The following is a 57,671-nucleotide window of genomic DNA, read 5'->3' as shown; positions in this document are numbered from 1 at the left end:
TCGATTTGGCGGATGCGCTCGCGGGTGACGTCGAATTGCTTGCCGACTTCTTCCAGCGTGTGGTCCGTGCTCATTTCGATACCGAAGCGCATGCGCAGCACCTTGGCTTCGCGCGGAGTCAGGCTGTCGAGGATGTCCTTCACCACATCGCGCAGGCCGGCTTGCATCGCTGCTTCGATCGGCGCGGTGTTGTTGGTGTCCTCGATGAAGTCGCCCAAGTGGCTGTCGTCATCATCACCGATTGGCGTTTCCATGGAGATCGGCTCTTTGGCGATCTTCATGATCTTGCGGATCTTGTCCTCGGGGATCTCCATCTTCTCGGCCAGGGTCGGCGCATCGGGCTCGAAGCCGAATTCCTGCAAATGCTGGCGCGAGATGCGGTTCATCTTGTTGATCGTTTCGATCATGTGCACCGGGATACGGATGGTGCGGGCCTGATCGGCGATCGAACGGGTGATGGCCTGACGAATCCACCAAGTGGCGTAGGTCGAGAACTTATAGCCGCGACGGTATTCGAACTTGTCCACCGCCTTCATCAGGCCGATATTGCCTTCCTGGATCAAGTCCAGGAACTGCAGGCCACGGTTGGTGTACTTCTTGGCGATGGAGATCACGAGACGCAAGTTGGCCTCGATCATTTCCTTCTTGGCGTCGCGCGAGGCCTTTTCGCCCTCGTTCATCTTCTTGTTGATGTCCTTGAGGTCATCAATCGGCACGACGGCCTTGCTCTGGATGTCGATCAGCTTTTGCTGCAGCTCTTGCACCGGCGGCAAGTTGCGCGCCAGCACATTGGAGTAAGGCTTGCCGGCGGCGACTTCCTTCTCGGCCCAGGCGCGGTTCAGCGCATTGGGCGGGAAGGTCTTGATGAAGTACTCCTGCGGCATGCCGCATTTGTCCACCACGATCTTGCGCAGCTCGCGCTCGTAGCGGCGCACATCGTCCACTTGTGAGCGCAGCAGATCGCAGAGCTTTTCAATCGTCTTGACGGTGAAGCGGATGGTCATCAGCTCGGCGCTGATGGCTTGCTGGGCCTTGTTGTAAGTGGCCGACTTGTAGCCGTCCTTCTCAAAGGCCTTGCGCATCTTGTCGAAGTTGACGGCCAACGAGTCCAGCTTGACCAGCGCGGCGTTCTTCAGCTCTTCCAGCTTCTTGGTCAGGGCTTTGGAGCCGCCATTGCCGTCGTCGTCGTCTTCTTCGTCGAATTCGTCGAAGTCTTCTTCGGCCACATAGTCGTCGGCCTCATCGGCGGCGACGAAGCCGTCCACCACTTCCGAGATGGTCTTCTCGCCGGCGCGGATCTTGTCGGCCAGGTCGATGATGTGGGCGATGGTGGTGGGCGAGGCCGAGATGGCCAGCATCATGGCTTGCAAGCCGCCTTCGATGCGCTTGGCGATTTCGATTTCGCCTTCGCGGGTCAGCAGTTCGACCGTGCCCATTTCGCGCATATACATGCGCACCGGGTCGGTCGTGCGACCGAATTCCGAATCCACGGTGGACAGGGCGGCTTCGGCGGCTTCTTCGGCTTCTTCTTCCGTCGAAGTGGCGGTGGCGCTGCCCTGGATCAGCAGGGTGGCGGCGTCAGGTGCCTGCTCGTAGACCGCGATGCCCATGTCGTTCAACATGGAAATAATGGCCTCGAGGATTTCCTCGTTGACCAGCTTTTCGGGCAAGTGGTCGTTGATTTCCTGGTGCGTCAGGAAACCGCGCGTCTTACCCATCTTGATCAGGGTCTTCAGCTCATTGCGGCGCTTGGCGGCTTCTTCTTCCGTCAGCGCTGTTTCTTCCAGACCGAATTCGCGCATCAGCGCGCGTTCCTTGGCCCGCGAGACCTTCATGCGCAGCGGCTTGGCCTTGGGCTTGTCTTCGGCGGCTTCGGTCACCTCAGCGTCAGCCTCCGGTTCGCCTTCAAGGTCGGCCTCGAGGTCGGAGAAGTCTTCTTCCTCCACCTCAGCCTTGGCCTTGCCAGCGGGCTTCTTGGATTCGGTAGCTGCCTTCGGCTTGCGGCCGCGCTTGGGCTTGTCTTCGCCGCCGGCGTCTGCCTCGGCAGCAGCCTTGGGGGCCTTGACGGCTTTCACGGCTTTCACGGCCTTGGCAGCGGGCTTCTTGAGCTCTTCAGTCTCGGCGGTGGCGGTGGGCGCGGTCTTCTTGGCAGTCATGCAGATCCTCGGGTGAAAGTTGGGCGGCGGGCCGGTGAGGGATTCGAAAAATATTTCTTGAACGGATCAAGCGAGCAATGCAGCAGCCACCTGGGGCCGTTTACTGCGCTTTTCAAGGCGAAGCTCGGCCCAGGTGGCATTCATACGCCCGGAGCATGGCTGAAAAACAACCCGTTCCAAGCGCGGCGCGTCCAAGTTAGCGTGAACGTTTGAGTCTGCAAACTTGGCGGATACAGGTGGCCTTGATACCCGCTTTGGGGTGCCCAGTGTCGCTGGGTGGCCGGGTCCGGCAATATTTGCCGTCACTCTTGACGCGCGCGAAAACCCTTAATTATCGCCTAATTGAGGAGCGATGCAGTAAAAAGATTTGAAAAATTAGGCTGGCGCGACCGTCAATGCGGCTCTGAGTGCTTGAATTTGGGCTTGCAACTGCTTGAAACGCTCTAAATCCGGGCCTTGCGGGTTGGCGGCCGCAATGCGCTTGGTCTCAGCGACCAACTCTTCAATCCAGAGCTTCTTGATGACGTTTTGCAAGTCTTCGAGCGACGACTCTTCTTCGCTGTGTAAGCCACCCACCAGCCCTTGCGCCTTTTCCAGCATGCCATCCTCGGCCAACGCTACTTCCAGCACCGACCAGGCGCCGGCGCCGTGGTTCAGCAAATAGCGCTCCAGCCAATGGGTCAGCTCGCCGTGCAAGCCAGGCAATTCATGCAACATGTGCTGGTCGTCTGGGCTCAACGCCTCCCACCAGACGCTGTTGAGCAGCAGCATGCGCAGCGCATGGTCGGCTTGGACCTTGGGTGCGCTGCGCGGTGTGCCCATGGTTTCGTCCTCGGCCTCGCCGCGGCGCTTCCAGTTGCCGGCCTTGCCTTTCCAGTCTTTGGCGGGAACCCATTCTTTCTTGGGCTTCCAGGCCTTTCGCTCAGTGGGCTGGGCTGGCGCTTCGCCTGAAGCCATTGTGTCGTAGTCAGCGGGCGAGCCGTAGTCCAGGTGCTCGAAGTCCGGCGGTGGCTCATGGCCGAAGTCTTCATCATGGGCGGGCCGACGGCTCGGCGTCTTGCGCTGCGAAGCTTCGTGGCCGCCCACTTGCCAAGCGCTGATCAAGTCTTGATCGCCAAGCTGGGCCTGCTTGGCCAACTCGCTCAGCAAGGCGCGTTTGAGCAGGCCCTGGGGCAGCGCCTGCCATAAGGGTCGAGCGTTCGATAGCATGCGGGCGCGTCCCTCGACGCTGCCTAGATCGCAGCCCTCCGCACTCGCCTCCATCAACTGGCGCGACAGGGGCACAGCGTCTTGGACGCAGCGTTCAAACGCCTCGGGCCCAAACTCCCGCACATAGGAGTCAGGGTCATGCTCAGCGGGCAGGAAGAGGAACTTGACCGAACGGGTGTCGGTGGCATGGGGCAGGGCGGCCTCCAGCGCGCGGCCGGCGGCGCGGCGTCCCGCGGCATCGCCGTCAAAGCTGAAGACCACAGATTCGGTGAAACGGAACAGCTTGTGCACATGCTCGGCCGTGCAGGCGGTGCCCAAGGTGGCCACGGCGTTGCCAAAGCCGCTTTGTGCCAGGGCCACCACATCCATATAGCCTTCGACCACCAGTGCGTAGCCACGTTGGCGAATGCCGGCGCGGCCCTCAAACAGGCCATACAACTCGCGGCCCTTGCTGAAGACCGGGGTTTCGGGGGAGTTCAGATACTTGGGCTCGCCCTTGTCCAAAATGCGTCCACCGAAGCCGATGGTTTCACCGGTGACGTTGCGGATCGGGAACATGATTCGGTCGCGGAAGCGGTCATAGCGCTTTTGCTCTTCGCCTTCCTCGCCCGAGACGATCACCATGCCGGACTCCACCAACAGCGGATCCTCATACGACGGGAAGGCGCTGGCCAAGGTGCGCCAGCCTTCCGGCGAATAGCCCAGGGCGAACTGAGCGGCAATCTGGCCGGTCAGCCCGCGTTTTTTCAAGTAGCTGACGGCGCGCTGCGACTTCTTCAGCTGAGCGCGGTAATGGTCGCTGGCCTTGAGCAGCACATCATTGAGCGTGGCCTGGCGCTTTTTCTGCTGCACGGCGCGCTCGCGCTCTTCTGCCGAGCGCTCGTCCTCGGGCACTTGCATGCCGGCCTGCTGGGCCAGGTCCTGCACCGCTTCGACAAAGCCCAGGCCGCTGTGCTCCATCAGAAAGCCCACCGCATTGCCGTGTACGCCGCAGCCAAAGCAGTGATAGGTCTGGCGCGTCGGGCTGACGATGAAGCTGGGCGACTTTTCGCCGTGAAAGGGGCAGAGGCCCTTGTGGTTGATGCCGGCTTTTTTCAGCTCGACATGGCGCCCCACCACCTCGACGATGTCGGTGCGGGACAGTAAATCTTGGATAAAGCCGGGTGGAATCACCGGGGCGAGTCTAAAGCAAGCGCTGGCTCTATCTTTTGACCGGCTGTGACGAGGGTGGGATCATTTGTTCGCGCCAAGGAGATTGGCCGAAAAATTCGATCCAAGATAAGACGTCTGGGGCGGGCATGGCGGGGGCAATGCCATTGCCCTGGCCCTGCTGGCAACCCAGTCGCAGCAAGGCTCGGGCGTGAGCCGCCGACTCAACCCCCTCGGCCACGACGGCACATTCAAAGGTGCGGGCCAGCCCGATCACGCCCTCCACCAAGGCGCTGTCCTGCTCGTCGATCAGCATGTTTTGCACAAAGGAGCGGTCAATCTTCAGGGCATTGACCGGCAGGCGTTTCAGATAGGTCAGGGTCGAATAGCCGGTGCCGAAGTCGTCCAGCGCAAAGCTGACGCCGAAGTTGCGGCAGCTCTGAATCAATTGATCCGTGGTGCGAACATCGGCCAGCGCCGCCGACTCGAGCACTTCCAGGCAGAGGTGCTGGGCAACAGGTTCTCGGTGGCGCAGGATGAGTTCCTGCAGGCGCTGGGTGAAGTCTGGCGCTTGCAGCTGCCGGGCGGTCACGTTGACGCTGATCTGCAGTTGCAGGCCGGCCCTGAGCCAGCTGGCGCTTTGCTTCAGAGCTTGCTCAATCACCCAATCGCCAACCTGCACGGCCAAACCGGTGGACTCAATCAGTGGCAGGAAGTGCAGCGGCGCCAACAGGCCGCGGTCCGGATGTTGCCAGCGCAGCAAGGCCTCCATGCCCAACACCTGGCCGGTCGACATGTCGATCTTCGGTTGGTAGAACAGCCGCAGCTCGCCGGCATCAAGGGCTTGCTGCACCCGGGCGATTGCCAGCAGGCTGGCCTCGTCGCGCAGGTGCTTGGCGGTGTCAAACAGCTGGAAGCCGTTGCGTCCGGCGTGTTTGACCCGGTAGAGCGCGTGGCCGGCATGGCGCATCAAGGTCTCGGCATCGGCATTGTCTTGCGGGAATACCGTGGCGCCGATGCTGGCGGTGAGATTCAGGACCAGGTCGCCATCAGCGAGCATGCTGCCGGGCCGTCGGGGTGGCACCAAGTTAAACGGTTGGGCCAACACTTTTTGCAAGCGGTCCAGCGCCATATGCGCCTCTTCGGGGCTGCTACTGCGCAGTAGCAAGGCAAATTCGTCGCCGTTCAAGCGCGCCACAAGGTCGGACCATTGCTGCGCGCTGCGCAGAGCCGCTTGCAAACGTTGTGCGAGTTGTTGCAGCAAGGCGTCGCCAACGGCGCTGCCGTACTGCTGGTTCAGCTGCTTGAATTGGTCCAGATCGACCCGGCAGACGCTGAGGCGGAAGCCCTCGCTCTCGGCAAGTTGCAGGCCTTGGCGCAGTGCATGCATAAAGGCTGACTGATTGGGCAAGCCCGTCAAGGCGTCGGTGCTCGCATGGCGCGCCAGCAACTCTTGCTGTTGCAGCGTTTGCGTCAGATCGCTGACCGTGATCACGTGATAACGCAGCGGCCCAAGTGGTTCGGGAATGTTGGCAATCGTCAGCTGCAAATGGCAGCGAGAGCCATCCTCCCGAACGGTCTGGACGCGGCCTTGCCAGGCTTCATCCTGACGCAGCGCTTGTTGGAGTTGCTCGGGGGCGTGGCCGGAGCGGTGCAGGCAATCGGGTGCCAAGGCCGGCAGGTTGTGGCCCACCAGTTGTTCGCGTGACGACCCCATCATCTGGCAATAACTTGGGTTCGCGTCCAGCACGCGGAAGTCTGTGTCAGTGACCAGCAAGCCTTCTTGCAAGTGCTGGAACAGGCTCACGCTCATGCGCTGGCGCTCTTCGGCTTGCTGCTTCCAGCTGACGTCAAACAAGGTGCAGATCAGGCGCTTGGCCCGCCCTTGGGCGTCTCGCTCCTGCACCTGGCTGTGAATCTCGAAGCAGAGCCAATCGCCCGCGGGATCAGGCAGCCTCAGAGTTTGTCTGACGCTGTCTGGCCCCGTGCCGGCTAACTGAGTTTCGATGCACAGGCTGGCCTGCTCTTTGTCCAATGGGTGCGCGATGGACAGCCAGTCGAGCGGGCGAATCAGCGCATCTGGCGCTTCGCCGATGTGCTGCAGCCAAGCTGGACAGGCATACACCTGTCGACAACCGTCGGTGCTACACACCCATTCGGAAGCGCCTTGGCCGAGTGCTTCCAATGTGGCGCGCCAACGCAGCTTTTCCTTGTGCAATGCGCTGTTCCGTTGATGGGCTAGCAGCGGCAATGCGGCGGCACTGGCGGCCAGGCTCCATAACAAGGCCAAGCGGGCGGGCATCTCCATGCCGACAAAAGGCCCCGACCCATGGGCAGCGGACCACGCAGCGGCCAGGGTCAGCAACATGGCCACCAGGCCACTGATCAGCGCCGGCGAGATCAGGGTCAGTCCGCACAACAGGGCGTAGGGCATCAACAGCCAAGCGCTGGCTTGGCCGTGGGGCGGACGGGCTTGTAAAAAGACCCAAGCGATAGCGCTGATGCCGGCGCCCAGCAAGGCCACAGTTGCCGCGGTTCGCCACGCGTCAGCGAGACGCCAGGTGAATGGGTCCACCTGCGCTGGGAGCGCCTTGTCATTCAGCGGCAGGCCAAGCAGCAGCGGTGCCATCACCAGCACGCCGATGGCGTCGGCGCCCCACCAGCACTGGAAACTTGCGAGGGCATCAGAGGCGGGCAGTTGATGCAGCAAGTACAGCGATGCTGTGCCCAGCAGGGCGCTCAGCAAGGGCCCCGACAGCACACCGAGTAACAAAAAACGCAGCCAGGCACCGGACTCCAACCGTTGCGCCTGGCGGTCTGGTTTGCGTATCAGTAGGCTCGCCAACGCCGGACCTGCATAGGCGCTGACGGCCAGCAACAGAGCCAATTCGGCGGAAGCGCCTTGGGCCAAGGCCAAACCCAGCGCGGCCGGCACGATGGCGAAGGCCATTTGTGGTCCCCAGCAGACCAGGGCCGCCAGTGCAATGCCCGCCGCGGGCCAAAACAAACTCAGCTGCGGCGGCTTGACCAGGGTCATCAAGCCCAAACTACCGGCGCCTAAACAAGCGATCAGGACCAGCAATACCCGCACCCAGGTTGGTTCGAACCAGCCTGAATTTGAAACCGGGGATGCGGCGGGAAACCGCTCGGAGGCCAAATCGTACAAAACGTATCGAGGTATAGGTAATGGGGGAGCGATTCGCTGTCAGTCAGGCCGTATTTCTAAATTCAACGGAGTGGCCGGCAAAAATACGCGGGGCCGATGCTAGCAGCGGCGCGTTGATAACGGGGCGCTTGCTGCCCCTGCATTCAGGTGGTCGGCGCGATAAATGTGTGGCCCAAATTGAGCCTGGCGAAAGGCAAGCCGCCGGCCGGGCGAAAAAAAAGCTGCCTGTTTCAGGCAGCTTTTTCAATACATGGTCTTTTTATTGTGAATCCCTGAGGGCTGAACGCTCAGACGTGGAAATCAGCCAGCGCAGCACCCGAAGAAATGGCAGCCTTCAACCATTTAGGTTGCAGTCCACGGCCGCTCCAGGTTTCCCCGGTCGCTTGGTTGCGATATTTAGCAGCCACTTTCGAAGTCTTGGCCGCCTTGGGTGCTCGTGTGCTCAAGTCAGCCGCGGTCAAACCATAGTCAGCCATCAAAGACTTGACCTTGGCGATCGCTTCAGAGCGCTCGCGGTCTTTGGTTTGGGAGATTTGTTCGTCAAGCGCAGCCCGTTGGGCCAAAAGGTCTTTCAGCGATGCCATGTGTAAATCCTCGCGAGGTTTAGAGTTCAGCCAAATGGGAACGTTTATATTATAGGCACAGAAGAATATTTGATGTGTTGCGATCTGAAACTGAAAATTCGCAACACCTTGGCATATCCCAATGGCTTCCCGAAAGGCTGAACTCGGCCTTGTGTCGACTTACTTATAGCCGACCCGGTCGAGCATTTTCTGCACCAGTGGCTGATTCGCGCCGACCGTGGCGATCGGGATGGTTTCACTCTTGAAATTGCCGAAGGCTTCGAGGGCCGTGTTGCTCAGGCGCACGCCGCTGACGGCCGGCCATTCATTGTTGCCATTGGCAAAATAGGCCTGCGCCTCGTTGCTGCTCAGATACTCCAAAAACTTGATCGCGTTGTCGCGGTTCTTGGCGTGGCGTGCCACCGCGCCACCGGCAATATTGATGTGCGTGCCCCAGGATTGTTGATTGGGGAAAACCACGGCAATCTTTTCCATGGCTTCGCGGTCATCGGGTTTTTCGGATCGCATCATGCGCGCCAAGTAATAGGTGTTGGTGATGGCCAAGCCGCATTCGCCACTGGCGACGGCTTTGATCTGATCGGTATCGCCGCCCTTGGGTGGCCGGGCCATATTGGCCACCATGCCTTTCAGCCAAGCTTCGGTCGCTTCCGCGCCCATATGTTCATACACCGCACCGAATAGCGAAAGGTTGTATGGGTGGGAACCCGAGCGGGTGCAGACGCGGCCCTTATTCTTCGGGTGGCCGAGATCTTGATAGTTCTGCGCGTCTTCTTTTTTGACGGTTTGTTTGTTGTAAACAATCACGCGGGCGCGCGTCGACAAACCAAACCAGGCGCTGCCTTTGTCGCTCGCCTTGGCGCGCAACTGGGCGGGAATGCGCTCTTCCAAGCGGCTGGATTTAACGGCTTGAAACAAACCCTCTTCTTCGGCTTGCCAAAGGCGCGCTGCATCGACCAGCAGAATTACATCGGCTGGGCTTGCCGAGCCTTCGCTTTTCAAACGTGCCAGCAGACCGGCATCATCGGTATCGACACGGTTGATTCGAATACCGGTGGATTTGGTGAAGTTGGCGTACAGCGCTTCATCGGTTTGGTAATGGCGGGCCGAATACAGATTCAGTACCTGCTCTTGGGCCACGGCGGGTGCCAACCAGCCGCTCAAGAGGGCGGCACTCAGAATCGATGAGGAGAAGAAGGAAACTCGCATAGGACTCCCGGCCAAAAACTGTAGGGTGAAGCCGGAAGTCTAGCGTAACAAGAATTATTCTTGTTTGAGGTGAGGTGAATTGCGCTTGATCGGGCGCAAAGTTCCCCGGATTTGTGGGCTCAATGTGACAAGGCCCCTCGGGGTGCCGAGAGGCCTTGGGGTGGTGGCGCTGAGTTGGCGCCCAGCTGCGGCTGAGGCGACTTTGCTCTGAAGCGAGCAGTCCGCAGCGAGAGGCGCGCTTGCCGCTTTCTAGCGGTTCGACGCGATCAGGCGGCCGGCGGCACGTAGCCCGCCACCGCTTCGGCGCCTTCGCCGAAGAAAAACTGTTCCATTTGGCGAGCCAGATATTGACGGGCGCGCAGGTCGGCCAAGTTGAGGCGGTTTTCGTTCACCAGCATGGTCTGGTGTTTCATCCAAGCCGCCCAGGCTTCTTTGCAAATGTTTTGATAAATGCGTTTACCCAGTTCGCCCGGATAGGGCGCGAAATCCAGGCCTTCGCCTTCTTTTTTCAGATAGCTACATTGAACGCTGCGAGCCATGGCAAAACCTCTTGAATGAATGTGAGAGAAGGCGCCGCAACAAGAATGGTGTGGCGCAGTGAAATGGCTGAAATCAGCTCAGTTTTTTGACCAGCACTTGCGAGCGCCGGTCCCAGTTGTACTTGCGCTTGCGCTCTTCGGGCAGCCATTCGGGGTCCACCGTTTGGAAGCCACGCTTGATGAACCAGTGCATGGTGCGGGTGGTCAGCACAAAGATGCTGTTCAAGCCCTGCGATTTGGCGCGCTGCTCGATCCGTTTCAGGATGCGGTCGCCGTCGCCCTGGCCTTGCACATCGGGCGACACAGTCAAGGCTGCCATCTCTGCGGTGCGCGCTTCCACATAGGGGTAGAGCGCGGCGCAGCCAAAGATCACGCCGTCGTGCTCGATGACGGTGTAGAGGTCGATGTCGCGCTCGATCTCGGTGCGGTCGCGTTTGACAAGGGTGCCGTCGCGCTCCAGCGGTTCGATCAGGGCAATGATGCCGCCGATATCGTCGGCATCGGCCTCGCGCAGGCTCTCCAGCTTTTCGTCCACCACCATGGTGCCGATGCCGTCGTGGGTGTAGACCTCCTGTAGCAGGGCGCCATCGACCGCAAAGGGCACGATGTGTGAGCGCTCCACGCCGGCCTGGCAGGCCTTCACGCAGTACTGCAAGTAAAAGTCCACATCCACCGTTTGCATCGCCTCGGCGGGCTTTTTGTTCTGGGCCAAGAGGCGCACCGCGTCGGCCAGGGCCAATTCAGTGTCGACCGGGCTGTCCGGGTCTTTTGGGTCTTCGCGCACGCCGGCCACTTCGCAGACGAACAGCAATTTGTCGGCCTGCAAAGCAATGGCTGCGCTGGTGGCCACGTCTTCCATGGACAAATTGAAGGCCTCACCGGTGGGCGAGAAGCCAAAAGGCGAAAGCAGCACCACCGCGCCGCTGTCAATGGCGCGCTGAATGGCGGCCGCGTCGACACGCCGAACCAGGCCGCTGTGCTGGAAATCTTTGCCGTCCACAATGCCGACCGGCCGGGCGGTCAGGAAGTTGCCGGACACCACCCGCACGGTGGCGTTGGCCATTGGCGTATTCGGCAGCCCCTGCGAGAAGGCCGCCTCAATCTCGAAGCGCAGTTGGCCGGCGGCTTCTTGGGCGCAGTCCAGCGCGATGGCATCGGTGATGCGCATGCCGTGGCTGTACTGCGGCGTTTGACCCTTGGCAGCCAGTTGTTCGTTCACTTGGGGCCTGAAACCATGCACCAGCACGATCTTGATGCCCATGGCGTGCAAGATCGACAGATCCTGCACAAAAGCATTCAGCTTGCCTGCCGCCACCAACTCACCCGGCATGCCGACCACAAAGGTTTCGCCGCGGTAGGCGTGGATATAAGGCGCCACGGACCTGAACCAGGGCACAAAGGTATGGGGGAAGACAAGACTCATGGCCGCAATTGTGCCGCAGGCCATCAGTGGCCCGAGCGCGTGGGGACATGTTTGCGGCGCGCCCGCAGCGGTACTCAGCGCAGGCGCCGACCGGTCTGAAACGGCCTGTGCGCCTGAAAGTTCAGCGGGCGCGGATAATCCGCGCCTCGTGAATGATTCGACCACTCCCCCATCCCGGCCCGCTGAAGCTCCCAAGGCGCAGCGGCCTCAGCAATCTGTGCAAGCTCAGCGGTCTCCCAAGCCACCCCGGCCAGCCGGTGTGACGGAGGCGCGGCGCCCGCCCGTGCCGGCCAATCCACTGCCGCCCATCACTTTCCCCGAGTCCTTGCCGGTTTCCAGCCGGCGCGAGGACATTGCGCAGGCGCTGGCCGAGCATCAGGTCATCATCGTTTGCGGCGAAACCGGCTCCGGCAAGACCACCCAGTTGCCCAAGATCGCGCTGGCGCTGGGACGCGGCCGGGCCAATACGGGCAAGTTGATCGGCCACACCCAGCCGCGGCGCATTGCTGCCAGCAGCGTGGCCAAGCGCATTGCCGACGAGTTGAAGACGCCTATCGGCGAAATCGTCGGCTACAAGGTGCGCTTCCAAGACCGGCTGCAGCCGGGCGCCAGCGTCAAGCTGATGACGGACGGCATCTTGCTGGCCGAGACGCAGACCGACCCGCTGCTGAAAGCCTACGACACCATCATCATCGACGAGGCGCACGAGCGCTCCTTGAACATCGACTTTCTGCTCGGCTACCTGCGCCAGATCCTGCCGCGCCGGCCCGACCTGAAGATCATCGTCACCTCGGCCACCATCGATGCCGATCGCTTCGCCAAGCACTTTGAGTCGATCAAGGGGCCGGCGCCGGTCTTGATGGTGTCGGGCCGCACCTTCCCAGTTGAGCAGCGCTACCGTCCTTTTGAGGAGAGTCGCGAGTACGACCTGAACAACGCCATCTGCGACGCGGTGGACGAGCTCTGGCGCGAGGGTGGCGGCGACGTGCTCGTTTTCCTGCCGGGTGAGCGCGAGATTCGCGAGGCTGCCGAGGCCCTGCGCAAGCATCACCCACCCGGCGTCGAGGTGCTGCCGCTGTTTGCGCGCTTGTCGCAGCAAGAGCAAGACCGGGTGTTTGAGCCGCACGGCCAGCGCCGCATCGTCTTGGCCACCAATGTGGCCGAAACCTCGCTGACGGTTCCAGGCATCCGTTATGTGATCGACCCCGGCATGGCCCGGGTCAAACGCTACAGCTATCGCAACAAGGTCGAGCAGTTGCAGATCGAGCCGGTCAGCCAGAGCTCGGCCAATCAGCGCGCCGGCCGTTGCGGGCGGGTCAGCAATGGCATTTGCATCCGGCTCTACGAGGAAAAAGACTACCTCGCCCGGCCGCGCTTCACCGACCCTGAAATCTTGCGCAGCTCGCTGGCCGGTGTGATTCTTCGCATGAAGACCTTGGGCCTGGGCCAGGTGGATGATTTCCCCTTCTTGGAGCCACCTCCGCGCAAGGCGATTGCCGACGGCTACCAACTGCTCACCGAGTTGGGTGCGGTGGACGAGGCCAATGAGCTCACCGCCATGGGCTGCGAACTCGGCAAGCTGCCGCTCGACCCACGGGTCGGTCGCATGATTCTGGAAGCGCGCAGCCGCGAAGCCTTGGCCGAGATTTTGGTCATCGCCAGTGCGCTCAGCGGCCAAGACGTGCGCGACCGGCCGATGGAGCAGCAACAAGCGGCCGACGAAAAGCACAAGAAATTCGACGACGAGAAGTCCGAATTCCTCGGTTATCTGAAGCTGTGGAAGTGGATCGAAGAAGCCAAAGGCGGCCATGGCGAGCACAAGCTCAGCAACCGTCGCTATGAGCAGTTATTGCGCGAGAACTTCGTCAGCCCGCGCCGAGTGCGTGAGTGGCGCGATGTGTATTCGCAGCTGCACACCGTGGTGGCCGAACATGGCTGGCGTATCAACGGCAGCCCGGCGACTTATGAGCAGGTGCATCTCTCGATGTTGGCCGGCCTCTTGGGTAATTTGGGCTGCAAGAGCGACGAGGATGAGTGGTACCTGGGCGCGCGCGGCATCAAATTCTGGCGCCACCCCGGTGCGCATCTGAGCAAAAAACCGGGTCGCTGGATCGTGGCGGCGGAGTTGGTGGACACCACGCGCCTGTTCGGTCGCGGCATTGCCGCGATCGAACCGCAATGGTTGCCGGGCATTGCCGGGCACTTGATCAAGACCCAGTTGCTGGAACCGCATTGGGAGAAAAAAGCCGCCGAGGTGATCGCGCTGGAGCGCGCCACGCTCTATGGCATCGTCATCTACAACAACCGACGCGTCAATTTCGGCAATGTGGATGCAGCGGCGGCGCGCGCCATCTTCATCCGCGAGGCCCTGGTCAACGGCGAGTGGGAGTCTCGGCTGCCATTCCTGGCGCACAACCAACGCCAGATCCGCAAGGTTGAAGAGTTAGAGCACAAATCTCGCCGCCAAGACGTCTTGGTCGATGACGAGCTGATCTACGCCTATTACGACGAGCATTTGCCGGCCGATGTCTATTCCGGCGCTACCTTGGAGCGCTGGTACCGCCATGCGTCCAAGACCGAGCCCAAGCTCTTGCAGCTCAGCGTCGAGGAGTTGATGCGTCACGAGGCGGCCGGCATCACCAGCAGTGCCTTTCCCAAGACCATCCGCCTGGGCGGCGTCGATTGCCTGGCCACGTATCTGCATGAACCGGGCGATGCCCGCGACGGCCTGACCGTCAGCGTGCCCATTTATGCGCTGAACCAGGTGAACGAGGATCGCTGCGAGTGGCTGGTGCCCGGCATGCTGGAGGCCAAGGTGCTGGCCTTTGTGAAGAGCCTGCATCAGCGCCCGCGCTCGCGCCTGGTGCCGCTGCCCGACTTTGTGGCCGAGTTTGCGGCCACGCATCCTTTTGGCCAGGGCGCCTTGATCGAGGTCTTGCTGAAGGCGGTCAAGGAGCGCACGCAACTGGCGATTCAGCGCAATGACTTCAAGCTGGAGCAGTTGCAGCCGCATTTGTTCATGAACTTCTTGGTCGTCGATGAGCATGGCCGGCAACTGGGCATGGGGCGCAATCTGGCCGCCTTGAAGGCCGAGTTGGGAGGTCAGGCGCGCTCGGCGTTTCAGGCCTTGGCAGCGCTCAAGCTGCCGGCTTCGGCTCCCTCAGCTGCTGCCGGCAAGGCCGAAGCGCCAGCGCCAGTCGCCAAGGGCGGCATTCGCGCCGAGGTGCAGCCCAAGAAGCCAGCGCAGGAACAGGCCAAAACCTATACCGGTTGGACCTTTGGCGAGTTGCCCGAGCTGATGGAGGTGAGCCGTGGTGCGCAGACGCTGATCGGCTTCCCGGCCCTGATCGACCGCAGCGCCCATGTCGAGATCGAGGTGTTTGATGAGCCCGATGTGGCCGCGGCCAAGCACCGACTCGGCCTTCGCCGCCTGGTGGCCTTGCAGCTGAAAGAGCCGCTGAAGTTCTTGGAAAAGAACATCCCCGATCTGCAAAAGATGTCGGTGCTGTTCATGAGCTTGGGAACGGCCGAAGAGTTGCGCGAACAGATCATCGGCGTGGCGCTGGAGCGGGCCTTTTTGGCCGAGCCGCTGCCCAAAGATGAGTTCGCCTTCAAGGCGCGCATCGAGGAAGGGCGCACCCGCCTGAACCTGATCGCCCAGGAAGTGGCGCGTCAGACCGGCGTCGTGTTGCTGGAATTTGCGGCGGCCAGTCGCAAGCTCAAAGATGCCCGCGCCAGCAAGGAAGTCAACGAGGACATCACCGCCCAGCTGCAACGCCTGATCGGCAAGCGTTTTGTCACCGAAACGCCATGGTCGCAGTTGCAGCACCTACCGCGTTACTTGAAGGCCATCAGCGGACGCTTGGACAAGCTGCGCGCCGACCCGGCCCGCGATGCCAAGCTTTTGGCCGAGTTGCGACCTTTGGAGCAGCGCTATCTGCGCCGCGTCATCGAGTTGAAGGGGCAGCAGGATGGCCGCTTGAATGACTTCCGCTGGCAGTTGGAAGAGCTGCGGGTCAGCTTGTTTGCGCAGGAGTTGCGCACGCCGCAGCCGGTCAGCGTCAAGCGGCTGGACAAGGTGTGGGCGCAGCTACAGAACTGAGCCCACACCTTGCGGTGAGACTGACATCTGCCCGGAGGGCGTGTCAGGTCGGTGCCATATGGTGTGGGCGCAGATGCAGGGTTGAGCGCGGGCTCCTTGGCTTGTTTCTTCGAAAATTTGCCGCTCCGGAAGCGATATACCGGGTGAAACACAGTTAGCTCCCCCTATCGCGTCGCAGCCTGATTGGGTCAAATAGGGACAAACCCAGACCCTGGCCCACGAGGCCAGTATTGCCCGTGTCCGACGCCTCTTCCTCTTCCGCCGCCCGACCTCCCGCCAGCGCAGCCAAGGCCGCCGCGCCGGCAGCGCCCATGCGTCGATTCGGCCGTTTCGAGCTGCGCTCGCTGCTCAACAAGAGCATGCGCAGCATGATGTGGTTGGTTTTTGATCCGCGGCTTGGCCAGGAGTTGATGCTCTGCATGCCCCGTGTGGCGCCGAACAGTGCCTCGGCCACCGAGCATTGGCTCCGTATGGCGAATGCCGGCGCTCGCGTGCAGCACCCCAATCTGGCCCATGTGGTGGAGATCGCCCAAGTTGAGCAATGGCCCTACATCGCATACGACCGTGCTTTGGGCGAAACATTGGATGAGCGGCTGGCGCGCCAAGCGGCACCCTTGCCGGTGGACGCCGCCGATTGGGTCTGCCAATACCTGGAGGGCTTGGCCTTTGCCCACGAGGCCGGCCATGCGCATCGCGACGTACAGTGCTCGACATTGATCATCAGCCCGAGCAATCAGGTGAGGGTTGTTGGCCTGGAAGTGGCGCAGGAGGTCTTTCCGGCCAATGTGGACTACAACTCGGTGGCGCGTCGGGCGGCGCGGGAATCGGCTGCCGAAGATATTCTGAGCGTGGGCCTGATGCTGCACCGCATCCTCAGCGGCCGACCGGTGCTGGAGCAAAGCGATTTGCAGGCCGCGATCCAACAGATGCAGCCGATCGGCCACGAGTTGGTGCGCATGGGTTGGGAAACACCGCATCCGATCCCAGAGCCGCTGCGTGCCATTTGCAACCGCGCCACCGACCGGCAGGCGCGCCAGCGTTACCACATCGCCCGCAGCTTTTTGCGCGCGCTGGATGGTTGGCGCACCGCCGCCGCGCATGCCGAGGATGGCCCGATCGCCTTGCTGATGGACAAGCTGCAGCGCATGGGCCATCTGCCCAGTACGTCTACCGCTTTGCAGCGTGTCGGCCAGTCTTCGGCCATGGAGCGGCAGCACACCAGCGCCTTGTCGGGCATGGTGCTGCAGGACATGGCCCTGAGCCTGGAACTGTTGCGGCGGGTCAATAACTCGCTGAAGCAGAGCGGTGCTCCGGTGGATGGCACGGTGTTGAATATGCAGCGCGCCATCGCCATGCTGGGCCTGGAAGGGGTTCAGCAGGCGGCACGTTCCTTGAAACCTTGGCCCGGCCCGCTCAATGAAATGCAGGCCGCCATGCTGCAGAGCCTGATGAAGCGAGTGCATCGTGCCGGCCAGATTGCGCAAGCCTTGCGCCCGGCCGGCTATGACGCCGAGGTGGTGTACCTGATCACGGTGATGCAAAACCTCGGGCGCTTGCTCTTGCAATATCACTTCCCTGATGACGCCCAGCAGATCCGGCAACTGATGCAACCGCCCGAGCCGACCGCCGACCAGCCGCACCCGCAGGCGATGAGCGAGCAAGCGGCGGCCTTTGCGGTGATGGGATGCGATTTGGAGTCACTTGGGGCCGCGGTGGCGCGCCATTGGAGCCTGGGCGACGAGCTGCTGCACATGATTCGCCGCCAGCCGCCCAATGCGGCGCTGCGTGCCGCGGATAGCGAGGCCGATCTATTGCGACTGACCTCCAGCCTGGCCAATGAGCTGGTGGACGCCTTGCTGCTGCCGGAGGGCAAGCCGCGCCAAGCCGGCATCGAGCTGGCCACCCGTCGCTATGCGCGCACGCTGGGCATCGGCTTGCGCGAGGTACAAGCGGCCATGAACCCCGAGCAAGCAGGAGCTGGTGCCGACACGGCCGACTCCGCGTTTGCGCAGCTGTCTGCCCATGGCGCGCTCGATGTGCAGGAGCCCAAGCCCTCATCCTTGCGCGCGCGCTTGGCTGCCAAGTCCGGCGAGCGCCCCAGCTGATGGCCCTCAGGGCTTGACGGCTGGCGATCCCATCCAAACCCGCAGTGCATATCCAGGCCCCGATGCATCCAGACGATCTGCCTTCCCTTTCCAGTTCGCCGATGGCATCCGCCCTGCCAGAAGTTGGGCGTTTCCGTTTGTTGAGCAGTCTCGGGGAGGGCGCGCAGGCGCAGGTCTGGCTGGCCCATGACCCCAGATTGGATCGCGATGTGGCCTTGAAGGTGCTGAAACCCGGCGCCGATCCGTTGAGTCTGGATCAATGGTTGCATGAAGCCCGAGCGGTCAGCCGAATGACCCATCCGAATATCGTGCCGGTGTTCGAGGCCGATAGCCAAGCTGGGCAGTTTTATCTGGTGTTTGAGTATGTGCCCGGCGGCACGCTGGCGGATCGGATGCGGGGCGGCCGCAATGCGCCCATTGATGCGCGAGCGGCGGTCGAGTTGTTTCTCGGTGTGCTCGATGGACTGCAGGCGGCGCATACGGCGGGCGTCGTGCATCGCGACTTGAAACCCAGCAATATCTTGCTTGACGCGCGCGGTCATGCCCGGGTGATGGACTTTGGCATCGCGGCGCGTTTGGCCGCACCGGGGGCAACTGCGGCCTCCGAGCGTCAGCCGGTGGTGGGTACGCCCGGCTATATCTCGCCCGAAGCCGCCAGTGGCGCGCCGCCGAGCGCGCAGATGGATGTGTTCGCAGCCGCCGTGGTGCTGGCGGAGTTGCTCAGCGGCCAGCGCCTCAACTACGACCCCGACCCCTGGGTGGCGGTGCGGCGTGTGATGACGCAAGATTTGCTGTTGCCGGCCGGGCTCGGGCAGGATGTCGATGATGCGCTGCGTGCCATCGTTCAGCGGGGCTTGGCGCGCGATCCCGCGCAGCGTTGGCCGAGCGCCCATGCCTTTCAAAATGCCCTGGCGGAATGGCTTCATCCTGAGCAGCACGAGGAGGGCGACGGCGCCGGGGACGGAGTGGCGCTGGAGTTCTTGCTGCGGCGCATGCGCCATAAAAGTGATTTCCCGGCCATGTCCGATGCGATCAATCGCATCCAGAACCTGACCGCGTCCGAGTCGGGCAGCTTGGCCAGTCTGTCCAATGAGATTCTGAAAGACGTTGCCCTGACCCAAAAGCTGCTGCGCCTGGTCAACACCGTGCAGTACAGCCATGCAGGCGGCGGCAGCATCAGCACCGTCTCGCGGGCGGTGGCGCTGGTCGGCTTCGCCGGCATTCGCAATCTGGCTTTGTCGCTGATCTTGCTGGAGCGCATGGAGAACAAGGCCCATGCCCAGCAACTGCGCGAAGAATTCCTGCGCTCGCTGATGGCGGCCTCCTTGGCACGCGAGTTGTGCCTGAACCCGCGCGAGAGCGAGGAGGCCTTTCTGTGCGCCATGATGCATCACCTGGGGCGGGCGCTGTGTGAGTTCTACTTCCCCGAGGAAGCGCAGCAGGTCCGGCGCATCACCCGGCCGGAGCGGGACGGCAGCGCAGTGTCACCTGCCTTGGTGCCCAAAGCCCCGGTTAGCGAGGGCGTGGCCTCCACCCAGGTCTTGGGGATGAGCTATGAGCAGTTGGGGCTGGGCGTGGCGCGCCATTGGGGCTTGCCCGACAGCTTGCAGCAAAGCATGCGCAAGCCGCATGGCGACCCGCCGATGCGCCAGATCGATCATCCGGTCGAGCGCCAGCGCTGGCTGGCCCATGCTGCCAATGCGGTGGCCGACGTGATCCTGCATACCGACCCGGCCGAGGCTCATGCCCGCGTGCACGCGATGGCGCAGCGCTATGCCCGGGTGCTGGGCGTGACGGCCGAGCATTTCGATGTGGCGGCCGATCAGGCGCGTCAGCGCTTGGCCCAGGTGGCCGATGCGATGGGCATCCGATTGGCGAGAAACTCCCCGGCGCATCGTTTGTTGGCGCCGCTGGCACCGTCGTTGAGCGACTCACTGACGCCGCATGAATTGCAGGCAACCCAGGTGGAGGAGCCGACCCTGGGCATGAGCCATCAGCAGCTGACGCGCGAGCAGGCGGTCGAGATGATGGCGGCCGGCATCCAGGACATCACCAACGCAATGGTTGAAACCTTCAAGCTCAATGAAGTGTTGCGGATGATTTTGGAAACCATCTTCCGGGCGCTGGGCTTCCGCCGCGTGGTGTTTTGTTTGCGCGACCCGAAGTCCGAGTGTTTGACCGGACGCTTTGGCTTGGGGGAGGGCGTCGAGCAACTCACCCCCATATTCAAGATTCCGCTGCGCGTTCCCGCCAACGGGCATGCAGACTTGTTTGCCGCCGTCTGCCAAAAGGGGGCTGACACCCTGATCACCGACGCCACCGTGTCCAAAATCGCCGAGCGTCTGCCTGTTTGGTATCAGGGGCCGGTGCGGGCGCCGAGCTTTCTGTTGCTGCCGATGTTGATGAAGGGCGTGCCTTTCGCCCTGATTTATGCCGACAAGGCTCAGCAAGGCGGAATCGACCTGGGTGAGAAGGAACTGTCTTTGTTGCGCACCTTGCGCAACCAGGCCGTGATGGCCTTCAAACAGACCGTCTGAAAGGCCTGCAGGCCGGCCTTCAACCGCAAAAGGCTGTGTGGCGGCTACTCCGACCACTCGCTCAAACGGGTGATTGTTTGTAAATATTTGTACCTTTATGATTGCGCCCGAGTAAATCAGCCGGTGCGCATCAGCCCTTTGTGGTCGTCGCAACCGGTCGAAGCGAGGCCTTTCAGGCCTTGCGCGGCGGTGGGCCCGAGCAGTCCCATCGGGTCCCGAGGGACCGAAAGAGGGATTTTTCAATGTGGACCGATCGGCCTGCCTTGCCGGGCCTTGACTTGCCGCGTGGGCAGTCGCCCGCCAGCCAGCCCGATCTAGCCTTGCGTCCGGCAGGCAAGAGCTTGCCCTTCGGCTTGGATGCCAGCAATGCCCAGCATATGGCCTGGCTGACGTTCGGCTTCATGGCATTTCACCTGGTGCTGTGGACTGTGCTGGCCTCGCTGAGCCATCGCGCGCCGCCTTGGGACAATGTCGAACAACTGGTTTGGCAACAGTCGCTCGAGTGGGGCTATTACAAGCATCCGCCGTTCCCAACCTGGTGGGTCTATGGCTGGACCAGTCTGCTGGGTCGTTCGATGTGGGTGACCTTTTTTGCGGCACAACTGAGCGTTGTGCTGATGCAGTTCTTCATCTGGCGCATTGCCTTGCTGGTCACCACGCCGGCCCGAGCCTTTGTTTCGGTCGCCCTGAGCAGCTTGCTGATTTATCACGGTGTGCACGGCATCATGGCCAACCACAACACCATTCAGCTGATGCCGGTGGGCCTGCTCTTGTGGTTGAGCTTGTTGGCGGTGCGCGCCGAAGGCCAAGTGAGGCTAGGTGCGACAGGGCAACTGGAGCCGCTGGGCCGTTGGATCTTGGTCGGCGCCGCCGCGGCCCTGTGCCTGCTGTCCAAGTACAGCGCCCTGATTTGGCTGGCCGTTATCGGCGTCTGGATGTTGCAGGACAAGCGCATGCACAGCTGGCGTGCCTGGGGGGGTGTGGCGCTGGCGCTGTTGGTTTGCGCGATCTTGATGATCCCGCATATCGAGTGGCTGCTGCGCGACGGTTCGCCGGGCTTGAGCTATGCCGACCGTGCCGTGCATGGGCAAAACGATGCCGACGATATCGACCATTGGGGTCGTCTGTTCAAGTTTTTGTTGATACAGTTCGGCCGCGTGCTGCCCTTGTTGATTGGGGTGGGCCTGCTCTTGGCTTGGCTGCGGCGCGGAGCGGGGCAGGCGCAGGCGCAGGCACAGGCGAATTCGGCCGCGCCGCGGGCCGAAGCGCCAAGCTCAGAGTGGACCTTTGTGCTGTTCATGACCCTGGGCCCGGTCGTCTTGACCTCGCTGCTGGGCGTGGCCGGTGTGCGCCTGGGCTCCGCCTGGGCGGCGACCTTCTTTGTGATGGCCGGGGTGCTGTCTTTGCACTGGCTGCCGCAGACTTCCGACCAATTGGTGCGCAAGGCCCTGTGGGTTTGCGTGGCCATGGAACTGCTGCTGGCCCTGGGCATGGTGGTGGGCGGCGCCTGGGGTGCCGACCGTGTCGGCCATGCCGCGCGATCCAATTTCCCGGCCGCCCGTTTGGCTCGCAAGTTGGATGTGGTGTGGAAGGAGCATGCCCGCACGCCCTTGCGGGTGGTGATCGGCGAAACCTGGCTGGCCGGCAATGTGTCGGTGCGCAGCAAGACGCAGCCCATGGTGTTCATCGACGCCGACCCGCAAAAGTCGCCCTGGATCAAGCCGCATATGGTCGCCGACTGTGGTGCCTTGCTGTTGATTGACCGACGCGATATGGCCAACCCGCTGGATCCGCGCGTTGCGGCCTTGTTGGACCAAGCCGCGTCGACGGGCACCTTGACGCTGCCCTGGACGCGGCGCGGCAATGGCCCGAAGCTGGAAGTGCAGTGGGCCGTCTTGGAGGCCCAAAACCCGAGTGCCTGCCCGCTCTGATCGTTCACGCCTGGCGTGGGATTAGGCTTTGGCCGCGTGCGGGTTTGAGGGGCTGGGCTAGACTGCCGGGCCAATCGCGAGCCGCCCAGTCGGCTTGGCCTCAGCCCACTTTCACCACGCCCATGCCTGCCATCCAAGAATCCACGCTGCTGCAAGCGCTGCAAACCGTCGTCGACCCGAATACCGCGCAGGATTTCGTCAGCACCAAGCAGCTGAAGAATCTGCGTCTGGACGGCGCCGATGTGTCCTTCGACATTGAACTGCCTTACCCCGGTGCCAGCCAGCAGGCGGAGCTGCGTCGCCATTTGGTGGCAGCGGCCCGCACGGTTGAAGGCGTGGGCAATGTCAGCGTCAACATCCACAGCAAGATCGTTGCCCATGCGGTGCAGCGCGGTGTGCAGTTGCTGCCGGGGGTGAAGAACATCATCGCCGTGGCCTCCGGCAAGGGCGGTGTGGGTAAGAGCACCACGGCCGCCAATCTGGCGCTGGCGCTGGCCGCCGAAGGTGCGCGGGTTGGTGTGTTGGATGCTGACATCTATGGCCCCAGCCAACCGATGATGCTGGGTGTCAGTGGCCGACCCGAGAGTGAAGACGGCAAGCTGATGGAGCCGATGCTGGGCTATGGTTTGCAGATCATGTCCATCGGCTTTTTGGTGGAAGACGACCAGGCCATGATCTGGCGCGGCCCGATGGCCACCCAAGCGCTGGAGCAACTGCTGCGCCAAACCCGTTGGCAAGACCTGGACTATCTGATCGTCGACATGCCGCCCGGCACCGGTGATATCCAGCTGACGCTGTCGCAGCGGGTGCCGGTGACTGGCGCTGTGATCGTGACCACGCCGCAAGACATCGCCCTGATCGATGCCAAAAAGGGCTTGAAGATGTTTGAGAAGGTCGGCGTGCCGATCTTGGGCCTAGTCGAGAACATGGCCGTGCACATTTGTACGAACTGCGGGCACGCCGAACACATCTTCGGCGTTGATGGCGGTCAGAAGATGGCTCAGGCCTACGGTGTCGACTACCTGGGCGCCTTGCCTCTGGCCATGTCGATCCGCGTGCAGGCGGATGCCGGCCAGCCCACCGTGGTGGCCGATCCCGACGGCGAGGTGGCTGCACTCTACAAGGCCTTGGCCCGCAAGGTGGCAGTCAAGATCGCGTCGCAGGCCAAGGACTACTCGGCCAAGTTCCCCAATATCTCGATCTCCAAAAGCACTTGAGCACTTGAGCACCTGAGCATCTGATAGCGGCGGCGCTTGCCCATCGGCACATCGCGGGTGAAAGTGAATTTGCACATTCAAGCCCGCGGCGCCGCGTCCGATAGCCCACAGGTGCCGGTAAAAAGGCGAGGCGAACAGCAGGGCTTGAAGGCTCTGCGCAGGACCTCCCATCCGGCCTGCGTGGTCGCGACTTGTCGCGAGGGGATGCACGCGCCGAAACCGTGTGGACTGCGGGACTGCTGGTGATGCCGAACGCGGTGTGGATGGTGAATTTGTCGGTGCAACTGACCTCTTGACCTGTGGCGACCTGGGTGAATCGGATTCGCAGCGCGAATCCTCTCAGGGGACACACCGATGAAAACCGTCAAGCAGATGTTCAGCGCGGCCTTGCTCGCCATGGGGGCGGTCGTGCTGCTGCTTCTAGTCGCCATTTCAAGATTGAGCGCGGCGGGTGACGCCGTCACAGCGGCCGAGGGCTCGCGTTACCTCTCCTCGATGTTGGCGGATGAGTTGCGACAGAGCTCCGATGACTTGACCCGCTTGGCGCGCACCTATGTGATGACCGGTGACCCGCAGTGGGAGCAGCAGTACTTCGAGGTGCTGGACATCCGCAACGGCAAGAAACCGCGCCCGAGCGGCTATGAAAAGATTTACTGGGACTTCCGCGCCGCCGGCATCACGCCGCCGGCAGGCAAGGGCAGCAGTAGCAGCCAGCCCTTGCTGGACATGATGAAAGCCGCCGGTTTCACCGACGCCGAGTTCGGCAAGCTGAAGGAAGCGGCGGCCAACTCGGACGACTTGGTCAAGACCGAGACCGTGGCCATGAATCTGGTCAAGGGTTTGTACGACGACGGCAGCGGCAAGTTCACCAAGCAAGGTGAGCCCGACTTGGCCAAGGCCCAGGCCCTGATGCACGACAAGAACTATCACCAGTTCAAGGCCAAGATCATGAAGCCGGTGGATGAGTTCTTGCGCATGTTGGATGCGCGTACCGAGTCGGCCGTGCAGGTGGCGCAGGCGGCCCAAGACCGTTGGTTCAAGATCGTGGTGCTGATGGCTCTGCTGACAGCCGGCACCGGATTGGCTTTGCTGTGGTACGCCAAGCATTGGGTCAGCCGTCGTTTGGTCGGGGAGCCCTTCCAGGTGGTGGAGGCCGTCAAGGTGATTGCCGGCGGCAATTTGGCGCAGCAACTGAAGAACGACAGCAGCGACCCGAACAGCGTGATGGGTGTGCTGGGCGACTTGGTGGAGCGCTTTTCTCAGGCCGTCAGCCAGGTTCGGCATGGCACGGATGGCGTGGTCAACGCCAGTGCCGAGATTGCGCAAGGCAATAACGACCTGAGCATCCGCACCGAACAACAAGCCAGCTCTTTGCAACAAACCGCCTCGTCCATGGACATCTTGGGCGGCACGGTGCGCCAGAACGCGGACAACGCGCATCAAGCGAACCAGTTGGCGGTCAATGCCAGTTCCGTGGCTGAAAAAGGTGGCACGGTGGTCAGCCAGGTGGTGGACACCATGAAGGGCATCAATGACAGCTCACGCCGCATCGCCGACATCATCAGCGTGATCGACGGCATCGCTTTTCAGACCAATATCCTGGCGCTGAACGCGGCGGTTGAGGCGGCTCGCGCCGGCGAGCAGGGGCGCGGCTTTGCCGTGGTCGCCAGCGAGGTGCGCAGCTTGGCTCAACGCAGCGCCGAGGCTGCCAAGGAGATCAAGCAGTTGATCAACGACAGCGTTGAGCGGGTCGAGCGCGGCACCAGTCTGGTGGACGAGGCCGGGGCCACCATGGAGGAAATCGTGGCCTCCATCAAGCGGGTGACCGACATCATGGGCGAGATCAGCAGTGCGAGCAGCGAACAAAGCGCTGGCGTGGCCGAGATCGGCGATGCGGTCAGCAAAATGGACCAAACCACCCAGCAAAACGCCGCTTTGGTCGAGCAAAGCGCTGCCGCTGCGGAAAGTCTGCGCCAGCAGGCGCAAACGCTGCAGCAAGCGGTGGCGGTGTTTACCCTTCGCTGAGCTGAAATTAGCGCCGGGCCTAAAGCTCGTCCTCGGCCAAGGGCTTCGGCGACCGCTAGACTGCGGCGATGGACGACGCTGCCGACTCGACGCAAACGCAGGCTCATGACCCGCTGCCCTCAGGCCGCCCCTCGGTGAAGGTGGCGGTCCTGATGCAGCGCGAAGCTCAGCCCAATCAATGGGAAGACTGGCGCTTTTCGGTCGCCGATGTGGTGGCCCATCAGGCGGCCTTTGGTGAGTCGCCGCGGGTCTTGCGTGATGACGGCAAGCTGCAGATCTGTCTGCACCCCAATTTCGAGCTGACGCTCTATGCCGATGAGGCCGAGGGTTACTACCTCAACCTGAATTCGGGTGCACCGGTCTGGTTCGTGGTCTGGCGCGTCAGCGATGAGGACCCTTCTTTAGCCTGGGCCGAGCGTGTCAGCCTGAGCTATACAGAAGCCGGCCGTTGGTTGGATGCGCAGGAGCGGGTCGACAACGTGCCCTTGCCGGCCGATCTGGCCACATGGTTGCAAGCCTATGTCGAGGTCTATTACAGGCCGGAAGTGAAAAAGGAACGCCGTCGCCCGCAGTCCTTTATTTCGCCAGGAGAGCGCCGCTGATGGCCGAGTCAAACGACGAGGCGCCGGCAGGATTCTTGGCGCGTTGGGGACGCCGCAAGGCCCTGGCGCGCACCGGGGCGCCGCTGCCGGATGCGCCGCCCGCTGCGCCTGTTGCGCCCGATCCCGCTCCGCAGGCCCCGGCCCCTGCCGCTGCAGTCACGGCTCCCGCGGTGCAATCGCTGCAGGCCCAGCCCGCGCCGGTTGCGGAGCAGCCGGTGCTGCCGACCTTGGCCGACGTCGCGACCTTGAACGCCGACTCTGATTACAGCCGTTTCATGAGCGCCGGGGTGGACCGCGGTGTGCAGCGTGCCGCCATGAAAAAGCTATTCTTCAGCGACCCCCACTTCAATGTGATGGATGGGCTGGACACCTATATTGACGACTACGGCAAGCCCGACCCGATTCCGCTGGCGGTATTGCGCCAGATGAATCAGTCCAAGGCCTTGCGCCTGTTCGACGCAGAGGATCAGGTCGAGGAAAAAACGGCCGCCTCGGCGCTGACCGCTCCGCAGTCGGCTCAGGACTTGCCGCCAGAACAACTCGACCCGCCGCCTTCCACGCGCCCACCCGCCATCGACACCGCGAGCCCGCCCGATGACCACGACCCTGATCTGCGATTGCAACAAGACGATGCCGCTGGACGGCCCGGCACTGAAGAAGGCTCTGGGCCCTGAAGCCGGCCAAGGGCTGGAGACGGTTCACACCTTGCTGTGCCGCCGCGAGGCCGGCGATTTCCAGCGCGCAGCCAAATCGGCCGGCTCGGCCGATGGCTTGCTGGTGGCCTGCACGCAGGAGAGCCTGCTGTTCCAACAATTGAATGAGCAGACCGTGGGCGCCGCCTCGCTGCAGGAGCGGCCGATCCGCTTTGTCAATATCCGCGAAACCGGCGGCTGGTCCAAAGATGCGCGTCAAGCCACGCCGAAGATCGCGGCCTTGTTGGCGATGGCGCAATTGCCCGATGCGGCGCCGGTGCCTACCGTCAGCTACCAGTCGCAAGGCAGGGCGTTGATCATCGGCGCGCCGGCGCGCGTGCAGCGTGCCGCCGAAATGCTGGCCGATAAGTTGACCTTGAGCCTGTTGGTGCAAGGCCCGGGCGCTTTGCCGCAACACCGCAGCTGGCCGGTCTTTGCCGGGCAAGACATCCGCATCAGCGGCTGGTTAGGGGCGTTTGAGGTCAGCTGGGTGCACAGCAACCCGATCGATCTCGATCTGTGTACCCGCTGCAATGCCTGCGTCGATGCTTGTCCGGAGTCGGCGATTGATTTCAGCTACCAGATCGATCTGAGTCGATGCGGCAGCCACCGCGATTGCGTCAAGGCTTGCGCTGCCGCCGGCGCGATCGACTTTGATCGCCAGTCGCAGGCGCTGAGCGAAAACTTCGACCTGGTGCTGGATTTGAGCGAGGCGCCGTTGATCGAATTGCACCAGCCGCCGCAGGGCTACTTTCATGCGCCGGACGATGCCAAGCTGATGGCTGCCGTGCTGCAGATGCGCGATGCGGTGGGGGAATTCGAAAAGCCCAAGTTCTTCAACTACAAGCAAAAACTCTGCGCCCACAGCCGCAATGAGCAGATCGGTTGCTCGGCTTGTATCGAGGTTTGCTCGGCCCAGGCGATCCGCAGCGATGCTTCGCGCAAGGGCAAACCGGGCGGCGCCGCCTTGGCCGGCATCATCGTGGAGCCGCATCTGTGCGTTGGTTGCGGTGCCTGCACGACCGTCTGCCCGAGTGGCGCGATCAGCTATGCCACCCCCGCCGCCGATGCCCAAGGGCAGCGCATTCGGACCTTGCTGAGCACCTTTGCGCGCGCCGGTGGCAAGGATGCGGCGCTGCTGATTCATAGCCAGGGCGCAGGCGCGCAATTGATCGGTGAACTGGGCCGCGCGGCCCGCGCACAGGCAGGCATCCACGGCGTGCCGGCCCGCGTGCTGCCCATCGATGCTTGGCATACCGCGTCCTTTGGCATCGAGTTGTGGCTGTCGGCGCTGGCCTATGGCGCGAGCAATGTCTGGGTCTTGATGACCGAGGAGGAGGCGCCCGAATACCGTGCTGCCGTCAGCGCCCAAATGGCCGTAGCAAAGTCGATCTTGCATGGCCTGGGCTTCAAGGGGCAACACCTGACCCTGATCGAAGCCCAGACGGCGCAGCAATTGGATGCTGCGCTGCAAGCCAAGCCCGCGCAAGCGGTGGCGCGAAGCGCGGATCAAGTGGCAAGCTACCGCGTCTTGGCCGATAAGCGCGCCACCTTGGAGTTGTGCCTGGAGTATTTGATGGCGCAGTCGGTCGCTGTTCCGGATGAAATTGCCCTGCCTTCGGTGGGCTCGCCCTTCGGCAGCCTGCGGGTGGACGCCGACCGCTGCAGCATGTGCCTGAGTTGCGTCAGCGCCTGCCCAGCCGGCGCTTTGGCCGACAACCCGGACAAGCTGCAACTGCGGCTGATCGAGAAGAATTGCGTGCAATGTGGCTTGTGCGCCAGCACTTGCCCGGAGCAGGCTATCAGCCTGCTGCCGCGCCTGTTGCTCGCCGATGGCGGGCGCAGTCGCAAACAGATGCAGGTCCTCAACGAAGTAGAACCGTTTTGCTGCGTGCGCTGCGCCAAGCCTTTCGCGACGCCCAAGGCGATCGAATTGATGATGGCCAAGCTGGGGGCGCACCCAATGTTTCAAGGCGCGGGCGCGCGGCGTCTGCAGATGTGTGCCGATTGCCGGGTGGTCGATCTGCATAGCAACCCGAACGAAGTCAGGATTACCGATTTATGAGCCAGCAAGAATCCACCGCGACGACTCTGGCCGGCGTCGAACTGACGGCCGACTTGGGCATGGGCGAAGAGTTGGCGCGCGCCGAGGTCTATGGCCTGTTGGCCGAGTTGTTCTATGCGCCATTGCGCGGCGAGTTGTTTGAGCAACTGCGCGTGGCGGTGACCGAGGCGCCCAGCGCGGGCGCGTTTCTGGAAACGCATTGGTCGGAACTGGTGGCGGCGGCCCGGCGCTTGAGCTTGGACGAAATCAATGACGAGTTCGTCGCTTTGTTTGGCGGCGTCGGCAAGCCCGAGATCTGCGTCTATGGCTCCTTCTATCTGACGGGCTTTTTGAATCAGCAGCCGCTGGTGGAACTGCGCCGAGACTTGGAAGTGCTTGGGCTGGAGCGGCCCGCGGCGGTGCTGGAGACCGAAGACCATATCGCCACCCTCAGCGAGGTGATGCGCTATCTGATCGCCGGGGATGACGCCGGCGTCAGCAACCTGGCTGGGCAGCAGCGCTTTTTCAACGCCCATCTGCGCGCTTGGGTGGAGCAGTTTTGCGATGCGCTGGCCCTGCATCCACGGGCCGATTTTTATCGGGCGGTGGCGGTGTTCGCGCGCGATTTTTTTGCGGTGGAAGCGCAGGGTTTCGATCTGCTGGAAGTTTGAATCTCACTTTTTGCTTGCAGCAGGCTGACGGTGTTCGATGTGCTGGCACGCGTGCGAACTACGGGTCTAGCGCAATGCAAGGAGAGGCCGTCCACGCTATATTTCAACGGCCGCCGTTTTCGGAGTTGATGACCATGAGCAAAAAGCAATTGACCGACACCTCGCAAACGCCGCCGCTTGATTCGGCCAAGGCTGAGCCTAGCCCGCGTCGCGGCTGGCTCCTGGGACTGGGTGCTGCCGGCGCTGGCGCCTTGGCGGTCAAGGTCTTGCCGGGAGCGGCGGTTGAAGAGGTGGCTGTGCTCGCCACGCCCGCTGTGCCCGAGGCCAGAGGCGGCTATCAACTCAGCCCGCATGTCTTGCGCTATTACGAAACGGCCCGCTCGTAAAACGAGCCTCGCCGTTCAAGCCATGAAAACACGGCAGGGCGTTTGCTAGCCGGCCTGCAGGAGACGATATGTTGCTCACACGCAAAAACTCTGCCGCTGTCGCGCCGGCCCAATCTGGCTTGCTCAACAGCCTGACGCGCGGTTTGGATGCGCAAAACCGCCGCGCCATTCCTACGATGGACCGCCGCCTGTTCCTGCGCCGCTCGGGTCTGGGTTTGGGCGCTGGCTTGGCGGCTTCGCAGCTGAGCCTGGTGCAGAAGAAGGCGCATGCCGCCGATGCAGCCCCAGCCGCGGCCGGTGGCAAAAAAGTCGAAGTCAAGCGCACCATTTGCGGCCATTGCTCGGTGGGTTGTGCGGTCGATGCGGTGGTGGAGAACGGTGTCTGGGTTCGTCAAGAGCCGGTGTTTGATTCGCCCATCAACCTCGGCGCGCACTGTGCCAAGGGCGCGGCCCTGCGTGAGCATGGTCACGGTGAGCATCGCCTGCGCACACCGATGAAGTTGGTGGGCGGCAAGTACCAAAAGATCAGCTGGGATGAGGCGCTGAACGAGATCAGCGCCAAGATGTTGGAGCTGAAAAAGCAAAGCGGCCCCGATTCGGTCTTTGTGGTCGGGTCGAGTAAGCACAACAACGAGCAAGCCTATTTGCTGCGCAAATGGGTGAGTCTGTGGGGCAGCAATAACTGCGACCACCAGGCCCGGATTTGCCACTCCACCACGGTGGCGGGTGTGGCCAATACCTGGGGCTACGGGGCCATGACCAACTCGTACAACGATATGCGCAATGCCCGCGCTGCGATGTACATCGGCTCGAATGCGGCCGAGGCCCACCCGGTGTCCATGCTGCACATGCTGCATGCCAAGGAAACCGGCTGCAAGATGATTGTGGTGGACCCGCGCTTCACCCGCACCGCAGCTAAGGCGGACGACTATGTGCGCATCCGCTCCGGCTCCGACATCCCCTTCGTCTTCGGCTTGGTTTATCACATCTTCAAGAACGGCTGGGAAGACAAGAAGTACATCCACGACCGCGTCTACGGCATGGGCAAGGTCCGCGACGAGATCATGGCCAAGTGGACGCCGGACAAGGTCGAGGAGGCCTGCGGCGTCGATGAAGCGACCTGCTACAAGGTTGCCAAGACCCTGGCCGACAACCGCCCCAGCACCATCGTCTGGTGCATGGGTCAGACCCAGCACACCACCGGCAATGCGGTGGTGCGCGCCTCTTGCATTTTGCAACTGGCGCTGGGTAATGTGGGCGTTAGCGGCGGCGGCACCAATATCTTCCGCGGTCACGACAATGTGCAGGGCGCGACCGACGTCGGCCCCAATCCAGATTCATTGCCCGGCTATTACGGCCTGGCCGAAGGCGCTTGGAAGCACTTTGCCAAGATCTGGGATCTGGACTTCGAGTGGATCAAAAAGCAGTACGCCCCCGGCATGCTGACCAAGCCCGGCATGACCGTGTCGCGTTGGATCGACGGCGTGCTCGAAAAGAACGAGCTGATCGACCAAGAAAGCAATCTGCGCGGCCTGTTCTTTTGGGGCCATGCGCCGAACTCTCAGACCCGCGGTCTGGAGATGAAAAAGGCCATGGACAAGCTGGACCTGTTGGTGGTGGTCGACCCATTTCCTTCAGCCACGGCGGCGATGGCCGCCATGCCCGGCAAGGATGAAGACAAGAACCCGAACCGCGCCGTCTACCTGCTGCCGGCTTGTACGCAGTTTGAGACCAGCGGTTCCTGCACTGCCTCGAATCGCTCGATCCAGTGGCGCGAAAAAGTGATCGAGCCGCTGTGGGAATCGCGCACCGATCACATGATCATGTATCAGCTGGCGCAAAAGCTGGGCTTCGACAAGGAGCTGGTCAAGACCTACAAGATGGTGCCGGGCAAGGGCGGCATGATGGAGCCCGAGACCGAGTCCATCCTGCGCGAGATCAACAAGGCCTTGTGGACCATTGGCTACACCGGCCAAAGCCCGGAGCGCCTGAAAGCGCATATGCGCAATATGAATGTCTTCGATGTGAAGACGCTCAAGGCCAAGGGCGGTATCGACAAGGAAACCGGCTACAAGCTTGATGGCGACTACTTCGGCCTGCCCTGGCCTTGCTACGGCACGCCCGAGCTCAAGCACCCCGGCTCGCCGAATCTGTATGACACCTCCAAACATGTGATGGAAGGCGGCGGCAATTTTCGCGCTAACTTCGGTGTTGAGCGGGAAGGGGTCAGCCTGCTGGCCGAAGACGGCTCACATTCCAAGGGCGCTGAGATCACCACCGGCTACCCGGAGTTTGACCATCTGCTGCTGAAGAAACTGGGCTGGTGGAACGACTTGACCGAGGCCGAGCAAAAGCTGGCCGAGGGCAAGAACTGGAAGACCGATCTGTCGGGTGGCATCCAGCGCGTGGCGATGAGTCATGGCTGCCATCCCTTTGGCAACGCCAAAGCACGCGCCGTGGTCTGGAACTTCCCGGATCCAATCCCGCAGCATCGCGAGCCCTTGTATTCCACCCGCCCGGACCTGGTCGCCAAGTACCCCACGCATGACGACAAGAAGGCCTTCTGGCGCTTGCCCACGCTCTACAAGAGCGTGCAGGAGAAAAATGCCGACATCGGCAAGACCTTCCCGCTGATCATGAGCTCCGGCCGCTTGGTCGAGTACGAGGGCGGCGGCGAGGAAACCCGCTCCAACCCCTGGCTGGCCGAGTTGCAGCAGCATATGTTCGTCGAGATCAACCCGGCCACCGCCAATGACCGCGGCATCCGTAACGGCGAAGACGTATGGGTCACCACGCCAACTGGCGCCAAGATTACCGTCAAGGCTCTGGTGACCGAACGGGTCGATCGTGGCACGGTGTGGCTGCCGTTCCACTTCTCCGGCCGCTGGCAAGGCGCGGACATGTTGGCCTATTACCCAGAGGGCGCCGCACCGGTGGTGCGCGGCGAAGCGGTCAACACCGCCACGACCTATGGGTATGACAGCGTGACGATGATGCAAGAAACCAAGACGACGGTTTGCCAGGTTGAGCGCGCCCGCGCTTGAGGTGACAGCGTTCGTTCAGCGGAGACAAAAGCATGGCAAGAATGAAATTCATCTGCGACGCCGAGCGTTGCATCGAGTGCAACGGCTGCGTCACGGCTTGCAAGGCTGAGCACGATGTGCCCTGGGGCGTGAACCGCCGTCGGGTTGTCACACTGAATGATGGTGTGGCGGGCGAGAAGAGCATCTCGGTGGCTTGCATGCATTGCTCGGACGCGCCATGCATGGCGGTCTGCCCGGTCAACTGCTTTTATCGCACCGACGAAGGCGTGGTCCTGCACGACAAGGACATCTGCATCGGCTGCGGCTACTGCTCTTATGCCTGCCCCTTTGGCGCGCCGCAGTTCCCTAGCAATGGGACTTTCGGCCTGCGCGGCAAGATGGATAAATGCACCTTCTGCGCCGGCGGCCCCGAAGCGAATGGCAGCCAGGCCGAGTACGAAAAGTACGGGCGCAATCGCCTCTCTGAAGGCAAGCTGCCGGCCTGCGCCGAGATGTGCTCGACCAAGGCCTTGCTCGGCGGTGATGGCGATGTGGTGGCCGACATCTTCCGCAACCGCGTGCTGGTTCGCGGCAAAGGCAGCGAGGTCTGGGGCTGGGGCACGGCCTACGGTAAGCCCAGCGATGGTGCTCAAGCGCCCAAGGCTGCAGCTGCCAGCGAGGTGAAGTCATGAGCGGCGCGCGCATGGGCTTGCTCTGCCTTGGCGCCTTGATGGCCTTGCAGGGCTGCGGCGAACGCAGCCAGAAGCTGGAAGGCAAGCATCACGGCAGCGACACCACCGTGTGGAGTGTCAGCGAGGCCGCCAACCCTGCCTTCGCCGCTCCCGGTTGGAAAGCCGGGGACAAGGCCGCGTGGGAGGCCCAGATTCGTCAGCGCAACCAAGCGCAAAACGATTATTCGCGTTGAGTCCTCGGGGAGCCACTATGCGAAGTTTCATTGTTTCCCTGCTTCTCGGATTGAGCATGGGCTTGGCCTGCGCGCAAGCCGCGCCAGAGCCGGCTGCATCGTCCCCTCAATCCGCTGCGCCGAATGGTTTTGTGGCGCCCGCGGCGCCGCAATCGGACGAGAGCAATGCGCAGCGCGCCAAGACGCAGCCCGGCAATAACGCGCCGTTTTGGCGGTCTGTGCATGAGTCGGGCGTCCAGCAGGGCGTGACAAATCTGCCGGGCGCCGAAAAAGGCATGTTGATCCAGCCGATGGTGCAGTACCCCGGATCGCGGCTGACCACCGCCGGTGAGGCTTGGCGCCAGGTGCGCAACCAATGGATCATTCCCTACGGCGGTTCATTGATTGTTATCGCCGCGCTGGCCTTGGCCTTGTTCTACTTCTCCAAGGGGACTTTGGGTGGGCATGAGCCCTATACCGGCCGCTTGATTGAGCGCTTTACCTACTTCGAACGCGCCGCCCATTGGGCCAATGCGATTGCCTTCAGCGTGCTGGCCATTTCGGGCCTGGTGATGGCCTTCGGCAAGTTTTTTATGCAACCGGTCTTGGGCGGCACGCTGTTTGGCTGGCTGGCTTATGCGCTGAAAACGGCGCATAACTTCGCGGGCCCGCTCTTCGCCGTCTCCTTGCTGGTGGTCTTCATCACCTTCGCCCGCGACAACCTGCCGAACCGCCATGACCTGACCTGGCTGCTCAAAGGCGGTGGCTTGTTTGGCGAGCATGAGGTGCCGTCCGGTCGTTTCAATGCCGGTGAGAAGGTGCTGTTCTGGGCCGGTGTTTTGCTGCTCGGATTCATCGTGGTGATATCGGGCTTGGTGCTGGACCAGTTGGTGCCTGGCATGGCCTATTTGCGCGGTGACATGCAGATCGCCCATATGGTTCATGCCGTGGCTGCCATTCTGATGATGGCGCTGTTCCTGGGTCACATCTATATGGGCACGATCGGCATGAAGGATGCCTACAAGGCCATGAAAACCGGTATGGTCGACGAAGGCTGGGCACGCGAGCACCATGAGCTTTGGTATGACGACATCAAGGCCGGCAAGATTCCTGCTCAGCGATCGGCTTCGGTAGCCGCAAGCCCCGCATCGTCCAAGCCCGCCGCTCAGCATTGAAGCGCCGCACACCAAAGGATTTTCATCATGCGTTTGCGTCCTCTTTATCTTTCGGGCCTGAGTCTTTTGTTGGGTTTGATCACGGCCACGGCGGCGTCCGCCAAGTTGCCGGCTCCCAGTGATGAAGCCAAGGCCAAGGCGGCGTTGACGGCCGCCAAGACGGCGTGGACCGACAAGGTATCGGCCTATCAGCTGTGCCAGGCCATGAATCGCACCGCCGACGCTTACCGCAAGAGCGCCAAGGCCGCGGGCAAAGAATTGCAGCCTGTGGTGGAGACACCGGCCTGCGCCGACCCCGGGCCCTTTGTGCCGCCGGAGGTCGCCGCCAGTGCGCCGGCGACAGCCACGGCAGCTGCGGCACCGACCGCTGCAGTCGCAACAGCGGCTCCCGCGGCGCAGCCCAAGAAGTGACAGTGATTGAATCTATTGTTCCCCTTGCCCCCTGAGTCCGCCGGCGTCGGCGCTGCGCCCATTCAGCCCGCCAATCCCTTGCATCTGTTCTGGCAACTGGGTGCGAGTTCGGCCTTGCCGCTGAATTCGCAGGGTTGGTTGCGCCCGGACGCTGCCTTTCTGGCCTTGTTCCTGCGCCGGCCCGAGTTGGCCTTGCTACCGGAGTCTTGTGCGGCCGAGATCGCGCTGCATCGGGTGCTGTCCGCCAATCCCACCCTGGCGGTAGCGGGTGATCAATTGGCGGCCATCGAGGACGAAGACGCACGGGGCAACTTTCAGATGTTTCTGGCTTTCCGCGATGCCTTGGTCGCGGCGGGCAGCCTGGAGGCCTATTACCTGGCCGTGCTGCGCAGCGCCCGCGTCACGGTGCCGCCTTTGTTCCTCGATTGCCTGGTGGCCACTGTTGTGGGCTATTTGCAGCGCGACACGGCGGACGCCTTCCAGGTGCGTGCCGGTCAATTGCTGTACCGCGAACAGCGCGTCAGCCGCAGCGAAGGGCGCACGCTCTGCGTCGACCTGGAGGCCTTGGACCGGCGCCAGGCACAGACACTGACACAGACAAATTCGGCGGCTGGTTTGTTGGATGTGCTGAGCCCGGACAATGCCGCTGAATTTTGGCGTCAGGGCGAGTCGGCGTTGTATGCCTTGGATTTGACCCATGAGTTGTCCAAGGACTTGGCGCATGGTCTGAGCTTCAGACTGACCCGCAACCACTCGGGCTTGAAGGCCTTGAGCCAGGTACTGATGCAGTGGCTGAGTCACTTTTTTCAGGTGATTGAAAACGAGAGCCTCACCATTCAGCCCTTGCAACAGGTGGATGACCCGGCTTGGCGATGGCATATTGGGCTTGATGTCGAGGCCATGAGGCTCCTGAATGATTTGTACGAGGAGAGGTCGGTGGATGCCGATCATTTGGAGCGTTTGCTCAGCTTATTCAGGCTTGACGCGCCGGCTCGCTTTGCCAAGCCTGTTTACCTCGGACTGGCGACGCGGGCCGATATGAGCCTGAAGCTCAAGCCACAAAACCTGCTGCTCAATCTGCCACCCGATTGGGCCTTGCGAGGGTGAGTCGTTCTTGAGTGCCTTCGCCGAAAGTTTCAGCGCCGCCGTGCAACTGGTGGTGCAGGCCGATGCGGTGCTGCTGCACACGGTCGGCCTGTCCCTGTGGGTCAGCGGTTCGGCCTGTCTTTTGGCGGCCGGTCTGGGCCTGGCGCTGGGGGCCTGGTTGGCGGTGGCGAGTTTTCCGGGCCGTCGGTTATTGCAGGGCCTGATGTCGACGCTATTGGCCCTGCCTTCTGTGGTGGTGGGTCTGGTGGTGTACTTGCTCTTGTCCCGCAGCGGGCCCTTGGGCACTTGGGGCATTTTGTTCACGCCGAAGGCCATGATCTTGGCGCAAACCATGCTGGTCTTGCCGGTGGTGGCGGCCTTGTCGCAGCAATTGATCAGCGATGCTCTGCGCGAGGGCGGCGATCAACTGCGCTCGATGGGGGCCAGTCCCTTCACCGCAGCCTGTCTGATGCTGATGCATGAGCGCTTGGCGGTGCTGACTATTTTGCTGACGGCCTTTGGCCGGGCCATTTCGGAAGTCGGCGCGGTGATGATTGTTGGCGGCAATATTGAGGGCATCACCCGCGTCATCACCACCGCCATTGCCCTGGAGACCAGCAAGGGCGACCTGCCACTGGCTCTGGCCTTGGGCCTGGTCTTGCTGGGCTTGGTCGGTGTGGTCAATCTTTTGATCGCCATGACACAGGCCTGGCAGCGCGGCCAAGGTCAGCAGTCGGAGGGCGGGCGATGACTTCGACTGCCGGTCGGGTGCTGGTGCGGCTCGATCATGTTGGCTTGCGCTATGGCTCGCTGCAGGCCTTGAGCGACATCACGCTGCAAATTCACGCCGGTGAATGCGTCGCCCTGATCGGCGCCAATGGCTCGGGCAAGACCAGCTTGTTGAATGCCTTGCATGGCTTGCTACCCCTGTCGGGGCGGCGTGACATGGCGCCTGAAGTGGCCGCGGCCCAGGTGATGGTGTTTCAGCGGCCCTTCATGTTGCGCCTGTCAGTCTGGCGCAATCTCATCATCGCGCTGTGGCTGGCCGGTGTGCCCCGCGCGGAGCGGCGTGCACGCGCCGAACAGGCCTTGCAGCGAGCCGGTTTGGCAGATTTGCGTGACCGGCCCGCGCGGGCCTTGTCGGGTGGTCAGCAGCAACGCCTGGCCTTGGCGCGAGCCTGGGCGCGGCAACCGCGTATTCTGTTTTTGGATGAACCCACGGCCAACCTCGACCCCTCCGCCAAGGCGGAAATCGAAACGATGCTGGCGGGCTTCAAGGCCGAAGGCATGACCCTGGTCATGAGTACACACAATTTGGGCCAGGCCAAGCGTTTGGCTACGCGTGTCGTCTACTTGGAGCGTGGCAAGATTCGGGCCGACCGGCCCTGCCAGGATTTCTTCGGGGCGCATGACCTGGATCCGCGTACCGAACTGTTTCTCAAGGGAGAGTTGAAATGGGATTTGAGTTGAAGTTGAGTCAGGAAGGGAAACTCCGTCGGCTCTTCTGCGCGCTACTGCTGAGCTCCAGCTTGATCCAGGTGAGCGAGGCGCAAGAGCGCAGCATCGTCATGGCCTCGACCACCAGCACCGAGCAGTCGGGGCTGTTTGCCCATTTGCTGCCGGCGTTTAAACGGGCCAGCGGTATTGAGGTGCGCGTGGTCGCCCAGGGCACCGGCCAAGCGCTGGACATGGCGCGCCGCGGCGATGCCGATGTGGTGTTTGTGCATGACCAAGCGGCCGAAGAAAAATTTGTGGCCGAAGGCTTTGGCCTGGCTCGCAGACCGGTCATGTTCAATGACTTTGTCTTGATCGGCCCCTCGGCTGATCCCGCCAAGCTGCGCGGGCGCGACGTGGTGCTCGCCCTGACCAAGCTGCGAGAAGCCGGCGGAGTCTTCATATCACGCGGCGATAGAAGCGGCACCCATGGCGCCGAATTGCGGTTTTGGAAGCAGGCCGGTGTCGACGACCCGGCCGCCAAGGCCGGCGCCAAGTTGGACTACCGCGCCTGTGGTTGCGGCATGGGGCAGGCGCTGAATATGGCGGCCAGCAGCGAGGCCTATACGCTCAGCGATCGAGGCACCTGGCTGTCGTTCAAAAACCGTGCGCAACTCGCTGTGCTGGTGGAAGGCGACAAGCGTTTGTTCAATCAGTACGGCGTGATGGTGGTCAACCCGGCCAAGCATCCGCATACCAAGACCGCGCTGGCACAGGCGTTCTCGGACTGGGTCGTGTCGCCTGAAGGCCAGGCCAGTATTGCGGCCTACAAAATCGGCGGCGAGCAGCTGTTCTTTCCCAACGCCAATTGATGAGGCCCAAGATGACGGAGCATTGCAGATGATCGCCGCGTCAGACATTACCGGATTGGTGCTGGCCGGGGGGCGCGGCAGCCGCATGGGTGGCGTCGACAAAGGCTTGCAGAACTACCAGGGCGTGGCCTTGGCTTTGCATGCGCTGATGCGCCTCTCGCCGCAGGTGGGTGAATGCATCATCAATGCCAATCGCAATCTGAGCGCCTATGAGTCTTTTGGCGCCGCCGTTTGGCCCGACAGCCTGCCGGATTTTGCCGGCCCGCTGGCCGGTTTCATGGCCGGGCTGGAGCATTGCGAAACACCGTATCTGGTCACCGTGCCCTGTGACTCGCCCTTGTTCCCCGAGGACATGGTGGCGCGACTCGCCGCCGCTTTGGAGGCCGAGCAGGCCGACCTCGCCATGGTGGTGACCCATGAGTTGATCGATGGCGAGACGCGTCGTCAGCCGCAGCCGGTGTTCTGCTTGATGAAGGCGAGCCTGCTGGAAAGCCTGGTGCGTTTCACGCAAAGCGGCCAAAGCAAGATCAATGCGTGGGCCAGCCAGCACCGCTGTGCACGCGTCTTGTTTGACGATGGACAGGCCTTTGCCAATGCCAACACGCTCGATGATCTGCAAAAGCTGCAGCGCGGCGAAGCCTTGTCGCGTGCCCTCTGAGGCGGAGTGATGACGGTCGATTCTTCTTTGTTGCCTCGTTTGACGAACTGCCAGGCTGCGCTGACCCAAGAGGTGGTGGTGCTGGATGAATTCGGCCAGCGCCGCAGCATGAGCATTCCCGCCGAGCGGCCCTTGACCGTCTTTGTCGACAAGCGCGAGTTGGTGACCTTGATGACCTTGGGTCTGGCGCCGGAGTTGCTGGTGTTGGGCTATTTGCGCAATCAGCGCCTGGTGGACAGCGTCGAGGAGGTCGAGTCCATCACGGTCGATTGGGAGGTTGGTGCCGCGGCGGTGCGCACCCGCGCCGGCATCGCGCAGATCGAGGCCAAGACGGCGCAACGCATCGTCACCACCGGTTGCGGTCAGGGCACGGTGTTCGGCACCATGATGGCCGATGTGGCGAACCTGTCCCTGCCGGCGCCGGACGAGGCGCGCTTGAGCCAGTCGACGCTTTACGCCATGCTCGAAACCGTGCGCAAGATTGACAGCGTCTACAAAAAGGCCGGTTCGGTGCACGGCTGCGCGCTGTTCAGCGGCGAGCGGATGCTGGTGCATATGGAGGATGTGGGTCGCCACAATGCCATCGACAGCATTGCCGGCTGGATGTGGATGAACGCGAGCCTGGTGGCGGAGCTGGCGGCCAGCCATCAATGCTTCTACACCACCGGCCGCTTGACCAGTGAGATGGTGATGAAGTCGGCCCAGATGGGGGTGCCCATCATTGTTTCGCGCAATGGCATCACGCAGATGGGCCATGCCCTGGCCACGCAACTGGGCCTGACCTTGATTGGCCGAGCCAAGGGTCGCCATTTCATTTGCTACAGCGGCCTTGATCGCTTTGACAGCGAGCCGGAGGCCCAACGAGTAGCCGCCGAGCCAGCCCATTAGGACGGCCCAATGAGGGTGGGGATATGAGTACCGATTTGATGGTCTTGCAAACGCTGCTGAATCGCTATTCGGTCGGCCCCAAGCATTTGCTCGAGCCGGGTCCGGATCGGGCGCAGTTGCAGCTGATGGTGGAGGCCGCCTTGCGGGCTCCCGATCATGGTGAACTGCTGCCTTTTCGCTTCTTGGTGGTCAGCGGTGACGCCCGCCAAGCGATGGCGGACTTGTTTGTCGTGGCCGGACGTGCCGCCGGCAAGGATGCCGCGGCCGCCGCCTTGGACGCCGAGCGCGCCCTGCGTGCGCCGGTCAGTGTGGCGGTGGTGGCCCGCATCGATCAGGGCCACCCCTTGGTGCCGGCCCATGAGCAGTGGGCCTGCGTCGGCGGCGCGCTGACCAACTTCCTGAATGCCGCGCACCTGCTGGGCTTCGGCGGCAAGATGCTGTCGGGTGCCAAGGTGCGCGACCCTGGCCTGGTCGCCGCCTTTTGCGGCCCCGGTGAAACGCTGTTGGGCTGGATTGCGCTGGGCACGCCCGCCAAGCGTGGGGCAGGGCCGGCACGCAAGGGAGGGGTTGAGGCGGCCCTGGTCGAGTGGACCGGTGCCGCGACCGCCGCTAGCAAGCCATCCTGATCGCTGGCTTGCTGGATTAAGGCTCAGCCGGCCAAGCCGACGTAGACGTTCTGCACATCGTCCTGGCCGTCGATGGCATCCAGAAAACCTTCCACCTCGGCCATTTCGGCGTCGCCCAGGCTGACCGGCGTTTTGGACTTGTAGCCAATCTTGGCCGACAGCACCGTGAAACCAAAACTGGGCAGCGCGCGGCAGACCAAGTCCAGATCGGCCGGGTCGGTCAGGAACAGGCTGGCGCCGTCTTCGCCGGGCTCAAAGTCCTGCGCGCCCGCCTCGATGGCGGCCAATTCGGCATCCGACTGCGCATTCATCGGCGAGGCCTCGATCATGCCCAGATGGTCAAAGTCCCATGCCACCGAACCGGCCGCGCCCAGCTGCCCCTTGCGGAACAGCACGCGAATCTCGGACACGGTGCGGTTGACGTTGTCGGTTAGGCATTCCACGATCACCGGCACCCGGTGCGGCGCGAAACCTTCATAGGTGACGCGTTCAAAATGCACCGGATCGCCCAAGAGGCCGGCGCCTTTCTTGATGGCGCGCTCAATCGTGTCGCGCGGCATCGAAACCTTCTTCGCCTGCTCGACCACCAGCCGCAGGCGTGGGTTCATGTCGGGATCGGCGCCATTGCGCGCCGCCACCATCAGGTCCTTCGACAGCTTGCCGAAGATGCGTCCCCGGGCGTTTGCCGCCAGATCCTTGTGTTTTGCTTTCCACTGCGCGCCCATGGCATCTCCTTGAATTGAAGGCGAGGGTTATACAGCACCCTGCGCCGAAAGTTGTTGTTGCGGCTGGAGTGACTAAATCAAGCCCTCGAAGGGCAGCACGTCGACACTGTCGCCGGCCGCTACATCGCCCTGTTCATGCCCCAGCACCACTAGCCCATTGGCTTGGCTCATGCTGGACAGGATGCCAGAGCCCTGGTTGCCGGTGATCTCGACTTGCCAGCCGCCATCGGCGGCGCGGCTGAGCACGCCGCGTTGGTATTCGGTGCGGCCGGCTTTTTTGCGTAGCGGCTGGACGCTGGCGGCGCGCAACATCGGCAAGGGCGCAGGATCTGCCCCGCCCATGCGCAGCAGCGCGTCGCGCACAAAGGCATAAAAGGTCACCATCACCGCCACCGGATTGCCAGGCAAGCCGAACAGAATGGCTTCGCGCGCGCTGCCGCGGATCTTGCCGATCGCCATCGGCCGGCCGGGTCGCATGGCAATCTTCCAAAACAGCACCTCGCCCAGTTCGGCCATCACCCGCTTGGTGTAGTCGGCTTCGCCGACACTGACGCCGCCGGAGCTGATGATGGCGTCGGCTTCATCGGCCGCGCGCTCGAAGGCTTGGCGCAGGGCCTCGGGTCGATCGCGCACGATGCCCAGATCAATCACCTCGACACAGCCCAGTCGTTCCAGCATGGCCCAGATCGTGTAGCGGTTGCTGTCATACAGGCAGCCGGCGGGCAAGGGTTCGCTCGCGTCGCCAACGGCACGCAACTCATCGCCGGTCGACATGATGGCCACCCTCACGCGCCGCCAAACGGCCACGTCGGCCAGGCCCAGCGAGGCCAGCAGACCGATATCGGCCGGTGTCAGGCGGCGGCCGGCGGCCAGCGCCACACTGCCCAGGGCCAGGTCTTCACCGGCCAGGCGGCGGTTGTCACCGGCGCGCAAAATGCCTGGCGGGATGACGATCAGCCCATCTTCCATTCGGGTGAATTCTTGCGGCACCACGGTATCTAGGCCGGCCGGCATCAAGGCGCCGGTCATGATGCGTTGGCAATGGCCGGGGGGCAGTGATCCGCTCGGCGCGCCGCCGGCCAGGCTGGTGCCGGCCAAGCTCAGGCGGGTTTCGCCGTTTGGGTTCAGTTCGCTGGCCCGCAGCGCGTAGCCGTCCATGGCCGAGTTGTCATGTGCCGGCACCTGCAGTGGCGACACCACATCGTCCGCCAGTACCCGGCCGAGCGCGGCCCGCAGCGGCAGGCGTTCGCGTTCGTGCGGGCGGGGCAGCATTTGCGAGATGAAGTCCTGCGCCAATTCAACCCGCAGCGCCTGTGGGTCGTAAGCGGCCAGGCGCGCGGCAATGTCGCTCAGTGAGCGGCTTGTGTTCATGTCCATGAGCGGCATTTTGGCCTCAGGCCTGATCGCTGGCCTTGACCTGTTTTGTCTTATTTCGATTCAGACCGGTGATCGGCAATTCCGCATGCGGGCGGTTCAGCGCCTCCAGCACCCGCAGCGCCACATAGGCGTCATTGGCGGCATAAAGCAGTTGGCGCTCATTCAGGCGCGGTTCGGCCCAGTTGGAGGTGGTGATCTTTTTGGACTTGTGGAACTTCTGCTGGAACACGATGCCGACCGCCGCGCGCGCGCCGGTCGAGCTTTGGTAACCCTCTTGGCGGAAGATCCGATTCAGGTCGAGCACGGCACCCATCTGCACGCCGAATTTGTGTTGAATTTGCTCGTGATCGGATTCCAGGCCGAAGCCAACTTTGAGCAAGCGCTCCGTCTGCAGCAGTTCCACCAGCACTTCAAGGCAGGCGCGGTGATGCAGCTGAAAAATGAAGGCCTTGTCCGGCAGTGCGAACTGCACGATGTGCGGCCCCTGGCTCTGCTCGTCGCGGTGGAAGGTGGGCTTTGACTCGGTGTCAAAACCAACCACTGCCGCGGCGGCGATTTCGGCCGCGGCGGCTTCAAAGCGGGCCGGCGAATCGGGCACCTCGATTTGCGCCAGGCTCAGGCAAGGGAAGGGCGGCAAGAGGGCGGTTTCGTCCTTGCTCGGGGCAGCTTTTCTATGGGTTGGCGTCATGGCTGGCGAATGGTTTTCAGCGCAAGCGCCGGCTCATCAGGTCTTTGTCGATCAGGCGGCCGTCGGGCAGTTTGATGGCCCCTTCGAGGCGGCCATAACGCTGAAAACCACAGCGCTCGTACAGTCGTACGGCGGCGGTGTTGCTGGCGGTCACGCTCAGCGTCACCAACTCCAGCACCGGCTCGCCTTGCAGCATCTTCAGCGCACGCTCCAGCAACTGCCGGCCTATTCCTTGCCCTTGCATCCGGTCGCTGACCATCATGCCCACGATATGGGCCACATGCCGCACCTTGACTCGGGCTTCGTGCTCGCAACTGATGGCGCCGACCATCTGCGCCAGGCGGCTGTCGGAATGACTCCAGGCCACCAGAGTGAACAAATTGGCACCACCAGCGCCGCCACTGAGGCGGCTGCGGTAGCTCTCGGCGTCGCGACTCAGTTCGGTGGCAGCGTCCGAGGTGAAGGCTTCCGGGTGGCCGGTCAGCATGCCGTCGCGCAGCGTCTTGTAGGCCGGCAAATCTGCTGCGCGCAGCAGCCGGATCGGACAGTCCTGGAGGTCGGGGCGGAGTTCGGTCATCGTTCTTGGCGTGGTTCAGCCGCCGATATAGTGCATTTCAACGCGGCGAGAGCCGTCGCCTGGTGCGTCCTGACCATTGGCGCGCAGCTGCGAATAGCGGTCGGCGCGAGCGCCCCAAACCTGGGCGACGGCGACTGCCAGGTCGAGATCATCGGCCGGTTCTGTTTGTCCGGCATGTCCACGCAAGAGTCCACGCAAATCATGGCCGCGATGGGCAAACAAACAGTTGTAGAGCTTGCCCTCGGTCGACAGGCGCGCGCGGTTGCAATCGCCACAAAAGGCCTGGGTGACGCTGGAGATCAGGCCGATTTCGCCTTGGCCATCCGCGTAGGCCCAGCGTTCGGCGGTTTCGCCCGGCGCCGAGGCCGACAGCGCCTGCATCTCAAATTGTTCGCGCAAACGTGACAGCACCTCGCTAGACGGCAGCACCTCGTCCATGCGCCAGCCATTGGTGGCGCCGACGTCCATGTACTCGATGAAGCGCAGCGTCACGCCGCTGCCGCGGAAGTAGCGCGCCATCGGCAGGATCTGCGATTCGTTGCTGCCGCGCTTCACCACCATATTGACCTTGATCGGCCCTAGGCCGGCTGTTTGAGCCGCCTCGATGCCGGCCAAAACATCGGCCACTGGAAAGCCGACATCGTTCATGCGCTGGAATACCGCGTCGTCCAGTCCGTCCAGGCTGACCGTCACGCGCTGAAGCCCTGCGGCCCGCAGGCTCTGCGCCTTGCGGGCCAGCAGGGAACCGTTGGTGGTCAGGGTCAGGTCGAGCGGCTGACCTTCGGGCGTGCGAATCTCGCTGAGCATTTCGATCAGCGCTTCGATGTGTCGGCGCAACAGTGGCTCGCCACCGGTCAGGCGAATTTTTTGCACCCCGTGGGCAACAAAAACGCGCGCCAGCCGAGTGATTTCTTCAAAACTCAGCAGGTCACTGTGGGGCAGGAATTCGTAGTGCTTGTCGAACACCTGCTTGGGCATGCAGTAGCTGCAGCGGAAGTTGCAGCGGTCGGTGACCGAGATCCGCAAATCCCGCAGCGGCCGGCCCAGCGCGTCGGTGAGCAGGCCGCTGGGTGCGAGTCTCTTGGACTGTGGCAACAGGGGTGAGCTCTCGGCGTTGGCTTCAAGGCGGCGCAGGTCGGCGATGGGGATGACTTTGTCTGCCATGCCCGCATTGTGCCCTTTGGCCGCCCGGCCTTCCTCTGCGCTCGGGCAAGTGCCAGGATGATTTACGTGCCCAAAGTGCTGCAGTAGGGACTTGCGTGCTGGGCGCAAGCAGGTTTGAATGCCGCCATGAGTTCCGACGTTTTGCATCCTGACCTGCCTCGCTTTGTCTCTTTTGGCGAGGTGCGCGTTGATTTGCGTCGCGTCGGCGCGGACCAGTGGCGCAGCACTTGCGCCGGCGCGCCCTGGCAGGTGGCGATGGCGCTGTCCAGCCTGGGTGAGTTGAGTGCTTTTGCGGGTGCTATCAGTCGTGATGCCTTCGGTCGGGAGATCTGGCAAGCCTGCGCCGAGGCGCATCTTGATTTACGTTTTTTGCAGCAACTGCCCAAGCCGCCGCTGCTGCATTTCATCGAAGAGCCGCAGTCGGCCCGGCCACAGGGCTTGGGCGCCGAGGACAGCATCCTGATTGGCAGCGAGGCGGCCGATTTGTTTTTCCGGCCCGAGGGCTTGCCGGCGGGTTGGGTCAAGGCGCTGCGCTGGGCGCATTTCGGTGGCCTGGGCTTGGTGCGCGAACCGCTAGCTGGGCGCTTGAGTGCGTTGGCCGAGGGGCTGAAGGCCGAGGGCAAGAAGATCAGCTATGCGCCGGGCTATTGGTCCCTGATGGATTCGCGTTATGACGATATGTTGGAGCGGATGTGCCGCCTGGCCGATGTGATCGAGGTGAGCGAGGCCGAACTGTGTGCCTTGTTCCGTTGTGCCGACCATCATCTGGGCTTGGCCCAGATCAGTGCCTGGAATCCATGCGCCATCCTGCTTTTGAATACCCAGGCCGGGCGGACGTCAATTTTTGCCGGAGCGCAGGAGTGGAGTGCGGAGCCCTTGGCGCTCAATGAGGGCGATCAGGCAGACTTGGACGTCAGTGATGCGAGCATGGCCGGGTTGTTGGCCAGCTTGATGCGGCAGCCCAACGCGCTGCCCGACGAGCATTTGCGCTGGGCGGTGGCCGCGGCAGCGGCGGCGCGCTCTGCCAGCCCGGAGTACGCGCTGCCTCATGCTCAGCCCTGGACCCTGCCGCATGCCTTGGTGGCCACCTTGGCTGCCACGGTCAAGCCCAAGATCGGCGCCTGAACGCGGCGAGTTGGGGTTCGAGCGGCGGCGGCCCCTCAGGCTGCCTCAAGTCTGGCGTTTGCTGGCAACCAGGGTCTGCGGCCCTTTGACCTGCAGTGTGGGCCGTTCAGGCTCGGCCTCGGCCAGCGGCAGCACCTCGACCAGCGAGGCATGGCAGCGCAGGGTCAGGTCTTGATAGGTCTGTGTCCCGGACAGTTTCCAGGCTATTTCGGTCTCGCTCAACTCCCGCATCACCTTGGCCGGCAAGCCTGCGATGAGTGACTTCTCGGGCAGTTTGAGTCCGGCGCGCACAAAGGCGCAAGCGGCCACGATGCTGTAGGCGCCGACCTCGGCCTCGTCCATCACCACCGCGTTCATGCCCACCAGCGCGTCATGGCGGATGACGCAGCCATGCAGCACGGCGCCGTGGCCGATATGGCCATTCGTCTCCACCAGCGTCTCTGAGTCTGGGAAGCCATGGATCACGCAGCTGTCTTGAACATTGGCGCCCGTCTGCAGCACGATGCGACCAAAGTCGCCGCGCAGGCTGGCCAGCGGACCGATGTAGCAGCCGGGCCCGATGATCACATCACCAATCAGCACCGCGGTCGGGTGTACATAGGCGCTGGGGTGAACGACAGGAATCACGCCGTCGATGGCATAGCAGGGCATGAGGGTCACTTTCTGGCCAAGGGCCGGTCGGGGTGAGCGGGAATGCAAGGGCGGCAACAGAGGTTAGCGCTCAGGGGAGGGGGCACGTCCCGCGTCGAGATCAAGGGTTAACACCAGGGTGTGCAGACTTGCGCCAAGTCAAGGCCAACCTTACGATCTACCGACCGGTCGGTCAAGAGTGTTTGACGACAATCAAGAACGCAGCGCGTTGCGAAGCCGAGGCATTTTTCATGCAAGCAGACCCCCTGATCCTGGTTCACCAAGAAGGCGCCGTGCGCAGCTTGACGCTCAATCGCCCCGCCGCCTTGAATGCCTTCACGGCCGGCATGCTGGCGCAACTGCGCGCCTTGCTGAATGAGGCGGCCGAGGATGCTGGCGTGCGCTGCGTGCTCATCACCGGCGCGGGGCGTGGCTTTTGCGCCGGCCAGGATTTGTCGGACCCCTTGGTCAACCCACAGCTGCAGCCGGGCGAGTCGCCGAAGGACATCGGGCACCTGCTGGACGGCTATTACATTCCGCTTGCCTTGCGTCTGCGCAGCATGCCGGTGCCGGTGATTGCCGCCGTCAATGGAGTGGCGGCAGGCGCCGGGGCAAATTTCGCTCTGGGTTGTGATCTGGTGCTGGCCGGGCAGTCGGCGTCCTTCATCCAGGCCTTCTCCAAGATTGGGTTGATCCCGGACTGTGGCGGTACCTGGTTGCTGCCGCGGCTGGTGGGCCGCGCACGGGCGTTGCAGTTGGCCTTGCTGGGCGACAAGTTGCCGGCGGCCGAGGCGCAGGCCATGGGTTTGATTTACCGCTGCGTGGCCGATGAGGACTTGATGCCCGCGGCGCAGGCCCTGGCCCAGCGACTCAGCCAGATGCCGGTTAAGGCGATGGCCGAAACGCGCCAGGCCTTTGATCAGGCCGGTCTGCTGGAATTTGAGCAGGCCTTGAAGTTGGAGGCGGTGCTGCAAAGCCGGCTCGGCTTCGCCGACGACTACCAGGAGGGTGCCGCCGCCTTCCTGCAAAAGCGCGCCCCCAAGTTCACCGACAGATAGGCTGCGAACCATGACTTCACAAGAGATCGCCGAGGCCGTGCTGGCCGGCATGTTGGCGAATGACCGGGCCAGCAAGGCGCTGGGCATGGACGTGTTGTCGATCGGCCCCGGTTCCGCCACGGTGGCGATGACGGTGCGCGAAGACATGCTGAATGGCTTCGATATCTGCCATGGCGGCCTGCTGACCACCTTGGCCGATTCAACCTTTGCCTTTGCCTGCAACTCCTACAACGAGTTGACCGTGGCCTCCGGCTTCTCGATCGATATCGTCGCCCCCTCGCGCATGGGGGACCGCTTGAAGGCGGTCGCCAAGGAAATTTCCTTGGCTGGGCGCACCGGGGTCTATGACATCACCATCACCAACCAGGCCGATGAGTTGATTGCCGTGTTCCGTGGGCGCTCTTACCGCATCAAGGGCAAGCCGGTGGTGGCCCTGCACGGCCCCAGCGACTGAACCGTTTCATCCACCTTGCCTCAGCAAAGAGACCCGCATGCCCGCCAAGATACCCGCCCCCGGTGATTTGGAAGCGATCGAGACTGCCAGTCGCGACGAGTTGCAGGCCCTGCAATTGCAGCGGCTGCGCTGGAGCCTGCAACATGCCTATGCGAATGTGCCGCATTACAAGGCCGCCTTTGATGCGGCCGGTGTGCATCCGGATGATTTGCGCTCACTGGCCGACCTGAGCCGTTTCCCCTTCACCAGCAAGAAGGACCTGCGCGACAACTATCCTTTCGGCATGTTCGCGGTGCCGCGCGAGCAGGTGGTGCGTATCCACGCGTCCTCGGGCACCACCGGCAAGCCAACGGTGGTGGGCTACACCGCGCGCGACATCGACACCTGGGCGAATTTGGTGGCACGCTCGATCCGCGCCTCCGGCGGGCGGCCCGGCGATATGGTGCACATTGCCTATGGCTATGGCCTTTTTACCGGCGGTCTCGGCGCGCATTACGGCGCCGAGCGACTCGGTTGCACGGTGATTCCGATGTCGGGCGGGCAGACCGAGAAACAGGTGCAACTGATCCATGATTTCAGGCCCGACATCATCATGGCTACGCCCAGCTATATGCAGGTGGTCATCGAAGAATTCGCGCGCCAGGGCTTGGACGCTGCGGCATCGTCCCTGCGCATTGGCATCTTCGGTGCCGAGCCCTGGACCGAGGCGATGCGGCGCGAGATCGAAGTCAAGGCAGGCTTGGACGCGGTCGACATCTATGGCCTGTCCGAGGTGATGGGGCCAGGTGTTGCCAATGAATGCGTGGAAAGCAAGGACGGCCCGGTGATCTGGGAGGACCATTTCTACCCCGAGATCATCGACCCCGAGACCGGCGCTGTGTTGCCCGATGGCGCGGAGGGCGAATTGGTCTTCACCTCGCTGAGCAAAGAGGCGCTGCCCATCATCCGTTACCGCACCCGCGATCTGACCCGCCTGCTGCCGCCAAGCTCGAGAGCCATGCGCCGCATGGGCAAGATCGTGGGCCGCAGCGATGACATGCTGATCATCCGCGGCGTCAATATGTTCCCGACCCAGATCGAGGAACTGGTGCTGCAAGAGCCGCAACTCTCTGGCCAATACCAGATCGTGGTGAACAGAGAAGGTGCGCTCGATACGGTGCAAGTGCGCTGCGAGTTGCAAACCGATGCGCAGGGCGCCGATGTGGCGACCATTGCGGCCACGCTGCAGCATCGCATCAAGACCTTGATCGGCGTGTCGACCCAGGTGCTGGTCGGTGCGCCGGAATCGATCGAACGCACGCTGGTGGGCAAGGCCCGCCGCGTGATTGACATGCGGCCGCGCTGACAGCGCCGCAGCCAAGGAGCAAAAGAAGCATGTACACCCAAGCCATGAGCGTCGGCCCGCAAGACGTGGCCGCTCAAGTCAAGAGCCCCGAAGAGGCGGCCCGCGAGGCGGCCTTCGAGGCGCGCATCGATGCCGGCGACTTCATCGAAGCCAAGGACTGGATGCCCGAGCATTACCGCAAAACCTTGGTGCGTCAGATCAGCCAGCACGCGCATTCCGAAATCGTCGGCATGTTGCCCGAGGGCAACTGGATCAGCCGTGCGCCCACTTTGAAGCGCAAGGCGATTCTGCTTGCCAAGGTGCAGGACGAGGGCGGCCATGGCCTCTACCTGTATTCGGCCGCCGAGACCCTGGGCACCTCGCGCGACCAGATGCTCGAGGCGCTGCATTCGGGCAAGGCCAAGTACAGCTCGATCTTCAACTATCCGACCCTGAACTGGGCCGATATCGGCGTGATTGGCTGGCTGGTCGATGGCGCCGCCATCATGAATCAGGTGCCCTTGTGCCGTTGCTCTTTTGCGCCCTATGCCCGCGCCATGATCCGGGTCTGCCGTGAGGAGAGCTTCCACCAACGACAGGGTTATGAGTCCCTGCTGGTGATGATGCGCGATGGCACTGCCGAGCAACAGGCGATGGTGCAGGACGCCGTCAACCGCTGGTGGTGGCCCTCGCTGATGATGTTCGGCCCCGCCGACAAAGACTCGCCCAATTCCGAGCAGTCGATGCGCTGGGGCATCAAGCGCATCTCGAATGACCAGCTGCGCCAGAAGTTCGTTGACGCCACCGTGCCGCAGGCGCAGATCCTCGGCATCACGCTGCCCGACCCGGACCTGAAGTGGAACGAGGCCCGCGGTGAGCATGATTTTGGTGCCATCGACTGGGCCGAATTCTGGCGCGTCGTTGGCGGCGACGGCCCCTGCAACCGCGAGCGCCTGGCCGCCCGTGTGAAAGCCTGGGACGACGGCGCCTGGGTGCGCGAGGCCGCGCTGGCCCATGCCCGCAAGCAAGCCGCCCGCCAGACCCGGGCTGCCTGACCGCAACATCCCTGAACAGCAAAGAAAGCAAGCAGATCATGAGCGAGAACAAGCCAAGCGCACCCGCTGTCGCCCCGTCTAACGAATGGCCGCTGTGGGAAGTCTTTGTGCGCAGCAAGGCCGGGCTGGATCACAAGCATTGCGGCAGCCTGCATGCGGCCGACGCCAAGATGGCGATCCAGATGGCGCGCGAGGTCTACACCCGTCGCCAAGAAGGCTCCAGCATCTGGGTGGTGCTGTCGAACCAGATCGTCGCCTCGGACCCGGGCGAGAAGGGCATGTACTTCGATCCGATGGAAGACAAGGTGTACCGCCACCCGACCTTCTATCAGCTGCCCGATGCCATCAACCACATGTAAGCGCGCCGGTATGACACACGCATCGATTCAAGTCGGCAGCAGCCCGCAAGTCCACTATCTGCTGCGCCTTGCCGACAGCTGCTTGATCCTGGGCCAGCGCCTGGGTGAGTGGTGCGGCCATGGGCCCATCCTCGAAGAAGACCTGGCCTTGGCCAATATGGCGCTGGACCTGATTGGCCAGGCGCGGGCCTTGCTGACACGCGCCGCGCAACTGGACGGTCAAGGCCATGACGAAGACCAACTGGCCTTTCTGCGCGATGAGCGCCAGTACCTGAACCCTGTGTTGATGGAGCTGCCGCGTGGCGACTTTGCCTTCACTCAGCTGCGCAACTTCGCCGTGGCCACGTGGATGTTGCTGCTTTGGGGCCGTCTGCAACACAGCAGTGATGCCGAGGTGGCGGCGATTGCCGCCAAGGCGGTGAAGGAATCCGCCTATCACCAGCAGCATGCCGCCGACTGGGTGGTGCGCCTGGGCGATGGCACCGACGAATCGGCCGCCCGCATGCGCGAGGCCTTGGCTCAGCTCTGGCCCTTGTTCAACGAACTCTTTGACGCCGACGCGGTGGACGAGACGGCCGTGGCCCAGGGCCTTGGCCCGGCCTGGTCCGAGTTGCGTGCCGACTGGCAGGCGCAGATGAACGAGGTGCTGGCCGACGCGACCCTGGCCCACCCCAAGCCCAGCGCCTATGTGTCCGCCGGCCGCCGCGGCATCCACAGCGAGCATATGGGCCATCTGCTGGCCGAGATGCAATACCTGCAGCGCGCCTACCCCGGGGGCAAGTGGTGAATTTACCCCTCAGCGGCGCGCCGCCCACTGCATCCGCCTGCGGGCGTTTGGATGCGGCCTGGGAGGTCCTGCGTCAGATCCCCGACCCCGAGGTACCGGTGATCTCGCTGTGCGAGCTGGGCATCGTGCGCGACCTGCGTTTGCGTGAAGACGGCATCGAGGGCCTGGAGGTGGTGCTGACGCCCACCTACAGCGGCTGCCCGGCCACCGAGCTGATCCAAGACGATGTGCGTGCGGCGCTGGCGCCCTTCGGCGAGGTGCGCGTTACCTTGCAACGGGCGCCGGCCTGGACCACCGATTGGATCACTGCCGAGGGGCGCGAAAAACTGCGCGCCTATGGCATCGCGCCGCCGGGCCCAGTCGCGACCGGCAGCGCGCAACCGATTCGCTTGGTGCACCGCGCCGCGCTGACCCAGCTGGCTTGCCCGCGCTGCGGCAGCCTGCAAACCGAAAAGCTCTCGGCCTTTGGCTCGACCGCCTGCAAAGCGCTGTACCGCTGCCTGGCCTGCCGCGAGCCGTTTGAGCATTTCAAGCCCATCTGATTGTTTGATTCACAGAGACGGATCAAGACCATGAGTCTGCATTTCCATCCCCTGACCGTTCGCTCGGTCACCGCCGAAACCGATGAAGCGGTGGTTGTGGCCTTTGATGTGCCAGCCGCCTTGCAAAACGAGTTCCGCTTCACGCCGGGGCAATACCTGACCCTGCGCCACCACATCGATGGGCAGGATCTGCGCCGCTCTTACTCGATCTGCGCCGGTGCGGACGATGGCGAGTTGCGCGTCGGCGTGCGCCGGGTCGAGGGCGGCGCCTTTTCGACCTGGGTCAACCGCGAGCTCAAGGCCGGTGCGGTGATCGAGAGCTATCCGCCGCAAGGGCGTTTTGGCCTGCAAGCCCAGGCGGTGCAGGGCGCCCATCATCTGGGCATTGCGGCTGGTTCGGGCATCACGCCGATTCTGTCCCTCATGAAAACCTTGCTGGCGCGCGATCCGCAGTCTCGCTTTACGCTGATCTACGGCAACCGCGCCCAGGCCTCCACCATGTTCAAGGAGGAGATCGAGGATCTGAAAAACCGCTACATGACGCGGCTTTCGCTGCACCATGTGTTCTCGCGCGAGCATGTTGATGCGCCGCTGCTGGCGGGCCGCATCGATGCCGCCAAGCTGGGCGAATTTCTGCAGACACTGGTGCCGGCCGCCAGCATCGATCAGGCCTATATCTGCGGCCCCTTCGAGATGAACGATGCGGCCGAAGCCGCGCTGCGGGCCGCCGGGGTGGCCGAAGATCGCATCCATGTGGAACGCTTCGGTACCCTGGAGATGCAGTCCGGCAAGCCGGCGCCACACCAGGTTTTGGCCGGCGATGCCGACAGTGCGCGGGTCACCGTGATTCGTGATGGCCTGAGCCGCGAGATCGAATTTGCCAAGACCGACGCCAGTCTGCTCGACGCGGCCGCGCGTGCCGGCATGGACGTGCCTTTTTCCTGCAAGAGCGGCGTGTGTTCGACCTGCCGCTGCAAGCTGCTGGAGGGCGAGGTGCGCATGGACAAGAATTTCGCGCTCGACAAGGCCGAAGTGGCCGCCGGCTTCATCCTCAGCTGCCAGGCCCATGCCTTGACGCCGCGGGTGGTGATCTCGTTTGACGAACGCTGAAGCGGGGCTCAGACGCAGATGGCAAGAGGACGAGCCCCGGGCTTTGAAAATCAACGCGGCGAAATCCTGCGCGAAGCGGCGCGGCTGTTCGCTAACCAGGGCTACCCCGGCACGTCGATGAATGCGGTGGCCGAGGCCTGTGCGGTCAGCAAGCCCACGCTCTATCACTATGTGCGCGACAAGCATGAGCTCTTGATGCAAATCTGCGAGACCCATGTGCAATGGCTGGAGAGCCTGGTGATGGAGATCCAGGCGCAGGGGCTCGCCAATCGGCTCAGCCCCGAGGGGCTGTTGCGCAGCCTGATTGCGCGCTTTGTGCAGGCCTATGGGGAGGCACAGAACGAGCACCGGGTGCTGACCGAAGACGTGAAATTTCTGAATGACGAAGACCGGGCCCGGCTGCTTGAGATCGAGCGCCGTGTGGTGGCCGCCTTTGCCGATGCGGTGGCCGCCGTGCGGCCGGAGTTGCACGCCGCCAAGCTGCACAAGCCCTTGACCATGTTGCTGTTTGGCATGATCAACTGGACCTTCACCTGGCTCAAACCCGATGGTGAGTTGACCTATGAGGCGGTGGCCCCTATGGTGGCCGATCTGTTCTTCGGCGGGCTGGGCGCGGTGACGGCGACGCCGGCCTGAAACAAGTCTGTTTGCATCCCAATCGAGTATTCAACACAAGGAGACTGGCGAGATGAAAAAGCTGATCAAGCAATCACTTCCGGCGTTGTTGGCCAGCGCGGCTTTGTTGGGCCAGCTCGGCCTGATGGGCTCGGCGCGGGCCGACATCAATGTGGGCGTCACCGTTTCGGCCACTGGCCCGGCGGCCTCCTTGGGCATCCCGGAGAAAAACACCCTGAGTCTGATGCCGGCCACGATGGGCGGCCACAAGGTCAACTACATCGTGTTGGATGACGCCTCGGACACCACCGCCGCGGTGGCCAACACACGCAAGCTGATCACCGAGCACAAGGTCGATGTGATCATCGGATCAACCACCACGCCCAACTCCTTGGCCATGCTGGATGCGGTGGTTGAAGGCTCTACCGCAATGATCGCGATGGCGGCCTCGGCCCGCATCGTGGAGCCGGTCGATGCGAAAAAGCGCTGGGTCTTCAAGACGCCGCAGAACGACATCATGATGGCGCTGGCGATTGCCCAGCACATGGCCAGCGCGGGCGTCAAGACGGCCGGCTTCATCGGTTTTGCCGATGCCTATGGCGAGGGATGGTTCCAGGAGTTCAGCAAGATCGCCGACGTCAAGGGCATCAAGGTAGTGGCCTCAGAGCGTTATGCGCGCACCGATACCTCGGTCACCGGCCAAGTGCTCAAGCTGATGGCGGCCAAGCCCGATGCGGTGCTGATTGCCGGCTCTGGCACGCCCGCCGTGCTGCCGCAAAAGACCTTGAAGGAGCGTGGTTACGCTGGCAAGTACTACCAGACCCATGGTGTGGCTAACAATGATTTCCTGCGCGTCGGCGGCAAGGATGTCGAAGGCACTTTCCTGCCTTCAGGCGGCGTGCTGGTGGCGGCTCAGCTGCCGGCCGATCACCCGGTCAAGAAGAGCGCGCAGGACTATGTGAGCAAGTACGAGGCCGCCTTTGGCAAGGGCACGGTGTCAACCTTTGGCGGCCACGCCTGGGACGCCGGGCTCTTGTTGCAAGCGGCTGTGCCGGTCGCGCTGAAAAAGGCGCAACCGGGTACCCCAGCCTTCCGCGCCGCCCTGCGTGATGCCTTGGAGTCCGTCAAGGAACTGCCGGGCGCGCACGGTGTGTTCAATATGTCGCCGACCGACCATCTGGGCTTGGATCAGCGCGCCCGCGTGATGGTCAAGATCGAAAATGGCACCTGGAAATATCAGCCCTGAAGATTGCCGGTGTCAGTGTGAAAGCGAGCGAGCGCCCAAGGGTGCTCGCTCTTTGTTCGTGTAGTTTGTGAAATCGCTGTTTTGAGGTTGCCATCATGTCCTTCAGCCCCCCTATCCTCCAGAGTTTGATTGCCAACCGTTGGATCGGTAGCCAGGCGGCCCGCGCCTTGCACAGTGCCGTCAATGGCCGGCCGGTGGCGCTGACCCATGCAGACGAGATTGACTTCGGCGAGAGCCTGGCCTTTGCGCGGGGTCAGGCCTTGCCTGCGCTGCTGGCCCTGGATTTCCAGCAACGCGCCGCCCGGCTCAAGGCCCTGGCGACTTATCTGCTCGAGCGCAAGGAGGGCCTGTATGCCATCTCCGCCCACACCGGCGGCACGCGCAGCGACAACTGGATCGATATCGAGGGCGGCATCGGCACCTTGTTCGCCTACGCCAGCATCGGCCGGCGTGAGCTGCCGTCCAGCAATGTCTTTCACGAGGGCCCGGCCATCCCGCTGAGCAAGGAGGGGCAGTTCATCGGCTCCCACATCCTGGTGCCCAAGCGCGGCGTGGCGGTGCACATCAATGCCTTCAACTTCCCCATGTGGGGCATGTTGGAGAAGTTCGCGCCCAGCTTCCTGGCGGGCATGCCTTGCATCGTCAAGCCGGCCACCGCCACCTCCTTCGTGGCTGAAGCGTGCGTGCGTCTGATCCATGAAAGCGGCCTGCTGCCCGCCGGCAGCTTGCAGCTCATCGTAGGCGGCTCGGGTGATTTGCTGGACCGCCTGGAAGAGACCGATGTGGTCACTTTCACCGGCTCGGCCGACACGGCCGCCATGCTGCGCGTCAACAAAAACTTGATTGCACGCTCGATTCCCTTCAACGGCGAGGCGGACAGCTTGAACTGCGCCATCTTGGCGCCCGATGTGGAAGTGGGTGATCCCGAGTTCGAGCTCTTCGTCAAGGAAGTGGCGCGCGAGATGACGGCCAAGACCGGCCAGAAATGCACCGCCATCCGCCGCGCCATCGTGCCCACCCGCCACATCGATGCAGTGGCCGAGGCGCTGCGTGCGCGCCTGGCCAAGATCAAGGTCGGTGACCCGGCCGTGGACGGCGTGCGCATGGGCGCCCTGGCCTCCAAGGCCCAGCAGGCCGATGTGGCCGAGCGCGTGGCCTTGCTGAGTGCCGGCAATGAAGTCGTTTTCGGCGCCAAGGACGGCTTTGCGCCGGTGGGCGAGGGCGTGGGCGAGGGCGCGTTCTTCGCACCGACCTTGCTGCTTTGCCGCGATGCCTTTGCCAACGAGCAAGTCCACAACTTGGAAGCCTTCGGCCCGGTGTCCACCTTGATGCCTTACCAGGAGTTGGACGAGGCGCTGAGCTTGGCCGCCAAGGGTCGCGGCAGCCTGGTCGGCTCGGTGGTCACCAAGACCCCGGCGATTGCCGCTCAGGCGGTTTATCACGCCGCGGCCTTCCACGGCCGCCTGCTGGTGCTGGACCGCGATGCGGCCAAGGAGTCCACCGGCCACGGCTCGCCGCTGCCGCAGCTGAAGCATGGCGGCCCGGGCCGCGCCGGCGGTGGCGAAGAGTTGGGCGGCATCCGCTCGGTCAAACACTATCTGCAGCGCTGCGCCGTGCAGGGCAGCCCGACCATGCTGAGCGCCATCACCGGCGAGTACCAGCGAGGTGGCAAGGTGCAAGAAGATGCCGTCCATCCTTTCCGTAAGCACTTCGAAGAGATCCAGGTCGGCGATTCTCTGCTGACCCATCGCCGCACCGTCAGCGAGGCCGATATCGTCAATTTTGGCGGCGTCTCGGGTGACTATTTCTACATGCACTTCGACGAGGTGGCGGCCAAGGACACGCAGTTTGGCCAGCGCATCGCCCACGGCTACTTCGTGCTGTCGGCCGCGGCCGGCCTTTTTGTGTCGCCGGCTCCTGGCCCGGTGCTGGCCAATTACGGCCTCGACACCCTGCGCTTCGTGAACCCGGTGGCGATTGGCGACACCATCCAGGCGCGCCTCACTTGCAAACG

General features: G+C 62.9%; 48 protein-coding genes (2 of these 48 only partly in view). 35 read left to right on the top strand and 13 right to left on the bottom strand.

Annotated elements, in window-relative coordinates:
• The 7 genes from rpoD to argA all read right to left on the bottom strand — a co-directional run.
• Positions 1-2,156, bottom strand: the 5' portion of a protein-coding gene (rpoD, locus tag WG899_RS07730; RefSeq protein ID WP_339595048.1) for an RNA polymerase sigma factor RpoD. It extends 73 nt beyond the left edge of the window; the window shows 2,156 of its 2,229 coding nt (coding positions 1-2,156); its start codon is at positions 2,154-2,156; its stop codon lies beyond the left edge, outside the window.
• A 375-nt stretch (positions 2,157-2,531) separates the two neighbouring features.
• Entirely contained in the window at positions 2,532-4,538 is a 2,007-nt protein-coding gene (gene dnaG / locus WG899_RS07725; protein WP_339595047.1) for a DNA primase, read from the bottom strand.
• A gap of 28 nt (positions 4,539-4,566) precedes the next feature.
• Positions 4,567-7,596: a bifunctional diguanylate cyclase/phosphodiesterase gene (locus WG899_RS07720; protein ID WP_339595046.1), complete on the bottom strand. Its 3,030-nt coding sequence runs from the start codon at positions 7,594-7,596 to the stop codon at positions 4,567-4,569.
• Between the two features lie 371 nt (positions 7,597-7,967).
• Entirely contained in the window at positions 7,968-8,264 is a 297-nt protein-coding gene (locus WG899_RS07715) for an H-NS histone family protein (RefSeq protein WP_339595045.1), read from the bottom strand.
• 159 nt (positions 8,265-8,423) lie between these two features.
• Complete coding sequence (locus WG899_RS07710; RefSeq protein WP_339595044.1) at positions 8,424-9,470, bottom strand: extracellular solute-binding protein; 1,047 nt, start codon at positions 9,468-9,470, stop codon at positions 8,424-8,426.
• Between the two features lie 266 nt (positions 9,471-9,736).
• Positions 9,737-10,009, bottom strand: coding sequence for an oxidative damage protection protein (locus tag WG899_RS07705; RefSeq protein WP_339595043.1), 273 nt, complete (start codon positions 10,007-10,009; stop codon positions 9,737-9,739).
• Between the two features lie 73 nt (positions 10,010-10,082).
• Positions 10,083-11,432, bottom strand: coding sequence for an amino-acid N-acetyltransferase (gene argA / locus WG899_RS07700; protein WP_339595042.1), 1,350 nt, complete (start codon positions 11,430-11,432; stop codon positions 10,083-10,085).
• On the opposite strand from argA, the gene hrpA reads away from it, so the two are divergent.
• From hrpA to WG899_RS07585, 23 genes are all read left to right on the top strand, one after another.
• Positions 11,431-15,534: an ATP-dependent RNA helicase HrpA gene (gene hrpA, locus WG899_RS07695; RefSeq protein WP_444718819.1), complete on the top strand. Its 4,104-nt coding sequence runs from the start codon at positions 11,431-11,433 to the stop codon at positions 15,532-15,534. The two genes, argA and hrpA, sit on opposite strands and share 2 nt — an antisense overlap.
• 236 nt (positions 15,535-15,770) lie before the next feature.
• Complete coding sequence (locus tag WG899_RS07690) at positions 15,771-17,639, top strand: serine/threonine protein kinase (RefSeq protein WP_339595040.1); 1,869 nt, start codon at positions 15,771-15,773, stop codon at positions 17,637-17,639.
• A 101-nt stretch (positions 17,640-17,740) separates the two neighbouring features.
• Entirely contained in the window at positions 17,741-20,176 is a 2,436-nt protein-coding gene (locus WG899_RS07685) for a protein kinase domain-containing protein (RefSeq protein WP_339595039.1), read from the top strand.
• A gap of 242 nt (positions 20,177-20,418) precedes the next feature.
• On the top strand, positions 20,419-22,107 hold the full coding sequence (locus WG899_RS07680; RefSeq protein ID WP_339595038.1) for a glycosyltransferase family 39 protein: 1,689 nt from the start codon (positions 20,419-20,421) through the stop codon (positions 22,105-22,107).
• Positions 22,108-22,229: 122 nt separating this feature from the next.
• Complete coding sequence (gene apbC, locus WG899_RS07675; protein WP_339595037.1) at positions 22,230-23,324, top strand: iron-sulfur cluster carrier protein ApbC; 1,095 nt, start codon at positions 22,230-22,232, stop codon at positions 23,322-23,324.
• A 354-nt stretch (positions 23,325-23,678) separates the two neighbouring features.
• The gene (locus WG899_RS07670; protein ID WP_339595036.1) at positions 23,679-25,349 is read left to right on the top strand and encodes a methyl-accepting chemotaxis protein; all 1,671 of its coding nucleotides are present in this window, start codon (positions 23,679-23,681) and stop codon (positions 25,347-25,349) included.
• A 68-nt stretch (positions 25,350-25,417) separates the two neighbouring features.
• The gene (locus WG899_RS07665) at positions 25,418-25,951 is read left to right on the top strand and encodes a DUF3305 domain-containing protein (RefSeq protein WP_339595035.1); all 534 of its coding nucleotides are present in this window, start codon (positions 25,418-25,420) and stop codon (positions 25,949-25,951) included.
• Positions 25,951-26,625, top strand: coding sequence for a DUF3306 domain-containing protein (locus tag WG899_RS07660; RefSeq protein ID WP_339595034.1), 675 nt, complete (start codon positions 25,951-25,953; stop codon positions 26,623-26,625). Before WG899_RS07665 ends, WG899_RS07660 begins: the two co-directional genes overlap by 1 nt.
• A complete protein-coding gene (locus WG899_RS07655; RefSeq protein WP_339595033.1) occupies positions 26,546-28,708 on the top strand; it encodes a 4Fe-4S dicluster domain-containing protein in 2,163 nt (720 codons plus the stop codon). Before WG899_RS07660 ends, WG899_RS07655 begins: the two co-directional genes overlap by 80 nt.
• Positions 28,705-29,358: a TorD/DmsD family molecular chaperone gene (locus tag WG899_RS07650; protein ID WP_444718818.1), complete on the top strand. Its 654-nt coding sequence runs from the start codon at positions 28,705-28,707 to the stop codon at positions 29,356-29,358. The genes WG899_RS07655 and WG899_RS07650 overlap by 4 nt, the downstream gene beginning before the upstream one ends.
• 134 nt (positions 29,359-29,492) lie before the next feature.
• Positions 29,493-29,744 (top strand): formate dehydrogenase, encoded by a 252-nt coding sequence (locus WG899_RS07645; protein WP_339595032.1) that lies wholly within the window; start codon positions 29,493-29,495, stop codon positions 29,742-29,744.
• Positions 29,745-29,812: 68 nt separating this feature from the next.
• A complete protein-coding gene (locus tag WG899_RS07640) occupies positions 29,813-32,788 on the top strand; it encodes a formate dehydrogenase subunit alpha (protein WP_339595031.1) in 2,976 nt (991 codons plus the stop codon).
• Positions 32,789-32,820: 32 nt separating this feature from the next.
• The gene (fdh3B, locus tag WG899_RS07635) at positions 32,821-33,459 is read left to right on the top strand and encodes a formate dehydrogenase FDH3 subunit beta (protein ID WP_339595030.1); all 639 of its coding nucleotides are present in this window, start codon (positions 32,821-32,823) and stop codon (positions 33,457-33,459) included.
• The gene (locus tag WG899_RS07630) at positions 33,456-33,692 is read left to right on the top strand and encodes a hypothetical protein (protein WP_339595029.1); all 237 of its coding nucleotides are present in this window, start codon (positions 33,456-33,458) and stop codon (positions 33,690-33,692) included. The genes fdh3B and WG899_RS07630 overlap by 4 nt, the downstream gene beginning before the upstream one ends.
• 17 nt (positions 33,693-33,709) lie before the next feature.
• Positions 33,710-34,846, top strand: a complete 1,137-nt coding sequence (locus tag WG899_RS07625) for a formate dehydrogenase subunit gamma (RefSeq protein ID WP_339595028.1) — start codon at positions 33,710-33,712, stop codon at positions 34,844-34,846.
• A gap of 27 nt (positions 34,847-34,873) precedes the next feature.
• Positions 34,874-35,257: a hypothetical protein gene (locus WG899_RS07620; RefSeq protein WP_339595027.1), complete on the top strand. Its 384-nt coding sequence runs from the start codon at positions 34,874-34,876 to the stop codon at positions 35,255-35,257.
• A gap of 6 nt (positions 35,258-35,263) precedes the next feature.
• Complete coding sequence (locus WG899_RS07615; protein ID WP_339595026.1) at positions 35,264-36,364, top strand: DUF6352 family protein; 1,101 nt, start codon at positions 35,264-35,266, stop codon at positions 36,362-36,364.
• 7 nt (positions 36,365-36,371) lie between these two features.
• A complete protein-coding gene (locus WG899_RS07610; protein ID WP_339595025.1) occupies positions 36,372-37,094 on the top strand; it encodes an ABC transporter permease in 723 nt (240 codons plus the stop codon).
• Positions 37,091-37,813: an ABC transporter ATP-binding protein gene (locus tag WG899_RS07605; protein WP_339595024.1), complete on the top strand. Its 723-nt coding sequence runs from the start codon at positions 37,091-37,093 to the stop codon at positions 37,811-37,813. The genes WG899_RS07610 and WG899_RS07605 overlap by 4 nt, the downstream gene beginning before the upstream one ends.
• A complete protein-coding gene (locus WG899_RS07600) occupies positions 37,798-38,649 on the top strand; it encodes an ABC transporter substrate-binding protein (protein ID WP_339595023.1) in 852 nt (283 codons plus the stop codon). The genes WG899_RS07605 and WG899_RS07600 overlap by 16 nt, the downstream gene beginning before the upstream one ends.
• 28 nt (positions 38,650-38,677) lie before the next feature.
• A complete protein-coding gene (mobA, locus tag WG899_RS07595; protein ID WP_339595022.1) occupies positions 38,678-39,307 on the top strand; it encodes a molybdenum cofactor guanylyltransferase MobA in 630 nt (209 codons plus the stop codon).
• Between the two features lie 9 nt (positions 39,308-39,316).
• A complete protein-coding gene (locus WG899_RS07590; RefSeq protein WP_339595021.1) occupies positions 39,317-40,195 on the top strand; it encodes a formate dehydrogenase accessory sulfurtransferase FdhD in 879 nt (292 codons plus the stop codon).
• Between the two features lie 23 nt (positions 40,196-40,218).
• Entirely contained in the window at positions 40,219-40,821 is a 603-nt protein-coding gene (locus WG899_RS07585; protein ID WP_339595020.1) for a nitroreductase family protein, read from the top strand.
• Positions 40,822-40,844: 23 nt separating this feature from the next.
• On the opposite strand, the gene WG899_RS07580 is transcribed toward WG899_RS07585, so the two are convergent.
• The 5 genes from WG899_RS07580 to moaA all read right to left on the bottom strand — a co-directional run bounded on the left by WG899_RS07580 (position 40,845) and on the right by moaA (position 45,352).
• A complete protein-coding gene (locus WG899_RS07580; RefSeq protein ID WP_339595019.1) occupies positions 40,845-41,546 on the bottom strand; it encodes a YebC/PmpR family DNA-binding transcriptional regulator in 702 nt (233 codons plus the stop codon).
• 72 nt (positions 41,547-41,618) lie between these two features.
• Complete coding sequence (moeA, locus tag WG899_RS07575) at positions 41,619-42,923, bottom strand: molybdopterin molybdotransferase MoeA (protein WP_339595018.1); 1,305 nt, start codon at positions 42,921-42,923, stop codon at positions 41,619-41,621.
• A gap of 16 nt (positions 42,924-42,939) precedes the next feature.
• Complete coding sequence (locus WG899_RS07570; RefSeq protein ID WP_339595017.1) at positions 42,940-43,611, bottom strand: 3'-5' exonuclease; 672 nt, start codon at positions 43,609-43,611, stop codon at positions 42,940-42,942.
• A 16-nt stretch (positions 43,612-43,627) separates the two neighbouring features.
• The gene (locus WG899_RS07565) at positions 43,628-44,188 is read right to left on the bottom strand and encodes a GNAT family N-acetyltransferase (RefSeq protein WP_339595016.1); all 561 of its coding nucleotides are present in this window, start codon (positions 44,186-44,188) and stop codon (positions 43,628-43,630) included.
• 15 nt (positions 44,189-44,203) lie between these two features.
• A complete protein-coding gene (moaA, locus tag WG899_RS07560) occupies positions 44,204-45,352 on the bottom strand; it encodes a GTP 3',8-cyclase MoaA (protein WP_339595015.1) in 1,149 nt (382 codons plus the stop codon).
• Positions 45,353-45,478: 126 nt separating this feature from the next.
• On the opposite strand from moaA, the gene WG899_RS07555 reads away from it, so the two are divergent.
• Positions 45,479-46,477: a PfkB family carbohydrate kinase gene (locus WG899_RS07555; RefSeq protein WP_339595014.1), complete on the top strand. Its 999-nt coding sequence runs from the start codon at positions 45,479-45,481 to the stop codon at positions 46,475-46,477.
• 45 nt (positions 46,478-46,522) lie between these two features.
• On the opposite strand, the gene WG899_RS07550 is transcribed toward WG899_RS07555, so the two are convergent.
• Positions 46,523-47,128 carry a phenylacetic acid degradation protein PaaY gene (locus WG899_RS07550; protein ID WP_339595013.1) on the bottom strand — a complete coding sequence of 202 codons (606 nt, stop codon included), beginning with the start codon at positions 47,126-47,128 and terminating at the stop codon, positions 46,523-46,525.
• A gap of 230 nt (positions 47,129-47,358) precedes the next feature.
• Between WG899_RS07550 and WG899_RS07545 the strand changes: the two genes are divergently transcribed.
• The 11 genes from WG899_RS07545 to paaZ form a co-directional block, all read left to right on the top strand.
• Positions 47,359-48,165: an enoyl-CoA hydratase-related protein gene (locus WG899_RS07545; RefSeq protein WP_339595012.1), complete on the top strand. Its 807-nt coding sequence runs from the start codon at positions 47,359-47,361 to the stop codon at positions 48,163-48,165.
• A 10-nt stretch (positions 48,166-48,175) separates the two neighbouring features.
• A complete protein-coding gene (paaI, locus tag WG899_RS07540) occupies positions 48,176-48,619 on the top strand; it encodes a hydroxyphenylacetyl-CoA thioesterase PaaI (RefSeq protein ID WP_339595011.1) in 444 nt (147 codons plus the stop codon).
• A 37-nt stretch (positions 48,620-48,656) separates the two neighbouring features.
• On the top strand, positions 48,657-49,964 hold the full coding sequence (paaK, locus tag WG899_RS07535; protein ID WP_339595010.1) for a phenylacetate--CoA ligase PaaK: 1,308 nt from the start codon (positions 48,657-48,659) through the stop codon (positions 49,962-49,964).
• A 29-nt stretch (positions 49,965-49,993) separates the two neighbouring features.
• Positions 49,994-50,998, top strand: a complete 1,005-nt coding sequence (paaA, locus tag WG899_RS07530) for a 1,2-phenylacetyl-CoA epoxidase subunit PaaA (protein ID WP_339595009.1) — start codon at positions 49,994-49,996, stop codon at positions 50,996-50,998.
• 38 nt (positions 50,999-51,036) lie between these two features.
• On the top strand, positions 51,037-51,357 hold the full coding sequence (gene paaB, locus WG899_RS07525; RefSeq protein WP_339595008.1) for a 1,2-phenylacetyl-CoA epoxidase subunit PaaB: 321 nt from the start codon (positions 51,037-51,039) through the stop codon (positions 51,355-51,357).
• Positions 51,358-51,367: 10 nt separating this feature from the next.
• The gene (gene paaC / locus WG899_RS07520; RefSeq protein WP_339595007.1) at positions 51,368-52,144 is read left to right on the top strand and encodes a 1,2-phenylacetyl-CoA epoxidase subunit PaaC; all 777 of its coding nucleotides are present in this window, start codon (positions 51,368-51,370) and stop codon (positions 52,142-52,144) included.
• Positions 52,141-52,686, top strand: coding sequence for a 1,2-phenylacetyl-CoA epoxidase subunit PaaD (gene paaD, locus WG899_RS07515; protein WP_339595006.1), 546 nt, complete (start codon positions 52,141-52,143; stop codon positions 52,684-52,686). The genes paaC and paaD overlap by 4 nt, the downstream gene beginning before the upstream one ends.
• A 30-nt stretch (positions 52,687-52,716) precedes the next feature.
• A complete protein-coding gene (gene paaE, locus WG899_RS07510; protein WP_339595005.1) occupies positions 52,717-53,796 on the top strand; it encodes a 1,2-phenylacetyl-CoA epoxidase subunit PaaE in 1,080 nt (359 codons plus the stop codon).
• 18 nt (positions 53,797-53,814) lie between these two features.
• Positions 53,815-54,432: a TetR/AcrR family transcriptional regulator gene (locus tag WG899_RS07505; protein WP_339595004.1), complete on the top strand. Its 618-nt coding sequence runs from the start codon at positions 53,815-53,817 to the stop codon at positions 54,430-54,432.
• A 52-nt stretch (positions 54,433-54,484) separates the two neighbouring features.
• Entirely contained in the window at positions 54,485-55,657 is a 1,173-nt protein-coding gene (locus WG899_RS07500; RefSeq protein ID WP_339595003.1) for an ABC transporter substrate-binding protein, read from the top strand.
• Between the two features lie 95 nt (positions 55,658-55,752).
• Positions 55,753-57,671, top strand: partial view of a phenylacetic acid degradation bifunctional protein PaaZ gene (gene paaZ / locus WG899_RS07495; protein ID WP_339595002.1) — the 5' portion only. It continues 136 nt past the right edge of the window; only the first 1,919 of its 2,055 coding nucleotides appear in the window; it begins with the start codon at positions 55,753-55,755; its stop codon lies beyond the right edge, outside the window.

This window comes from Paucibacter hankyongi, from assembly GCF_037482915.1.
GTDB classification, from domain to species: Bacteria; Pseudomonadota; Gammaproteobacteria; order Burkholderiales; family Burkholderiaceae_C; genus Paucibacter_A; species Paucibacter_A hankyongi.
This window is presented reverse-complemented; position numbering and strand designations above follow the sequence as displayed.

Bases quoted from the DNA above. Each gene is read 5' to 3' on its own strand.
- paaC (WP_339595007.1), top strand. From the start codon at position 51,368: ATGACACACGCATCGATTCAAGTCGGCAGCAGCCCGCAAGTCCACTAT.
- WG899_RS07565 (WP_339595016.1), bottom strand. From the start codon at position 44,188: ATGACCGAACTCCGCCCCGACCTCCAGGACTGTCCGATCCGGCTGCTG.
- WG899_RS07660 (WP_339595034.1), top strand. From the start codon at position 25,951: ATGGCCGAGTCAAACGACGAGGCGCCGGCAGGATTCTTGGCGCGTTGG.
- WG899_RS07545 (WP_339595012.1), top strand. From the start codon at position 47,359: ATGCAAGCAGACCCCCTGATCCTGGTTCACCAAGAAGGCGCCGTGCGC.
- WG899_RS07500 (WP_339595003.1), top strand. From the start codon at position 54,485: ATGAAAAAGCTGATCAAGCAATCACTTCCGGCGTTGTTGGCCAGCGCG.
- WG899_RS07580 (WP_339595019.1), bottom strand. From the start codon at position 41,546: ATGGGCGCGCAGTGGAAAGCAAAACACAAGGATCTGGCGGCAAACGCC.
- WG899_RS07590 (WP_339595021.1), top strand. From the start codon at position 39,317: ATGACGGTCGATTCTTCTTTGTTGCCTCGTTTGACGAACTGCCAGGCT.
- WG899_RS07665 (WP_339595035.1), top strand. From the start codon at position 25,418: ATGGACGACGCTGCCGACTCGACGCAAACGCAGGCTCATGACCCGCTG.
- paaE (WP_339595005.1), top strand. From the start codon at position 52,717: ATGAGTCTGCATTTCCATCCCCTGACCGTTCGCTCGGTCACCGCCGAA.
- argA (WP_339595042.1), bottom strand. From the start codon at position 11,432: ATGAGTCTTGTCTTCCCCCATACCTTTGTGCCCTGGTTCAGGTCCGTG.
- WG899_RS07625 (WP_339595028.1), top strand. From the start codon at position 33,710: ATGCGAAGTTTCATTGTTTCCCTGCTTCTCGGATTGAGCATGGGCTTG.
- WG899_RS07650 (WP_444718818.1), top strand. From the start codon at position 28,705: ATGAGCCAGCAAGAATCCACCGCGACGACTCTGGCCGGCGTCGAACTG.
- WG899_RS07640 (WP_339595031.1), top strand. From the start codon at position 29,813: ATGTTGCTCACACGCAAAAACTCTGCCGCTGTCGCGCCGGCCCAATCT.
- WG899_RS07620 (WP_339595027.1), top strand. From the start codon at position 34,874: ATGCGTTTGCGTCCTCTTTATCTTTCGGGCCTGAGTCTTTTGTTGGGT.
- WG899_RS07630 (WP_339595029.1), top strand. From the start codon at position 33,456: ATGAGCGGCGCGCGCATGGGCTTGCTCTGCCTTGGCGCCTTGATGGCC.
- WG899_RS07605 (WP_339595024.1), top strand. From the start codon at position 37,091: ATGACTTCGACTGCCGGTCGGGTGCTGGTGCGGCTCGATCATGTTGGC.
- moaA (WP_339595015.1), bottom strand. From the start codon at position 45,352: ATGGCAGACAAAGTCATCCCCATCGCCGACCTGCGCCGCCTTGAAGCC.
- paaB (WP_339595008.1), top strand. From the start codon at position 51,037: ATGAGCGAGAACAAGCCAAGCGCACCCGCTGTCGCCCCGTCTAACGAA.
- apbC (WP_339595037.1), top strand. From the start codon at position 22,230: ATGCCTGCCATCCAAGAATCCACGCTGCTGCAAGCGCTGCAAACCGTC.
- WG899_RS07655 (WP_339595033.1), top strand. From the start codon at position 26,546: ATGACCACGACCCTGATCTGCGATTGCAACAAGACGATGCCGCTGGAC.
- fdh3B (WP_339595030.1), top strand. From the start codon at position 32,821: ATGGCAAGAATGAAATTCATCTGCGACGCCGAGCGTTGCATCGAGTGC.
- hrpA (WP_444718819.1), top strand. From the start codon at position 11,431: ATGGCCGCAATTGTGCCGCAGGCCATCAGTGGCCCGAGCGCGTGGGGA.
- WG899_RS07705 (WP_339595043.1), bottom strand. From the start codon at position 10,009: ATGGCTCGCAGCGTTCAATGTAGCTATCTGAAAAAAGAAGGCGAAGGC.
- WG899_RS07600 (WP_339595023.1), top strand. From the start codon at position 37,798: ATGGGATTTGAGTTGAAGTTGAGTCAGGAAGGGAAACTCCGTCGGCTC.
- WG899_RS07715 (WP_339595045.1), bottom strand. From the start codon at position 8,264: ATGGCATCGCTGAAAGACCTTTTGGCCCAACGGGCTGCGCTTGACGAA.
- WG899_RS07585 (WP_339595020.1), top strand. From the start codon at position 40,219: ATGAGTACCGATTTGATGGTCTTGCAAACGCTGCTGAATCGCTATTCG.
- WG899_RS07555 (WP_339595014.1), top strand. From the start codon at position 45,479: ATGAGTTCCGACGTTTTGCATCCTGACCTGCCTCGCTTTGTCTCTTTT.
- mobA (WP_339595022.1), top strand. From the start codon at position 38,678: ATGATCGCCGCGTCAGACATTACCGGATTGGTGCTGGCCGGGGGGCGC.
- paaA (WP_339595009.1), top strand. From the start codon at position 49,994: ATGTACACCCAAGCCATGAGCGTCGGCCCGCAAGACGTGGCCGCTCAA.
- WG899_RS07670 (WP_339595036.1), top strand. From the start codon at position 23,679: ATGAAAACCGTCAAGCAGATGTTCAGCGCGGCCTTGCTCGCCATGGGG.
- WG899_RS07680 (WP_339595038.1), top strand. From the start codon at position 20,419: ATGTGGACCGATCGGCCTGCCTTGCCGGGCCTTGACTTGCCGCGTGGG.
- moeA (WP_339595018.1), bottom strand. From the start codon at position 42,923: ATGGACATGAACACAAGCCGCTCACTGAGCGACATTGCCGCGCGCCTG.
- WG899_RS07505 (WP_339595004.1), top strand. From the start codon at position 53,815: ATGGCAAGAGGACGAGCCCCGGGCTTTGAAAATCAACGCGGCGAAATC.
- paaK (WP_339595010.1), top strand. From the start codon at position 48,657: ATGCCCGCCAAGATACCCGCCCCCGGTGATTTGGAAGCGATCGAGACT.
- WG899_RS07550 (WP_339595013.1), bottom strand. From the start codon at position 47,128: ATGCCCTGCTATGCCATCGACGGCGTGATTCCTGTCGTTCACCCCAGC.
- WG899_RS07685 (WP_339595039.1), top strand. From the start codon at position 17,741: ATGGCATCCGCCCTGCCAGAAGTTGGGCGTTTCCGTTTGTTGAGCAGT.
- WG899_RS07570 (WP_339595017.1), bottom strand. From the start codon at position 43,611: ATGACGCCAACCCATAGAAAAGCTGCCCCGAGCAAGGACGAAACCGCC.
- WG899_RS07710 (WP_339595044.1), bottom strand. From the start codon at position 9,470: ATGCGAGTTTCCTTCTTCTCCTCATCGATTCTGAGTGCCGCCCTCTTG.
- paaI (WP_339595011.1), top strand. From the start codon at position 48,176: ATGACTTCACAAGAGATCGCCGAGGCCGTGCTGGCCGGCATGTTGGCG.
- WG899_RS07645 (WP_339595032.1), top strand. From the start codon at position 29,493: ATGAGCAAAAAGCAATTGACCGACACCTCGCAAACGCCGCCGCTTGAT.